General features: G+C 34.4%; 42 protein-coding genes and 10 pseudogenes (2 of these 52 only partly in view). 24 read left to right on the forward strand and 28 right to left on the reverse strand.

What is annotated here, in order from left to right:
• The 9 genes and pseudogenes from OPR35_RS05180 to OPR35_RS05220 form a co-directional block, all read left to right on the forward strand.
• A protein-coding gene (locus OPR35_RS05180) for a DUF4815 domain-containing protein (RefSeq protein WP_265024766.1) crosses the window boundary here: on the forward strand, window positions 1-559 show its 3' end. Its footprint begins 1,367 nt before the window's first position; the window shows 559 of its 1,926 coding nt (coding positions 1,368-1,926); its start codon lies off the left edge, out of view; its stop codon occupies window positions 557-559.
• 17 nt (window positions 560-576) lie between these two features.
• Window positions 577-1,755 (forward strand): hypothetical protein, encoded by a 1,179-nt coding sequence (locus OPR35_RS05185; RefSeq protein WP_265024767.1) that lies wholly within the window; start codon window positions 577-579, stop codon window positions 1,753-1,755.
• Window positions 1,756-1,759: 4 nt separating this feature from the next.
• A complete protein-coding gene (locus tag OPR35_RS05190; protein WP_114516972.1) occupies window positions 1,760-1,963 on the forward strand; it encodes a hypothetical protein in 204 nt (67 codons plus the stop codon).
• Entirely contained in the window at window positions 1,950-3,383 is a 1,434-nt protein-coding gene (locus tag OPR35_RS05195) for a hypothetical protein (RefSeq protein WP_265024768.1), read from the forward strand. The genes OPR35_RS05190 and OPR35_RS05195 overlap by 14 nt, the downstream gene beginning before the upstream one ends.
• A 10-nt stretch (window positions 3,384-3,393) precedes the next feature.
• Window positions 3,394-3,945: a hypothetical protein gene (locus OPR35_RS05200; protein WP_265024769.1), complete on the forward strand. Its 552-nt coding sequence runs from the start codon at window positions 3,394-3,396 to the stop codon at window positions 3,943-3,945.
• Window positions 3,938-4,711, forward strand: a pseudogene (locus OPR35_RS05205) (phage tail sheath subtilisin-like domain-containing protein); the annotation flags it as partial. The gene OPR35_RS05200 and the pseudogene OPR35_RS05205, both read left to right, overlap by 8 nt.
• A 70-nt stretch (window positions 4,712-4,781) precedes the next feature.
• The gene (locus OPR35_RS05210; RefSeq protein WP_265024688.1) at window positions 4,782-6,014 is read left to right on the forward strand and encodes an IS256 family transposase; all 1,233 of its coding nucleotides are present in this window, start codon (window positions 4,782-4,784) and stop codon (window positions 6,012-6,014) included.
• 33 nt (window positions 6,015-6,047) lie between these two features.
• Window positions 6,048-6,449, forward strand: a pseudogene (locus OPR35_RS05215) (phage tail sheath family protein); the annotation flags it as partial.
• Window positions 6,450-6,460: 11 nt separating this feature from the next.
• Window positions 6,461-6,610, forward strand: a pseudogene (locus OPR35_RS05220) (phage major tail tube protein); the annotation flags it as partial.
• Between the two features lie 6 nt (window positions 6,611-6,616).
• On the opposite strand, the gene OPR35_RS05225 reads toward OPR35_RS05220, so the two are convergent.
• On the reverse strand, window positions 6,617-8,029 hold the full coding sequence (locus OPR35_RS05225) for an IS4-like element ISWosp2 family transposase (RefSeq protein WP_264686125.1): 1,413 nt from the start codon (window positions 8,027-8,029) through the stop codon (window positions 6,617-6,619).
• Between the two features lie 75 nt (window positions 8,030-8,104).
• On the opposite strand from OPR35_RS05225, the pseudogene OPR35_RS05230 reads away from it, so the two are divergent.
• From OPR35_RS05230 to OPR35_RS05270, 9 genes and pseudogenes are all read left to right on the forward strand, one after another.
• Window positions 8,105-8,476 (forward strand): annotated as a pseudogene (locus tag OPR35_RS05230) (phage major tail tube protein); the annotation flags it as partial.
• Between the two features lie 82 nt (window positions 8,477-8,558).
• Window positions 8,559-8,813: a phage tail assembly protein gene (locus OPR35_RS05235; protein ID WP_262986551.1), complete on the forward strand. Its 255-nt coding sequence runs from the start codon at window positions 8,559-8,561 to the stop codon at window positions 8,811-8,813.
• A gap of 115 nt (window positions 8,814-8,928) precedes the next feature.
• Window positions 8,929-11,208, forward strand: coding sequence for a phage tail tape measure protein (locus tag OPR35_RS05240; RefSeq protein ID WP_264954164.1), 2,280 nt, complete (start codon window positions 8,929-8,931; stop codon window positions 11,206-11,208).
• Window positions 11,208-11,564: a phage tail protein gene (locus tag OPR35_RS05245; protein WP_213863735.1), complete on the forward strand. Its 357-nt coding sequence runs from the start codon at window positions 11,208-11,210 to the stop codon at window positions 11,562-11,564. Before OPR35_RS05240 ends, OPR35_RS05245 begins: the two co-directional genes overlap by 1 nt.
• Window positions 11,561-11,770: a tail protein X gene (locus OPR35_RS05250; protein WP_213863736.1), complete on the forward strand. Its 210-nt coding sequence runs from the start codon at window positions 11,561-11,563 to the stop codon at window positions 11,768-11,770. The genes OPR35_RS05245 and OPR35_RS05250 overlap by 4 nt, the downstream gene beginning before the upstream one ends.
• Window positions 11,771-12,706 (forward strand): contractile injection system protein, VgrG/Pvc8 family, encoded by a 936-nt coding sequence (locus OPR35_RS05255; protein WP_213863737.1) that lies wholly within the window; start codon window positions 11,771-11,773, stop codon window positions 12,704-12,706.
• A 52-nt stretch (window positions 12,707-12,758) separates the two neighbouring features.
• Entirely contained in the window at window positions 12,759-13,289 is a 531-nt protein-coding gene (locus OPR35_RS05260) for an ankyrin repeat domain-containing protein (protein ID WP_265024771.1), read from the forward strand.
• Between the two features lie 66 nt (window positions 13,290-13,355).
• The gene (locus OPR35_RS05265) at window positions 13,356-13,577 is read left to right on the forward strand and encodes a hypothetical protein (protein ID WP_265024772.1); all 222 of its coding nucleotides are present in this window, start codon (window positions 13,356-13,358) and stop codon (window positions 13,575-13,577) included.
• 15 nt (window positions 13,578-13,592) lie between these two features.
• Complete coding sequence (locus OPR35_RS05270; RefSeq protein WP_265024773.1) at window positions 13,593-14,501, forward strand: patatin-like phospholipase family protein; 909 nt, start codon at window positions 13,593-13,595, stop codon at window positions 14,499-14,501.
• A gap of 123 nt (window positions 14,502-14,624) precedes the next feature.
• Here the strand turns inward: OPR35_RS05270 and wmk are convergent, their stop codons facing one another.
• From wmk to OPR35_RS05315, 9 genes are all read right to left on the reverse strand, one after another.
• Window positions 14,625-15,548, reverse strand: coding sequence for a WO male-killing family protein Wmk (gene wmk, locus OPR35_RS05275; RefSeq protein ID WP_265024774.1), 924 nt, complete (start codon window positions 15,546-15,548; stop codon window positions 14,625-14,627).
• Window positions 15,549-15,639: 91 nt separating this feature from the next.
• On the reverse strand, window positions 15,640-15,996 hold the full coding sequence (locus OPR35_RS05280) for a hypothetical protein (RefSeq protein ID WP_265024775.1): 357 nt from the start codon (window positions 15,994-15,996) through the stop codon (window positions 15,640-15,642).
• Window positions 15,950-17,617 carry a recombinase family protein gene (locus tag OPR35_RS05285; protein ID WP_264704331.1) on the reverse strand — a complete coding sequence of 556 codons (1,668 nt, stop codon included), beginning with the start codon at window positions 17,615-17,617 and terminating at the stop codon, window positions 15,950-15,952. The genes OPR35_RS05280 and OPR35_RS05285 overlap by 47 nt, the downstream gene beginning before the upstream one ends.
• Before the next feature lie 268 nt (window positions 17,618-17,885).
• Window positions 17,886-18,836: a hypothetical protein gene (locus OPR35_RS05290; RefSeq protein ID WP_265024776.1), complete on the reverse strand. Its 951-nt coding sequence runs from the start codon at window positions 18,834-18,836 to the stop codon at window positions 17,886-17,888.
• A gap of 287 nt (window positions 18,837-19,123) precedes the next feature.
• On the reverse strand, window positions 19,124-19,792 hold the full coding sequence (locus OPR35_RS05295) for a JAB domain-containing protein (protein ID WP_265024777.1): 669 nt from the start codon (window positions 19,790-19,792) through the stop codon (window positions 19,124-19,126).
• 206 nt (window positions 19,793-19,998) lie between these two features.
• Window positions 19,999-20,202, reverse strand: a complete 204-nt coding sequence (locus OPR35_RS05300; RefSeq protein WP_265024778.1) for a hypothetical protein — start codon at window positions 20,200-20,202, stop codon at window positions 19,999-20,001.
• A protein-coding gene (locus tag OPR35_RS05305) for an IS630 family transposase (RefSeq protein WP_230608967.1) occupies window positions 20,180-21,182 on the reverse strand; the annotation gives its coding sequence in 2 pieces (ribosomal slippage) (window positions 20,180-20,671 and window positions 20,673-21,182; 1,002 coding nt in all). The genes OPR35_RS05300 and OPR35_RS05305 overlap by 23 nt, the downstream gene beginning before the upstream one ends.
• A gap of 51 nt (window positions 21,183-21,233) precedes the next feature.
• Window positions 21,234-21,464 carry a helix-turn-helix domain-containing protein gene (locus OPR35_RS05310; RefSeq protein ID WP_265024779.1) on the reverse strand — a complete coding sequence of 77 codons (231 nt, stop codon included), beginning with the start codon at window positions 21,462-21,464 and terminating at the stop codon, window positions 21,234-21,236.
• Window positions 21,448-22,002 (reverse strand): helix-turn-helix domain-containing protein, encoded by a 555-nt coding sequence (locus tag OPR35_RS05315; RefSeq protein WP_265024780.1) that lies wholly within the window; start codon window positions 22,000-22,002, stop codon window positions 21,448-21,450. The genes OPR35_RS05310 and OPR35_RS05315 overlap by 17 nt, the downstream gene beginning before the upstream one ends.
• A gap of 121 nt (window positions 22,003-22,123) precedes the next feature.
• On the opposite strand from OPR35_RS05315, the gene OPR35_RS05320 reads away from it, so the two are divergent.
• A complete protein-coding gene (locus tag OPR35_RS05320) occupies window positions 22,124-23,089 on the forward strand; it encodes an Rpn family recombination-promoting nuclease/putative transposase (protein WP_264706885.1) in 966 nt (321 codons plus the stop codon).
• 294 nt (window positions 23,090-23,383) lie between these two features.
• Here OPR35_RS05320 and OPR35_RS05325 read toward each other — a convergent pair whose 3' ends face one another.
• From OPR35_RS05325 to OPR35_RS05340, 4 genes are all read right to left on the reverse strand, one after another.
• A complete protein-coding gene (locus tag OPR35_RS05325; protein ID WP_265024688.1) occupies window positions 23,384-24,616 on the reverse strand; it encodes an IS256 family transposase in 1,233 nt (410 codons plus the stop codon).
• A gap of 141 nt (window positions 24,617-24,757) precedes the next feature.
• A complete protein-coding gene (locus OPR35_RS05330) occupies window positions 24,758-36,610 on the reverse strand; it encodes an ankyrin repeat domain-containing protein (protein ID WP_264686029.1) in 11,853 nt (3,950 codons plus the stop codon).
• 202 nt (window positions 36,611-36,812) lie between these two features.
• Window positions 36,813-38,060: a hypothetical protein gene (locus OPR35_RS05335; protein ID WP_264686030.1), complete on the reverse strand. Its 1,248-nt coding sequence runs from the start codon at window positions 38,058-38,060 to the stop codon at window positions 36,813-36,815.
• 608 nt (window positions 38,061-38,668) lie between these two features.
• Window positions 38,669-41,299, reverse strand: a complete 2,631-nt coding sequence (locus tag OPR35_RS05340; protein WP_265024781.1) for a hypothetical protein — start codon at window positions 41,297-41,299, stop codon at window positions 38,669-38,671.
• Window positions 41,300-41,435: 136 nt separating this feature from the next.
• Between OPR35_RS05340 and OPR35_RS05345 the strand changes: the two are divergent.
• The 3 pseudogenes from OPR35_RS05345 to OPR35_RS05355 form a co-directional block, all read left to right on the forward strand.
• Window positions 41,436-42,194, forward strand: a pseudogene (locus tag OPR35_RS05345) (IS256 family transposase); the annotation flags it as partial.
• Between the two features lie 41 nt (window positions 42,195-42,235).
• Window positions 42,236-42,964 (forward strand): annotated as a pseudogene (locus OPR35_RS05350) (IS256 family transposase); the annotation flags it as partial.
• A gap of 70 nt (window positions 42,965-43,034) precedes the next feature.
• Window positions 43,035-43,922, forward strand: a pseudogene (locus OPR35_RS05355) (IS256 family transposase); the annotation flags it as partial.
• 35 nt (window positions 43,923-43,957) lie between these two features.
• Here OPR35_RS05355 and OPR35_RS05360 read toward each other — a convergent pair.
• Window positions 43,958-45,190, reverse strand: a complete 1,233-nt coding sequence (locus tag OPR35_RS05360) for an IS256 family transposase (RefSeq protein WP_265024688.1) — start codon at window positions 45,188-45,190, stop codon at window positions 43,958-43,960.
• Window positions 45,191-45,261: 71 nt separating this feature from the next.
• Between OPR35_RS05360 and OPR35_RS05365 the strand changes: the two are divergent.
• Window positions 45,262-45,612, forward strand: a pseudogene (locus OPR35_RS05365) (transposase); the annotation flags it as partial.
• Window positions 45,613-45,614: 2 nt separating this feature from the next.
• Here the strand turns inward: OPR35_RS05365 and OPR35_RS05370 are convergent.
• From OPR35_RS05370 to OPR35_RS05420, 11 genes and pseudogenes are all read right to left on the reverse strand, one after another.
• Window positions 45,615-46,778 (reverse strand): annotated as a pseudogene (locus tag OPR35_RS05370) (IS256 family transposase); the annotation flags it as partial.
• Window positions 46,779-46,807: 29 nt separating this feature from the next.
• Window positions 46,808-47,275, reverse strand: coding sequence for a hypothetical protein (locus OPR35_RS05375; RefSeq protein WP_265024782.1), 468 nt, complete (start codon window positions 47,273-47,275; stop codon window positions 46,808-46,810).
• A gap of 70 nt (window positions 47,276-47,345) precedes the next feature.
• Window positions 47,346-48,770, reverse strand: coding sequence for a hypothetical protein (locus tag OPR35_RS05380; RefSeq protein WP_265024783.1), 1,425 nt, complete (start codon window positions 48,768-48,770; stop codon window positions 47,346-47,348).
• Window positions 48,771-48,928: 158 nt separating this feature from the next.
• On the reverse strand, window positions 48,929-49,405 hold the full coding sequence (locus tag OPR35_RS05385) for a hypothetical protein (protein WP_264687678.1): 477 nt from the start codon (window positions 49,403-49,405) through the stop codon (window positions 48,929-48,931).
• 48 nt (window positions 49,406-49,453) lie between these two features.
• Complete coding sequence (locus OPR35_RS05390; RefSeq protein ID WP_019078870.1) at window positions 49,454-50,434, reverse strand: IS481 family transposase; 981 nt, start codon at window positions 50,432-50,434, stop codon at window positions 49,454-49,456.
• A gap of 62 nt (window positions 50,435-50,496) precedes the next feature.
• Window positions 50,497-51,494: pseudogene (locus OPR35_RS05395) on the reverse strand (phage tail protein).
• Between the two features lie 104 nt (window positions 51,495-51,598).
• Window positions 51,599-52,348 (reverse strand): hypothetical protein, encoded by a 750-nt coding sequence (locus OPR35_RS05400; protein ID WP_019236525.1) that lies wholly within the window; start codon window positions 52,346-52,348, stop codon window positions 51,599-51,601.
• Window positions 52,349-52,510: 162 nt separating this feature from the next.
• Window positions 52,511-53,302: a baseplate assembly protein gene (locus tag OPR35_RS05405; RefSeq protein ID WP_230609256.1), complete on the reverse strand. Its 792-nt coding sequence runs from the start codon at window positions 53,300-53,302 to the stop codon at window positions 52,511-52,513.
• A 2-nt stretch (window positions 53,303-53,304) separates the two neighbouring features.
• Entirely contained in the window at window positions 53,305-53,640 is a 336-nt protein-coding gene (locus tag OPR35_RS05410) for a GPW/gp25 family protein (protein WP_096097272.1), read from the reverse strand.
• A 7-nt stretch (window positions 53,641-53,647) separates the two neighbouring features.
• Window positions 53,648-54,685 carry a PDDEXK nuclease domain-containing protein gene (locus tag OPR35_RS05415; protein WP_264336166.1) on the reverse strand — a complete coding sequence of 346 codons (1,038 nt, stop codon included), beginning with the start codon at window positions 54,683-54,685 and terminating at the stop codon, window positions 53,648-53,650.
• A gap of 37 nt (window positions 54,686-54,722) precedes the next feature.
• Window positions 54,723-54,977, reverse strand: coding sequence for a PAAR domain-containing protein (locus tag OPR35_RS05420; RefSeq protein ID WP_230609252.1), 255 nt, complete (start codon window positions 54,975-54,977; stop codon window positions 54,723-54,725).
• A 134-nt stretch (window positions 54,978-55,111) separates the two neighbouring features.
• Between OPR35_RS05420 and OPR35_RS05425 the strand changes: the two genes are divergently transcribed.
• Complete coding sequence (locus tag OPR35_RS05425; RefSeq protein WP_019078870.1) at window positions 55,112-56,092, forward strand: IS481 family transposase; 981 nt, start codon at window positions 55,112-55,114, stop codon at window positions 56,090-56,092.
• A gap of 202 nt (window positions 56,093-56,294) precedes the next feature.
• Here OPR35_RS05425 and pyrE read toward each other — a convergent pair whose 3' ends face one another.
• Entirely contained in the window at window positions 56,295-56,885 is a 591-nt protein-coding gene (pyrE, locus tag OPR35_RS05430) for an orotate phosphoribosyltransferase (protein ID WP_052265028.1), read from the reverse strand.
• Window positions 56,882-57,671 carry the 3' portion of a dicarboxylate/amino acid:cation symporter gene (locus OPR35_RS05435; RefSeq protein WP_265024784.1) on the reverse strand. It continues 395 nt past the right edge of the window, so only the last 790 of its 1,185 coding nucleotides appear in the window; its start codon lies off the right edge, out of view — the gene reads right to left on this strand; its stop codon occupies window positions 56,882-56,884. Before OPR35_RS05435 ends, pyrE begins: the two co-directional genes overlap by 4 nt.

Genomic DNA, 57,671 nt, shown 5'->3' on the forward strand with positions numbered 1-57,671 from the left:
AGCAATGAAAAAAGGAATAAATGATCTTTATGCTCTTGTTGCACAGGAACGTTTACGCAGTGATGCAAATTCAAGAGAACCTACTACCAAAAAAGGAGTATTTGTTGATTCGTTTTTTGACGATGATATGCGTGATCAAGGAATTTCGCAGTCTGCAGCAATAGTAAATAGAGAGCTAGTTCTGCCAATAGATGTAGAAGTTGCAGATATTGAAAAAGGTGGGGAAAGATATCTTTTGCCTTATAAACTTGAACCGGTACTGGAGCAGCTTTTACAGACTAAAGGAGAAAAGATCAATCCATACCAAGCTTTTGATCCAGTCCCGGCACAAATTACTCTAAATAAAAACATTGACCACTGGACAGAGGTTATCACTCATTGGAAAAGTCCAGTAACTAGAGTATTTAATGTTAAAGAAACAACAGAATTGCTGTCAAGTACTTCATACGAAGCTGAATTTATGAGAGAAGCAGTACAAGATTTTGAAATTGAAGGTTTTGAGCTAGGTGAAAGGCTTAAAGAAGTAAAATTTGACGGCATCATTATCCAACCTATGTAAAAATAAAAAGAAAAAAAGTGGAAAATCAAGGACAAATAAGTGGAAAAATAAAAATCCCAGCAAATATTCCAGCAGGTACTAAATTAGTACAGTTTTACGGGGATAAAGGAAGCTATGGAGAAGCAACTTATACTGGTAAAAAAACTATTACCATAGAAGAGAGAAGAAGAGTTATCGCAGCAAGACGAGTTGATCCTTTAGCGCAAACATTTACTCTAAATGAAAGCAGACACATAGGAGGTCTAGACTTATGGTTTATAAATAAAGGCAAAAAACGTGTTGTTGTGCAGATTAGAGAAACGGCAGTAGGAATGCCCTCACAAACTGTCATTGCTGAAAGCTATATTGAGCCAAAAGATATAAAGATAGATGGCACGGCAACACGTATTACTTGGTCACCAGTGTTTTGCCATGCAGGAGAAGAGTATGCAATAGTTTTACTTACCGATGATTCAGAGACAACAGTCAAAATAGCAGAGCTTGGCAAGTATGATGCAGTAAATAGCCGTTGGGTAACAAGTCAACCATATCAAGTAGGAGTATTACTGTCATCTAGCAATGCAAGTACCTGGACACCGCATCAGAATTTAGATTTAACGTTTCGATTACTAGCTGCAAAATTTAGCGAAAGTTCTCACGTTATTGATCTGGGCAAAGTTACTGTAAATAATGTATCAGATTTAATTGTTTTGACGAACGTCGAAAAAGTAGCATTTGATACCAATGTAGAATTTATTCTGATAGATGAAGAGGGAAAAGAAAATTTTCTATCTGATAACTTGTCGCTCGCGCTGCGTGAAAGACTATCTGGAGAGTTAACAGTAAAGGCAAATTTAAAAGGGTCAAAAGAAAAAAGTCCAGTGCTATATCCTGGGTTACAGCTAGTTATGGGTAATATAGGGGAAAAAGGAGATTATGTTACAAGAAGCATTACAGCAGGAGCTAACACTAAAATTACCATAACATATGATGCGCTAATACCTGGCACTGCAGACGTAAAAGCATATGTGCAGAAAAGCGTCAAAGAATGGCAGCTAGTAAATTTAACCTCGGGAAAACCAATAGGGGAAAATTGGGTAGAGAGAACTCATGTGCTAACAAACTTTAATGGTAATGAGACAAGGATAAAATTAGTTTTAAGTGGAACAGTTGTCTATCGTCCTAAAGTCAAAAATCTACGAATCATTATCACTTAGCAGAATGTCAGATGATAAAACAAGCAGAGGGTATCCACTGCCTCATCCAGAGAATATTGCTGTGCAGGATGTTGTTCGTATCCGTACTACAATTAAGAAAATAGATGAAGATATCGCTAAAAGAGAGAATGAGCACAATAAGCTTAAAAAAGCATTTGAACGACTGAATTTTGAGACTTTTTTGAATTTTTGGAATGACCATTGCTAACGAAGCCATAGATGCATTGCATCAAAGAATTAAAGATTTAGCAGCAAATAGCACACCTGATCAATTAGCGTACCTTGCTAAATCATTAGAATCGATGATAGGTAAAAAAGCTATTTCTGATATTGCGCAAATGACTAAAGTAAAAGAAATAATTGATGCACTACAAGAAAGGCTTAGGGATTTAGCAGCAAATAGTACGCCAGATCAATTAGCATATCTTGCTAAAGCACTGGAATCAATAATCGACAAAAGTGCAGTTTCTGAAATTGTGCAGATGACTGATGGTAAGCTAAAAGAACTTCTTGATAGTGCAAAAAAACACTTAACTGATCTGGATAATAAAAAAGCTAGTTCTTTAGCAGTGATCTCTGAATCAGAGAAGCAGTTATTAAAGAGAATTGATGAAAAAGGGACAACAAATTTATCGCTACTTGATACGAGAAAGAATGCCAATATTGCAGCAATAAATAGCATTAGTAACAGTCATAAAGATGGTCTTAAGGGTTTAGTAGATAACTTTCGTGCTGTGAATGATGTGCCAAGTGGTTCGTCAATTATGAAAGAGATCAGGAGCAGAGAACCAACCAAGCTTAACTCCATAAATGATGTACCAAGTGGCTCATCAATCATGAAAGAAGTAAGAAAGCGTCACATGATTGAACCTGGAGCATTACCTTTCTTATTTGGTGTACTTGGCAGAAAAAATAATTATTTTGGCCACGGAACTTTTACGACAGAGCTTGGAAGGTGGAGTAGTGATATAACAAAAACCGACTATATGTTGCAATTACTAGCAGGTAGCCATACGTACAATACAGATTACGTTAGTTTTTATCGGCCAAGACAACTAAGTTTTATAGAGGGAAGTAAAGGAACATTTATTTACGGAGAGTTATGCACAAAAAGTTTTTCGGGTAGTTATGATGAGATATACTATTATCCGTATGCTGCACTTGGAGTAGTATTTGTAAAAAATACAACCAATGTGAACATAAATAAGACAATGGAATTTGTTGGATCATCGTATTCGAGTACGGAGTATGGGGGAGCAGGATTATTTGTGGGAACTCCTGATAACACTAATTCTAATAAATCAAGTATTTCAAAAATAGTATGGAAAAATGTTTACCAATACACGAGTTCTGATAGCAAGTTAGCCGGATCTGGTAATGTGGAGATTCCAGCAGGAAAAACAGTTGCAATATTACTTTACACATCATCTTATCTGTATTCCAGAACACAAGTTAGTCAAGGTATGCTTGCATCAAATTATGTACACAACTATGGTCAATTTATTCAGTGGGGGATTTATAACATACGTAGCAATGTTCTAACTACAGGACTTGAAGTAGATGTGGAGAGAACGCTAAAAGCTTGGCAATGTCCAGGATTAGAACGAACTAATCAAATATGGCAATGAGGAGGAATTTATGACTATTTATATACGTTTTGAAAACCACAAGCAGATTGAAACAACAACACTTGAAAACAAGCCAACTGGAAATGATTGGCATGAAGCACCAGAAGATTTTGATTGGCAAAAAAGCTATTGTCTAACAGAAGGGGAGAAAATTGTTGAAAGGAATAAGGAAGATATTGAGCTGGAATTATTGGAAAATGCAAAACTTTCTGCACTTTCTAGTCTCCGTACTTATTATAATAACTATACTCACCAATACGCAGGATATTCTCATCAGAAGCTTAAGTCGTACGAAATACAAGCAAAAGCCGCAGAAAACATTCTAGCAGCACCAGAATCTATAGACGAAAAAGATGCAGAAATTATAGAGCCATTAGCAAAAGTACGTGGTATTACAGTTACTGAAATGGCAAGAATCATTGAAGAAAAAGTAAAAAAAGCAGTAAAAGAAATAATGAAATGTGAAGAGTTGGAAGACATTACCAAGAAGAAAATTGCAGAAGCCAAAAGTGTAGAGAACTTACTAAACGATTTTAAACAAAAGATGCAAAGAAATGGCTGAAGAATTTTTGCACGGAGTAAATGTTATTGAGGTAACCTCAGGGGCAAAAACAGTACGTGCAGCTAAATCATCAGTGATAGGTGTAATCGGTACTGCACCTGAAGCTGATGAGCAAAAATTTCCGCTAAATAAACCAGTGTTAGTTGCAGGAAGCTTAAAGGAAGCAGCAAAGCTCGGAAAGAGTGGCAGTTTACCTTCTGCAGTAAATGGAATATTTTCCCAAATCGGTGCAACAGTAGTAGTTATTCGAGTTGAAGAAAGTGAAAACAGCGATCCAAAATTAAAAGAAGAAGAGACGCTGAAGAATATAATTGGAGGAGTTGATAAAGAGACTGGAGAGTATCAAGGGATAGAGGCATTCCTCAGTAGTGAAAGCATAGTTCATGTTGCTCCAAGAATATTAATTGCACCTCAATTTACTCACCAACTACCAGAAGATGCAGTGGTTGCAGCATTAATTCCTATAGCAGAAAAGCTGAGAAGCATAATAGTAGCAGATGGACCAAATACTAATGATGAAGAAGCAATAAAATGGCGAAAGAGCATCGGCAGCTCAAGAGTTTACGTCGTTGATCCATGGATTAAGTTATTTATTGAAGGAAAAGAAGAAATCTTGCCAGCAAGCCCATTTGTAGCTGGTTTAATAGCGAAAGTAGATAGCGAACAAGGATTCTGGCACTCACCTTCAAATAAAGAGATAAATGGTATTGTTGGAACAAGCAGGCCTATTGATTTTACGCTCGGTAATACAAATTGTAGAGCAAACGGGAATGTTCAAAAAAGTGTGTCAAACCGAAAAAAAAGTAATAAATTGATATAAAAAATGGAGGTTTGATATGAGTCAAGCAAATAGAACTACTGGTTTGGTAGATTATAAAGAATTAGAAACAAATATCCTGTCATCTATACGAGAAGGAAGACCATTGACAGGAAGAGATGGAGCATTAACACCGTTTATAAAAAGGCTGCTAGAGGCAAGTCTGGAAGGTGAAATAGAAAGCCACATGTCAGCTAAAAGTGAAGAAAATAACCGAAGAAATGGAAGGAATGCAAAAACTTTACGTACAAGTTCAGGCTCATTTGAACTATTAACACCAAGAGACAGAGAAGGAAGCTTTGAACCGCAAATAGTCAAAAAAAGGCAAACAAGCCTACATCCAGAACTTGAAGCAAAGGTCTTAAGTACATACGCCAGTGGCATGGGATACAGAGACATAGCTTCACACGTTGAGGAAATATATGACCATAAAATATCAGCAGCAGAGATATCCAATATTACTGATAAACTGCTACCAATAATCAATGAATGGCGCAGCCGTCCATTGCAATCAGTGTATCCAATAGTGTTCATGGATGGCATGTTTTTTAAGGTCAAGGAGGACGGACATTGCGTAAGTAAATGCATGTATAATATATTGGGTATAAATCAAAATGGCAGAAAAGAAGTATTAGGTTTTTATCTGGCTGAAAGTGAGGGAGCTAACTTCTGGTTGGGAGTTTTAAATGACCTCAAAGAAAGAGGAGTAGAAGATATTCTGATTGCATGTGTAGATGGGCTAAAAAGCTTTCCTGCAGCCATCAACAGTGTATTTCCCAGTGCAGAAGTGCAGCTATGTATAGTACACCAAATAAGAAATTCTCTGAAATATGTATCCAGTAAAGATGTAAAAGTTTTCATGAATGATCTGAAAAAAATATATCGTGCTTCAAGTAAAGAAATTGCTGAGAATTATCTGCTTGAGCTGGAAGAAAAATGGGGAGAAAAGTATCCTTTAGTTATAAAATCCTGGCAGAACAATTGGGAAAACTTATCCAGTTATTTTAAGTATTCTGGGCCAGTTAGGAAGCTGATTTACACCACTAATCCAATTGAGGGGTTGCATAGACAAATCAGGAAATTTACTAAAACTAAGGGTTCATTTACTAGTACAAATGCCTTGTACAAACAGGTATATTGTGCTATAAAAAAGGTAGAGCAAAGGTGGATTATGGCTCTCCCTAATTGGGCTTTAACTATGTCTCAACTTGATATTTTCTTTCCAGATAGATTGAAAATTGAGTTGAACTAAAAATGCGGCTTGACACACTTTTTTGAACGTTCCCGAGCAAACCATTTAAATGAAAATGAAGTAACAACGATAATTCATCAAAATGGCTATAGGCTTTGGGGCAATAGAACATGTTCAAATGACTCGAAATGGGCTTTTCTGTCAGTGAGAAGAACGGCTGATTTAATTAACGATAGTTTACTTAGGGCTCATTTATGGGCAGTTGATCGCAATATCACTAAAACTTATATAGATGATGTGATTGAGGGGGTGAATTCTTATTTGGCCAATTTAAAAGCCCAAGGAGCGATTATCAGTGGAAAATGCTATGCAACTCCCGAACTCAATACACCGGCGAATATTGCAAGCGGAAAAGTATACTTTGACTTTGAGTTTACACCACCATATCCGGCTGAGCAAATAATATTCAGATCCCATCTTGTAAATATAAGTTAGGAGAAAGCAAAGTGTTACCGAAAATACTGAGAAATTTTAACGTATTTGTAGATGGTCGTGGTTATGCAGGAAAAATAGATGAAATAACCTTACCGAAGCTTACCATAAAAACTGAAGAATATAGAGCTGGTGGTATGGATATTCCAATAAATATTGACATCTTACTATTACCCACAAATATAAAGTTCGTGAGCAAGTCGCCATCCTTCTGCTAGATCAAAGAGACGTCTCCATCCTTTCCAAATAGTAATGGGTCCTGGTTCTAGATCATTTTTTCTAGCCAAATGTCCTCCAAGTTGAGCAACCCATGAAACAGCTTCTTTTATAGTAGGAGTTGCATTTGAACATGGTTTTCTATGTATTTTTACATATAGAACTTTCCATTCTTCTTCGGCTAATAAGGTAGTACACGGTAATGTTGGATCAGTTCTTGCAATTGTTGTAATAAAGAAAATTCTCCAAGCAATAATACTCATTACTGTTAAATATCGCATCAACCTTTCTGCTGTTCCAAGCCTACATTCTTCAACTTTGAGACCAGATTTTAAAATTTTATGTAATATTTCTATTTTCCATCTAAGACAATACCACCTAACTTTTTCAACAGCTTCATCAAAGGTATTGACTGGAAGATTTGTTAAAAGCATCCACTCTAGCGGACTTGTTTCAGAAGGAAAGTCTTTTTCAACAACGTAAACTGCATAGTGTGGTAATTTAAGTAATTCTTCTTTCTTATGCCTAATACTATTCTTAGATGGATGCATAATAAACTTTCCGAATCTAACTTCCAAATGTGCTGTTCTTTTTGGCTTATTATCTTTTGCAGGAACTTCAACTTTTACCGTACCTGCACAATGAGAGGATTTAATAAATTCCCATAACTTCTGCTCACCTTTTTCAGGATATCGAGATTTTCTATTTACTGCCCTATCTTTGGAAGCTCTAACTAACACTGCCGAATTAAGATTATGTGCAAGCTCAAAAAACTCATATATATCTGCTTCTCTATCGCATATAGTTATAGTCTCAGTTTGAGTTGAATCAATAATGTTGTTTGTGTTGCTTAAAGTTTCTAACCATTTTATACTCTCTTTATCTTCAATGCGGATACTGTCATTGTTCTTTTTTTTTATGTTTTCAGATTCTTCAGGTCTTGAATAAATTTTTTGATCTAGTATCCCTAGTACCAAACCTTCTATACTAACAGCTAGAGCTGTATGCATTATAATACCTTGACTATGTTTTCTTGTAATAACTCCCAATCCACTTGTTTTTTCATGGTCTGTGTATGAAATATAACTTGTATCTTGGATCACAAAAATTTTTTTATGGGCTTTTGTTCTTTCAACTGTTTTAGCAACGTGTGAAGCTAGAATATCGCCTTCTTTCACGTTCTCATTTTGAAAAAAACGATATGCTGCTTTTGCTTCTGACCAACTTCCACACGCCTGATTGATTGAGCTTTCAGGTAAACTTGTAAAACTATCAGCAATATTTACTAATCGGTCAGTTAACCTTTTATCTCCAAGTACAGCATCTCCAAATTCATTTTCAGCCCATTCATTATTCCTGTTTGCCATTTTTTACCCTCAATGTTTGCAAACTTTAATGTTGTAATACTTTATTTTTATGTCCATTTATATTTGTGGGTAATAGTAAGTATTGACATGGGCATGGAAAAGCTTGAAGCAGATTTTACTTTTGCAGAATATGATTCAGAACTTTTTAGACTTTTTGGTTTGATAGATGGAAATTCAGTAGCTTTGACGCTCCGTGGTGGAATGCAAGGGAGTGGTAGTAACGATATTGAAGCTGTAGTAATCAATCTCAGGGGAATATTCAAAGAATTTGACTTTGGTAGCTGGAAACCTGCTGAAAAAGCCACTCTCAAATGCACTGTCGCTGCTCATTACTATAAACTTACTATAGGTGGTAATGAGTTAATAGAAATCGATGCTGAAAATATGATTAGAAAGATAAATGGTGTTGATCAGATGGCACTACTTCAAACGGTGCTTGGAATATGAAGATTTTTAGAATTCTATTTTTTAGATGTTGATCAAATAGTTACAACATTTTACAAGATTTTATTTTTTATAGGAGAATTTTATGCAAACTATCACACTAAACAACCCAATAACAGTTGATGGTATTTCTGTCTCAGAGTTATCGATGCGTGAACCTAAAGTAAGAGATTTACTTACTATAGAACGCATAGAAGGCGAAGCTTTGAAAGAGGTAGCTTTAATTGCTAATCTAGCATCTGTGCCAAAAGAAGTAGTTGAAGATTTATGTATTAAAGATTATGTAGAAATACAAAAGGTACTAAAAGATTTTTTGTCGCCGCTGGAACAGAGGAGTTAAGATTCAATATTTTAAAACTTAGCTCAACAACAGGAAGTGGAATTGAGCAAATTATTAATATGAGTATAAAAGAGTTTCTAAAGTGGTTAGAAGTAAGTGAAGGAGTAACAAAAAAATGTCAATGCTTTCAATAAAGATCGGTGCAACGTTAGATGGCAGTTTTAATAGTGCAATGACAGGTAGTACAGCAAAGCTTTCTAAGTTGGGTGATAGTATAAAGCAGCTTGATTCGTCAATGAAATCTGTTTCCAAATTTAAGCAACTAAATCATGATGCCCTTGAAGCCATGAAGAATTGGAAGGAAGCGGAGAAGAAAGCAAAAGAATCAGCTGCAGTAATTGCTAAAGAGAAGAAGGAAAAAAAAGAACCAAGCAAAGCACTGAGAAATGAATTCGAAAAATTGAAAGCATCGGCATCAAAGGCAAAAGAGGCTTATATCAAAAAGAGAGATACACTTCACACATTAAATGAAGAAATAAGGAAAAGTGGAAAGGATATTAAATCTTTAGTGAGGGATCAAACTAAACTTGGTTCATCTATTGAAGTACTTAAAGGGAAATACAGTAAATTAGGATCTGTAATACAAAAACAGCAAAATGCTCTGGCAAAAAAAGCTTATTATAGGTCACAAGTAATGGAAACTATAGGACTAGGACTTTCACTTGCAGCACCAATTAAAGTTGCGATTGACTTTGAAAGTGCTATGGCTGATGTTAAAAAAGTAGTGAGATTTGCTGAAGATGAGGCAGCTCACAATCAAGGAGCCGCAGAATTTGGTCAGACATTGAAGGAACTGTCCCATACGATACCACTGTCGGCTGCTGAGTTAGCTCAAATTGCTGCAAGTGGTGGCCAGCTTGGTATCGACAAAGATAAGCTACTTGGATTTACCACAACAGTAGCTAAAATGGCCACGGCATTCGATATGTCCGCTGAACAAGCTGGTGATTCTATAGCTAAACTTTCTAACGTTTATGGAATTGATGTTAGCAAAATGGAACACGTTGGTAATGTAATCAATCACTTATCAGATAATACTGCTGCCAAAGCAAAAGATATGGTTGAAACTCTAGCAATAGTTGGTGGTACTGCAAAACAATTTGGTCTTGACATCAAGGAAACAAGTAGTTTAGTAAATGCCTTCGTTAGTTTAGGTAAACAACCAGCAAAAGCAGGAACTGCCATAAATGCTTTACTTTCTAAGCTCCAAACTGCTGAAGGGCAAGGCAAAGAATTTAAAGCAGCATTGGAATCCATAGGCATAACTGCAGAAGAGATGTCACAAAAAATTGCTCAAAATGGTCAAGAAGCATTACTATACTTTTTTAAAACTTTAGAGAAAACAGATAAACAAGAACGTTCGCAAATTCTTCTCAACCTCTTCGGTCAAGAATATCAGGATGATATTGCACTACTAGTTGGAAGCTTAAAGAATTATAAAGATGCCATAAATCATTTAGCTGACGAGAAAAAATTTAAAAAGTCCATGCAAGAAGAGTTTAATAATCGTGCAGCAACTACAGCAAATAACTTGCGATTATTGAAGAATGCGATAGCAGAGTTAGGAATGAACCTGGGCTCAGTAATGCTACCTCCTTTAAAGTGGATAAGTAATATTCTAAGAGAGATAACTAACCTCATAGCTTGGTTTGCAGAGAAGTGTCCAATTTTGACTACAGGAGTTATGAGCATAATTTCAGCTCTTATTATTGGTAAGATTGCAGTGGTAGGTTTTGGTTATGCATTTGCATTGGCTGGAGGTGGAATATTAACTTTTAAGGCTATTTTGCAGGGAACACTTTTGCCAGTATTAACTTCGTTATCAGCTCGAGTAATTCCAGCAGTGATCATGGGACTGAAAGCTTTAACGCTAACCAATCCTATAGGAGCTGCTATTGCTGGACTATCAATTGGTGCAGCGCTTGTAATCGCTAATTGGCAAAAGGTAAAGAACTTTTTCTCAAGTATCTGGAAATCAGTGACAAAACCTATAGAAAATTGGATTAGTGTAGAAAAATTGTTTAATGATAGTCCAATAAAAGCATTAAAGAAACCAGTAGAAGCAAAAATAGGCAGTGCAACTAGTGAAAATAGAAATGTTTTTAGTAAAGGAAATCCTTTATTAAATAATAATGCTTTTAGTGGAATTTCGAATAGTAGAACGAATATTGAAAGTGTGATTACAGAAAAAAGTTCTGCAGGAGATAATTCAGAGAAAGTTTTAAAAGACTGTGAAAAGTGTGAACAAAAAATTTTCAATCAAACTTTTACATTTAATATAAGTATAAAAGCAGAACCTAACCAAGATGTACGTAGTCTTGCTGATGCAGTAATAAAAAGAATAAGAGAAAAATCGCGAGACGTTCTATTTGATTCAATAGAACCAATTTACTAATGCTATCACTTGGTCAACATAAGTTTTCTCCAACAAGTGTAAGGTATAGTAAAGAAAATCGTTGGAGTACAATTGAGTCTATTGGTAAAATACCTTCATTACAAAATATTGGCCAAGGTACAGAAAATATAGACTTAGAAGGAATAATTTATTTCCATAATCTCAATGATTTAAATCAATTAAAAAGTATGAAAGAAGCTGAGAAAAATCAGGAACCAAGTATCTTAGTAGATAGTTTAGGAAATGTTTTGGGAAGATTTGTTATTGTGCGGTTAGAAGAAAAGCAAATGTCGTATTTTCCCTGTGGATTACCAAAAAAGGTTGAATTTAGCTTAAGTTTAAGGAGTTATGTATGACAGTACATTATATAGCACGAGAAAATGAAATGTTAGATTACATATGTTTTAAGCACTATGGATATAGCTCTGGAGCAGTAGAAATAGTATTGGAGGCTAATCCTGGTCTTGCAGAGTATGGAAGTTTTTTGCCTGCAGGATTAAAGATCAGGTTACCTAGAATACAAGAGCAATTAAAAAAATCGAAGTTAAAAGTGTGGGAATAAATGAAACCTGAATTTAGCATTGAAGGAATAAAAGATCATGTAATATCGGTGCATCTTACTGATGAATCTGGTACTATAGATGATATCGCAGAGGTATGTGTTGATTATGGCAATGAAAATGTAGAAGTTCCAAATGAATTGAACATAGCACTAGGTTATAAGGAAACGGGAATCTTTCCAATGGGTGTATATACAGTCAATGAAGTTACGATACAAGGCCCACCTAAGACCCTACTAATAAAAGCTCATGCAACAAATTTAAGAATATCTTTGAAGGCAAAAGTATCAAAAGAATGGCGCCAAATTACCATAGAAAACTTAGTAAAAGAAATAGCTCAAAAACATGGATATGGATACAAAGTCGCTGAGGAATTTAAGAATGTATTGATACCCCATATTAATCAGGCAGATGAAAGTGATATAAGTCTGTTAACAAAGATCGCAACAGAGCGTGAAGCAATGGCAAAATTAGCTGGTGGGTATATATTGTTTATTTCAAAAAATATGGCAAAATCAGCCACAGGAAAAGCTTTAGGAACAACGACTATTAGAACTCAAGACACAATTAATTGGAAAGTGCATTTTACCGTACGTGATAAGTATAATTCAGTAGTAGCAAAATGGCACAGCTATGAAAAGGGCGAAACTATTAAAGAAACAGTTGGTAGTAGCGAGCCAAGTTATATTATGCTGGAACTTTACTCTAATGCAGAGTCAGCGCTGAGTGCAGCAAATGCCAAGTTGAAACAATTGAAGCGTAACAATGAAACTTTAGATATAACTATGCCTGGTAATCCTCAAATTTTTGCAGAAGCTAAACTTAATCTTATAGACTTTAACCAAGCGGTAGATGGTGAATGGATAGTTAATAGAGCGGAGCATACTCTAAATAGCTCAGGCTACCTTACTATGTTATCAGCATCTTTGAGTAAGTAACGTTAAGGAAAAATAAGTATATAGTCTATTCAATGTAAAGAAACTACTGAATATGAGTCAACTGAAATGTAATGAAAAGGAAAAAATACATTTTGTATGGTTTATAATATTAATGGTATGTGTTGTTATTACTTATTGCTACCAAAGATCTAAAGCTGCAGATAATTATAACAAAACATTACAAGTGGCTACTAATAATTGCAACTTAGAAATAGTAAAACTTTTAGTAAAAGACATGGCTCCAAACTTGAGTGGAACAACGTTACATTTTGCAGCAAGAAAAGGATGTTTAGACATTATCAGATTTTTAATAGAAGAGGAAAAAGTAAATATAAACGCACTTGATAGAAATGCATTTAAAAGAATAGCTTTACATCACGCTGCAGGTGAAGGACACCTAGAAGTTATTAAGTTTTTATTAGACAAAGGTGCAGACCCTACCATTAGAGACACAGATGGGAAAAACCCAAGAGATGTAGCTGTACTAAGATCAAGGCACAATAAAGATAAACCTTACAGAGAAATCATTAAGCTACTTGCAGAAGCAGAGGATCGATACGAATCAACAAAGAGTAATCACTGAAGCTATAAGTTTCTATAATCTGTATATAAACTTCCAAAACTATCCATAATGGATTAATATTCTTACATGAAAAAGCAAAAAATCCCAATAGCGGTAATAATAACAATAGCTGTACAGACTATAGGGTTCATATGGTGGTTGGCAAAACTCGACTTACGTGTACAAATCAATGATAAATTTATAGAAAAAAACCAAGGACTAATAGAAATAGTCTATCGACTTGAAGAGAGAGTGAAAAACCTCACTGAAGAAGTCAACGAACTTGAAGCTATTCACAAACACAAATAACGACTGAATTTTACAATGACTAGATATATCTTGTCTGTTGATGGCGGAGGCATAAGGGGCATAATACCAGCCATTATTCTAGCAGAAATAGAAAAGATGGCAAAGAAACCGATAGCTGAAATCTTTGATCTGATCGCAGGAACCTCAACTGGTGGAATTGTTGTAGCAGGATTATGTAAAAAAGATAAACCTCAATATTCTGCTAATGATTTAGTCGAGTTCTATCGGGAATATGGACCATATATTTTTAAGTCTTCATTTTTTAGGCGATCAATACTATCTTGGTTTCACTGCGCACAATATCCACATAAAAATATTGAATCTGTACTGGATAAATATTTTGGAGAGGATATTCTAAAAAAGACATTAAGTAATTTGCTAATCACAAGTTACGATATTAACAATAATTGTCCATTTTTCTTCAAAAGCTGGAAAGAAGGTAATATTAAGCTGAAAGATGCACTCAGAGCTACAACAGCTGCACCTACTTATTTCATACCAAAACATCTAAAAATCAACCAGATAGACAGAGTATTAGTGGATGGAGGGGTTTTTGCCAATAATCCAGCGGCTTGTGCATATGCAAGTGGTAAGAGGTTATTTCCAAATGATGATATTCTACTGTTATCGATAGGTACTGGCAGAACAGATAGAAGCATAGCCAATTCAAAGAGATTGGGAAAAATAGGCTGGATAAAACCACTACTACATGTGATGTTTGCCTCAAGTTTAGATGCAGTAAATTACCAACTTGATCAAGTTATAGGTGATAAATATATACGCATACAATCGCAACTAAAAATAGCATCACCTGACATGGATAATATTACATCAAAAAATATCAAATCTCTTCAGCAAGAGGCAAAGGCAATGATAGAGGACAATCAGGAACTGATAGATAAATTCTGTGATGTTATATCTTGATAAGTAGAGATGCCAAATTCTGCAGAGCTAAACAAGAGTTTAGAGTAGATATATTAACTACTTTTATTTATATCTTAATATATTATTTCTGAGTCAATAAACTATCGCTGTTTTTAACCCAGGCTAAGTTTTGAAAGCATAATTTTCAAGCTCCTCAATAGATAAATCTGTTATTTTAGAAATAGCATCAATAGAAACGTCCAACATACGTAAATTATTCGCAACTTTTATTGCCTCTGCTTTATAAATCTTTTCTTTGTAAACTTGCTTTCTTTGCGATAAAAATTCTACCCATATATCCAGTTCATCTCGTGATTCTTGATTGTCAATTTTTTTAGACTCTCTCACCCAACTTAATAGCTCGTTTTCTGCTTTGCAATTATCTTCTTCATACTTCTTCATCAGATCTTCAGCATTCACTGATAACTTCTCTGCTATTTCCCATAATCTTTCGCTTAAAATAGTAACACTACCTTGTTCATAGTGATGTATCTGTGATGGTCCTATATCTAGCTCTCTTGCTAAATCCTCTTGAGTATATCCCCTTATTATTCTCCATTTTTTTATCTCTTGTCCTTCGTTTGAATGCTCAGAGCCTTTTTTCTCATCATATTCTTCAGTTGATAAACCAGTTGCCCGATAGATAATATCATTATCAAACCCTACTTTCGCTAAGTTCTTGGCCATGCTTACCCTTGCAGCTTTTACATTATTTTCCTCTTCAGCTTGAATAAACCCAGTTAAGTCGCGAATCAACTTGCATGATTCTTGTCCCTTTATTTTTGCTATCATCCATTCTTTGTTAAAAGAACAATTTTCTCTCAGTACTTTTTGTCTAGGAAATAAGCTGCCAACATGAACTGATAATGCTTCCGCTATTACTTTTAATTTTTTAGTTGGAATGCCACATGCTCCTTGCTCATATCTTAGCAATGTATGATATTTTATGCCGGTTTTATCTACTAAATCTTTTAGGGTATACTTTTGTTTTAGCCTCCAGCTTCTTACTTTTTGTGCTATTTTGTATCTTATAGAGATATTTGCCATATCGTAACAATTTTACCGAAATAAACATCTGTTAGAAAGCCTTTTTCAATTTTATGGTTGTAAGTAAGAAGGGAAGAAAACCTCCCTTCGTTTAAAGTTTCCGAGAAGTTTCTTTACTACCTCCACATACCTTATCAACCCACGATAATGTTTCGCTATTACTAATTGTCTTTTCAACCTTATCTTTACTCCACTTGCCACTCCTAGGAAAACTTCCTTTTTCTACCGCTTCTGTGACCGTCATTCCTCCAAAAAAACACCCTTTTCCTATATTTTCCCCTCTCTTTTGTAGTTCAGACCACATTTCTTTATCTGCCACTCTGACCTCTACTTGACTGTCATTTTCCGCATTATGGTATACTACAATTTTTAGGCTACCAATACTTGTAGGAAATGTTATTTCAAATACACCTACGACAATGTTGCAAATTTTTATTTTCCTTTCCATTATGTCCAGAAGAGTTCGGTAGCTCTTTTACGCGAAATACCACATTTACGTCCTCAAGGTTAATTTCAATTCTCTTGACCAATGTTCTGATAATATCACGTTTAGTTAACCAGTCTGCGTTATCAAGGTTTAACGTAATATTGGAAGAAAAGTCTTCTAAATTGGCCACAACCAGAGTTACCTCCTGTTCTAATTCCTTTTGATAAAATATCTTTTTCTTCTCTTCTTTAATTGTTTTTAAGCTTTGTTTCATTGCTTTAATTCGTGGTTCAAATTCCTCTTGATTGATATATTCTTGAGCATAACTATCGATAAGTCTAGCAATACCACGTTTTAATTTATTTTCTTGTTTCTCTAGCAGGTCACTTTTTTGATCCAATGATGATTTTTTTAGTTCTGAAAGCCTACGCTTGTATTCTTCTAAAATCCTGTTTGGATTTTTCAATAACTGCTTAACCTCTTCCCACACAGCTGTTTCTAATGCATCTGAGCGAATGGGTTTATTGTCACAAATCTTATTACCACCAAAACGGTAAGAATCTTTACCACTACAACGGTAATATGCATAATGACCACCTTCTTCTTCTCGTCTACTTCTCATGCAAGTTCCGTAACATCCGTAATTACAACGCTTACATATGACTAAACCTTGTAGTAAGTACTTTGCTCCTCTTTTTCTTGTCCTTGCTACTTTTCTATTTTCAGCTAATTGTTCTTGAACAATATCAAATATATCTTCATCTACTATATTTGGCACTTTAATATAAATCCAATTTGCTTTTTCAACAGGATAGACAGAGTGGTTACTTTTTGGCTGCTCACAAGAGCCTTTCTGTGGTCTTACTTGCTTTAATCTTACTCCTAACCTTCTTCTACCAAAAGCTGCTTGTCCTTTGTAAGCAGGGTTTTTCAACATACTCCAAATTGTACCTTTATTCCAGCGTTCTTTTCCTTTTTGTGTCTTAATGGACATAGTATTTAGCCGACGACATACTTCCCCAATACTTGTTCTTTCTCTGCCTATCCACAAAAATACTTTACGAACGACATCAGCTTCTTTTTCGTTAATCTCAAATAAAGCTTGTCCTCCTCCCATATGCTTATCTATATAACGATAACCATAAGGAGCTCCTCCCATTACATTTACATAGCCTTTGTTAGCTGCATAGATTTTACCACGACGACTTCGTTCCATAATTTTCGCACGTTCATATTCTGCTATCATACCTTGCATTTGTAACAGTAATTGAGATTCTGGGTTACCGTTAATCTCATAATTTAAAAAAACCACTTTTGCTCCTGCTTTTTCAAATTCTTCAATCAGCACCATTTGATATGCATATTTTCTAGATAAACGATCAGGAGAATGAATGTAAATCTTATCAATTTTACCTTCTGTTACTTTATCACGTAATTTTTCTAAATCAGGGCGGACTAAATGAGATCCACTGTAGCCGTTATCAATAAATTTATACTCACTTAACAATCTGTATCCGTCCAGATTAATTTGCTTCTCTAAAGCTGCAATTTGACTTTCTATCGTATTTCCTTCTACTTGTTTCCCCGAAGAAACTCTCGCATATAAACATACTGTTACCATTTGACCCTCCTTGAATCCCATTTTTATGTTTTAAGTTTTTTTGACTTATTTCCTTTGACACTACCTTTTCATAAGCATCTGATAAGCATTGTTCTGCTAACCGATTAGGTTCATAGCTACAGCTAATTTGGATAGCTAATCTCTTGTTTCTCATGACTTTTCCTTGAAATAATATGTTCATATCATTCCTTAAAGCCGATGGTTAATTGATTATTAGCGCTATAAGTAAATCGGACTCTTGGTTCTGGACACAGAAGTTTTCGAGAAATGGTTTTCTCTAGTTTTATTTTTATGTTTTTTGCAACATTGTCGGTAGTGTAAAAGCACTATTATCAGACACATCAACGTAATTCCTTTCACCTTCTTTTCCAATTCTAACTTCAACCTTACTATTTCCTATTTCTATAACATCACCTCCTAATTTTACCTCTCCTGTGGTTAATCCTAAATTTTTTGTACCTTCCAATATTCTTGCAATATTTACCTTACTACTCTCAGAAAATTTCATAAAAAACGTCTGATTATCCATTTCCACGTCTTCTATGATTCCTTCATTTTCAATAGCACTTTCACCGATTTCTCTCAGTTCTTTAAGCCACTCATCTATCTGTGGACGAACCTCTTGATAGAGTTTGTTATGCATCTCACTTATTCCCTTATCCTGCAATAGATCGTAACTGAATATTGCTCCATTTAGCATCAATTCACATATTATGTCTTCCTTCTCATTTTTTTTGCATTTGATCAAAGGCATTTTCGATATTACTGTATCAGCAAAACTCTTCTGCCCTTCGCTATACGCATTTATCCTGATTCCAGCACTTAGTGCTTGGTCTATAGTCTTGTTCAGTTCTTCTACGCTTTTTGCCTTTACTACTCTACTTTTAAACCATCTTAATTCTGCATTTTCACTTGCACTTGGCTCTATCTTGCTTAAGGCTGGAATAAACGGATTTTGACGATTTGAAGATTTTTTGTTATAAACCTCACGTCCTTCTCCAAGATTGATTGATTTTTCAGAAACATCGCTAGGGGAAGGCACACCTTCAGGCTTCTCAAACCTGCTTTTATCATCAAATATTTTCGGATCAGTCTCATCTACAAGTATAAGCTGCTGATTTTTTTTGCTAGTACGCCTAATAGCACTATATAGTCCTTTTGGTAATTTTTTAGAATCAATGATTAACTCATAAGTATTTCCATCCATATCATCAAATGATACTGTTTTTTTAGTAGTCATATACCCTCCTATATTAAGCATATTATTCAAGTCTATAGAGCAATTTATTGCTTTACGATTAACTTAATACGCAAATTATAAAAAGATCTTGTATATTCTGCAACTATTTATAATAAAAGAATAGCTTTTTCAGGACTTTTATTCTTTAACTACAACTTAATATACAAACTATACAAAGATCTTTTATATTTTGTAATTCTCCAATACAGATTCTTGACTAAGTCTTTTTGCTACTTGATTTTATATTTCATTGTGTAGCCAAACTTCTCAAGCAATTGAAATTTGGTTTATAACAGCTCTCTTTCCTTAAAACTGCAATATCCTTTGTCTGTCATAATAATGTGATCCTCTAGTTCAATTCCCACTCCTTGACATGCTGATACTAATTCTCTAGTCATTACTTTATCATCTTCTGATGGTTCTAAACTCCCTCCTGGATGGTTATGAGCTAATATTATTGACGCTGCTTCCATTGATAACGCCTTTTTTACCACTTTCCTTTCAGATAAGTGTACTTCATCTATTGTACCAAAATACACTTCATCTCTTATCAAACGGTTCTGCTTATCCAAATATATTATCAGGACAGCTTCTTTTGCTGAAAAGCCTATGTTTACCCTTACATACTCTATCAGCTTTTCTTGGCTATCCATTACAGGGCCTCTTTTTAACCCTTCTCTGAGTGCTCTTTTATAAGCTTCTTTAACACATTCAATTGCTGCAGCTGCATGTTCGGTCATTCCTTCTATCATTTTCAGATCATCGATTTCTCGTCCTAAAATTTCTCCTATTCCTGGGCAGTTATCCATTAGAGTTTTAGTAACATCTTGTGCTTGCTTTCTGTCGTGAACTGCTCCTAGAAGCACTGACACTATCTCACGATCAAATAGAGCACTTCCTCCTCCACTCTGTAATACTCTCTCTATTTCTTCTGTAAGTTTTTTACCATTATTCATAAAATATACTCCTCGTTAATAACAAATTGTTTTTAATTATTTACTGCTGTTTTTTATCAGCATTGGCATAAAGCCATAGCTTCCGAGTGAAGTCAAATCAATTTTTCAATCTTTTTTACTTATTTTTTTATGAATAGGTTAAAATCTTAATAGATATTTATTTTTATCTAATTGAAAATTAATTCTTCATGTAAAAAAAATTGTTATTAATCAATTATTTTAGAAATAGCATCAGTAGAAAAACCTAACTGAAGTAAATTATTTGCAACTTTCATTTCCTCTATTTTATTAATCTTCTCTTTGTAAATTTGCTTTCTTTGCAAGAAAAATTCTACCCATATATTTAGCTCATCTCGTGATTCTTGGTTGTCATACCAAATTCCATTACTAATCGAACAAATAAGAAACATTACAAACTCGTTTAATAGTAGTGCTGGAAATACTGACAATAAAATTACACAGAACATCTGCAAGTAAGCCTATGGTATCGTAGACTCTGTTACGTAAAGTATTGTATTTGATATATTGCCACAACCTCTCAACAGGATTCAGTTCCGGTGAATAAGGAGGCAAGTATATAATGGTAATGTTTTCCTGAAATTTCAAACTTTTTGATCTATGCCAACTTGCACAATCCATTACAAGAAAGGCTTTTTTCGTGCCTAAATCTTTCGACATCTGCTCCAGAAATATATTCATACAATCAGTGTTTACATATGGAGCAAGTAGGCTGATTTTCTTACCACTTCTTGGATTTACCGCACTGTAGATATAGAAATTTTGTCTACCAATTTTCATTTTAACCTGCGTTCTGACCCCTTTTTTAAACCATCCGTGTCCGATTTTTGAATGAGTTCCAAATCGTGATTCATCAAAAAAACACCTCTTTTTCAGGGTGGGAATTGACTATTTTATTGAAGTATTTTTTAAACTCTTCTTGCTTGTTTTTATCTTGTTTATGGTGCATTGGCCTCGGTGTTATATAAGAAAATTTCATCCTTTGTATCTCACGGTGCACTGTTGATTTGCTAATGTTTAGGCCAAATTCCTCTGAGATTTTTATCTGCACTTCCTTAATAGTAATATTTGGATTTCTTTCTACCCATATTTCAATTTGCTCACGTTGATTTTTCTTTAATTTGCTTTTTCTTCGCCGCTGAGACGGGGCAAATAATCTTTCTACTCTACCAAATTTTAGATGCTTTATCCATTCAGTCAAAGCAGTCCTTGAAATTTTACATATTCTTGCCACAGCGCTTATACTACTTTCTTTTCCTGCTATCACCGCTTGTAACTTTTTTGAAACATATGCGTTATTTCTGACCTTTTTTAACATTTCTTTCGCCAAATTTACAACTTTTTCGTCTAATAGTTTTGACCTTAATGCCATTTATACCTCTCTATTTTATCTACTTTATTATCACTTCTTTCCCATTATTGTCTATCTGTTCTTTGCATAGTGGGAATTGGTATCAATTTTTCTATATTCTCTTGCCAAACTTAATAATTCATTTTCTCCTTCACAATCACTTTCTTTGTATTCCTTTATTAGATCTTCAGCATCTACTGACAATTCTTTTGCTATTTCCCATAACCTTTCACTTAAAATGGTGACACTACCTTGTTCATAGTGATGTATCTGTGAGGGTCCTATATTAAGCTTTTTTGCCAATTCTTCTTGTGTATATCCTCTTCCATTTTTTTATCTCTTGTCCTCCGTTTTGGCTTGTACAGCCGATATTCTCTCTATCAGCATATTCTTCAATTGGTAAGCCTGTTGCTCGATAGATAATGTCATTATCAAACCCTGCTTTAACTAGATTCTTTGCAATTTTTATTCTTGCTGCTTTTATATTACTTTCTTCCTCAGCTCGGATAGATTTGGTTAATGCATAAATTGCTTTGTGTCCTCCTGTTTTTTCTATAAAATTATACATTTCCTGGGTCTTAGCTTTGTCGAAACAACTACTTTCTTTTAGTACTTTTCGTCTAGGAAAGAGATTTCCAACAGGAATTGATAATGCCCCTGCTAATATTTTTAACTTTTCAATTGGAATGCCACATGTTCCTTGTTCATATCTTAGCAGTGTATGATAGTTTATGTTTGCTTTGCCTGCTAAGTTTTTCAGGGTATATTTTCTTTTTAACCTCCAGCTCCTTACTTTTTGCGCTATTTGGTACCTTATGGAAACAGTAGTATGCTTTGCCATACAGAAATAGATATTATACAGGTTAATACTACCAAATAAAGATATACAAAATGTTTGCATTTTAGTTGAATATTTCTTCACAACTGTGTATAATTATTAATGCTTTTTATCTTACTTTCTCATGGCTCTTTCGAAGTTTCTCGATCCCAAGAATGATATATCGTTCAAGCGCATCTTTGGTACTGAAAAAAATAAGGACATTCTTATTCACTTCCTTAATGATATCCTTGGCTTCACCGGCAAAAGTACAATAAGGGATATAGAGTTCTTAAGTACTATTCAAGACCCTGATATTGCTTCTAAAAAACAAAGCATTGTTGATGTTCTTTGTAGGGATGAAAATGGGCTGCAAGTCATAGTCGAAATGCAGGTCGCTAAAACTAAGGGCTTTGAAAAACGTGCTCAATACTATGCTGCTAAAGCCTATTCAAGACAGGCTGATAAAGGCGATCAATATCATGACCTTAAGGAAATTATCTTTATTGCTATAGCAGACTGTATTTTATTTCCTGATAAGTCTGAGTACAAATCAAAGCATACTATTCGCGATGAAGATACTAATGAGCATGATCTAAAAGATTTTTACTTTATATTTATTGAGTTACCTAAATTTCCAAAAACCAAAGAAGATCAGCTTTCAAGTATAGTTGAAAAATGGGTCTACTTCTTTAGATATGCAGATGAAACTAGTGAAGAAGAGCTAGAGAGAATAATAGGAAGTGATCTAATAATTGAAAGAGCATATGAAGAACTAAATAGGTTCAACTGGTCAGAAAAAGAATTTATAGCCTACGAACAAGAGATCAAACGTATTCGTGATGAACAGGCTGTCCTTGCTCAAAAGCTCGATGATGCTAAACATGAAGGCATCCAAATTGGAGAAGAGAAGGGCAAGAAAGAAGGCATCCAAATCGGCCATGAAAAAGGTAGAGCTGAAGGTAAGGAAGAGGGTATAGCAGAGGGTGAACAACAGACTAAAATAGCTGTGGCCAAAAACTCACTCAAGGCCGGTGTCTCTATAGATGTTATCGCTCAAATTACCGGTCTCTCTCATTCTGAAATTTTACAACTCAAGGAAAAAACATAATTATTCACTTCAACATTTATGAAAACCTTCTCTAAGTTCGACATATCACCTAATTAAGAATCTGGTGAACTATCTAAAACAGCTATGAAGATTGCACAAAGAATTATATAAATTACTATCATAACGTTACCCAAACTTCTATATCAAAACTACGTGCTGTAAGTTCAATATGGAAAATACATTAATCACTTAGCATTTAATGTCTACTTCATCCATTTTAGCATTAAGACTATCAAACTTGCTACTGGTTGTTTCCCTAAGGGAACGTTCAAAAAAGTGTGTCAAGCCGCATTTTTAGTTCAACTCAATTTTCAATCTATCTGGAAAGAAAATATCAAGTTGAGACATAGTTAAAGCCCAATTAGGGAGAGCCATAATCCACCTTTGCTCTACCTTTTTTATAGCACAATATACCTGTTTGTACAAGGCATTTGTACTAGTAAATGAACCCTTAGTTTTAGTAAATTTCCTGATTTGTCTATGCAACCCCTCAATTGGATTAGTGGTGTAAATCAGCTTCCTAACTGGCCCAGAATACTTAAAATAACTGGATAAGTTTTCCCAATTGTTCTGCCAGGATTTTATAACTAAAGGATACTTTTCTCCCCATTTTTCTTCCAGCTCAAGCAGATAATTCTCAGCAATTTCTTTACTTGAAGCACGATATATTTTTTTCAGATCATTCATGAAAACTTTTACATCTTTACTGGATACATATTTCAGAGAATTTCTTATTTGGTGTACTATACATAGCTGCACTTCTGCACTGGGAAATACACTGTTGATGGCTGCAGGAAAGCTTTTTAGCCCATCTACACATGCAATCAGAATATCTTCTACTCCTCTTTCTTTGAGGTCATTTAAAACTCCCAACCAGAAGTTAGCTCCCTCACTTTCAGCCAGATAAAAACCTAATACTTCTTTTCTGCCATTTTGATTTATACCCAATATATTATACATGCATTTACTTACGCAATGTCCGTCCTCCTTGACCTTAAAAAACATGCCATCCATGAACACTATTGGATACACTGATTGCAATGGACGGCTGCGCCATTCATTGATTATTGGTAGCAGTTTATCAGTAATATTGGATATCTCTGCTGCTGATATTTTATGGTCATATATTTCCTCAACGTGTGAAGCTATGTCTCTGTATCCCATGCCACTGGCGTATGTACTTAAGACCTTTGCTTCAAGTTCTGGATGTAGGCTTGTTTGCCTTTTTTTGACTATTTGCGGTTCAAAGCTTCCTTCTCTGTCTCTTGGTGTTAATAGTTCAAATGAGCCTGAACTTGTACGTAAAGTTTTTGCATTCCTTCCATTTCTTCGGTTATTTTCTTCACTTTTAGCTGACATGTGGCTTTCTATTTCACCTTCCAGACTTGCCTCTAGCAGCCTTTTTATAAACGGTGTTAATGCTCCATCTCTTCCTGTCAATGGTCTTCCTTCTCGTATAGATGACAGGATATTTGTTTCTAATTCTTTATAATCTACCAAACCAGTAGTTCTATTTGCTTGACTCATATCAAACCTCCATTTTTTATATCAATTTATTACTTTTTTTTCGGTTTGACACACTTTTTTGAACATTCCCTTCCCTAATTATTTTGGCTACCTTCACTTTAAATTTCCCACTACTTGGCATATTAACTCTTATATTATAACCTACCTATTGAGATTACCTACAAGCTTGGTTACTCCTATCTCAGAAAGACAAGTTGATACTTTGTCCTTTGAATGGCCTTGAACGGAAGCATTACTTAAATAACTTTGAGGCTCTAAATTCATTTGCTTTGCACCATCAACTTCTAATCTACCATCTCTGTTGTGTAATATCCGTTGTATTGATCGATTTAGTACAACATTTAGCCTGCTATTAAACTCTACCATAAACTTGTCAAACTTCTTCGAACTTAACTTACCAGGACATCCTGCTTCTCTACTAGGACATGCTTTCTCTAAATACGAACTTAAAACTCCTGAGATCTCATCAAATTTACCACTCATGATTTTTCCTGTAACTTCTTTCTGTATTTCCACAAAATCAATATTTAATCGATGCATTGATACACCACTTTTTAATCCAGCTTGCTCTATTACTTTCTTAAATACCTCTGTAATATTGAGTGCATAGCCCTGTGCTTCTAGTTGAGATATAGACTGATCTGCTGTAGAAATATACTTTTGACCCGTGACGTTTCTAACCAGCACATCAAGTAACATTATTGCACCATTTACATCCATCTTTGCATCAATTTGTGAGATTGGACTTTTAGTACCTGATACTACTTCAGGCAACTCAGAAGCTAATAACCCACTCACAGAGCTTTTTACCCAACCAAATAAATCATTTATCCATGAAGATGGTCTTGTGCTACTACTTGCTGCTATTCCAGGTTGATTACTTGAATCTACAGAAAGGAATTTATGTGATGAGTGATTATGATTGCGATTGTGATCCCCGTGGTGATGACGGCGTCTGCGTTGCACAGGTTTTTCTCCTTTTTCATTGAGTTTTTTCTCTAAATATTCTGCAATACTACTATCTCTAGCAATATCTAGCGGTGCCTTGCCGTAATCACCTCTAGCATCAAGATTAGCATGAGCATCGACAAGAACTTTTACTATATCAAGACTGTTGGTATCAGCAGCATAATGTAAAGGTGTCCAATTGTCTTTGTCTTCAGCGTTAACGTTTGCACCACGATTAAGAAGCAATTTGACCACATTTAGTCTTTCATTTAACACAGCTCCATGCAAAGGAGTTGCTTGATATTCCCCATTTTTAGTTTCAATATTAGCACCATTATCAAGAAGGAATTTTATTCTATCTAAATCACCGATTTCAGCAGCTGAATACAGTAGTGTACTGCCATCTTTGTCTTTGGTATCAATATTAGCACCTTGAGCAATAAGACCTCTAACTTTATTAAAATCACTATTTCCTATTGCGCTTAATAACTGTTTATCTAGGATTAATTGTGTTTGTTGTAAGTACTGTACAAGATTATTATGTCCCTTATCTCTAGCAATATCTAGTGGTGTGTTGCCACTACTATCTTTAGTACTAATATTAGCTCCATTATTTATAAGATGCTGCAATGTATCTAAATGACCACCCCAAGAAGCCAAGTGTAGTGGCGTCTCACCATTTTTATCAGCCTCATTAATACTTGCTCCTCTCATGAGAAAAAGTTGTATAACCTCTTCATCACTGCTCTCAGCAGTAGTGTATGTAGAACCTCTACCATATACATCTTGAATATCCTTGTGATTATTCATAACAGCAAAGTGAATAGGAGTCCTGCCAAGTATATCCTTAGCATTCACATTAGCTTCCTTATCAACTAAAAACTTAGCAATATCTGAATGACCTTTCAATGCAGCCCAGTGTAGTAATGTGCAGCCATATTTATCAGTCGCATTAACACTCACATCTTTACTAACAAGAAACTCTACTGTACCTAAATTACCACTCCAAGTATAATAAAACCCACCATGCGTTCTGTCGTCAATATCTTTCGCAATAAGATCACTAATTGTCTTTAGATCTTTTTCATTTTTTACAGTAAGTAACAATTCTTTATCTAAGTGTGCTTGCATAAAAACTTGCCTCATTGTATCAGAATTAGTATAACGTTCCTCATCTTCAGGAGTTCTACCACTGTTATCTTTAACATCAATATCAGCACCTTTACTTATAAGATACTTCACCATACCTAAATGATGAACAGAACATGAAGCATAATGTAGAGGGGTTTTACCATCTTTATCTTTAGCATTAACGTTAGCACCTCGATTTACAAGGCCTTGAACTTCATTAAAATCACTATCTTTTACTGCAGCCAGTAATTGCTCATTTAATTGAGCTTGTTTTAAGTATTTTACGATGCTATCATGCTTTCGGTCGATGGCGATATCTAGCGGTGTCTTACCATCCTTATCTTTAGCTTTGATATCTGCTCCCTTACTTGCAAGATACCCCACTACATCCAGATGGCCGCCACCAGAAGCCATGTGCAATGCTGTCTGCCCATCACTATCTTTTAGATTAACATCAACTTCCCCTTCATCTACAAAATACTTTACCACATCTAGCTTACCATTGTAAGCAGCATAGTGCAGGGGAACTCTACCGCCATTATCTTTAATTTCTAAGCTATTTTTTGCATCTGCTACAAAATATTTTACTATATCCAGATTACCACCATAAGCAGCAGAATGCATAACAGTCATCCCATTACTATACTTAGCATTCAAGCTAGCCCCTTGACTTACAAGATCTCTAACTTCATCAAAATTACCATATTGTGCTGCAATAAGTAATTCTTGATTTAGCTGCACTTGTTTTAAATAGTCTACAACATCGCTGCGCTCTTGATGAGTAGCAATATCTAGTAATGTTTTACCACCTTTGTCTTGAGTATAAACGTCAGCTCCCTTTTCTACAAGGTACTTTACTACACCCAAGTGACCATTCCAAGAAGCACAGTATAGTGGTGTTCGACCATATCTATCAACATCATCGATGCTCATTCCCTTGCTGAGAAAAAATTCTATAATGTTTGTATTATTATTTTCAGCAGCAACATGTATAGGTTTCCTGCCAAAAATGTTCTCAACGTTAATATTAGCACCCTTTTCTATTAAAAAGTTAGCGACTTCTAAGTAGCCTCTCCATGCAGCAAAATGTAGCGGTGTCCAACCATTATTATCAGACTCATTAATATCAACGCCTTTCCCAATAAGGTACTTTAGTATATCCAAATTACCACTATAAGAAGCATCACATATAGAGGGGCGACAACGATGATCTTTACCCTCTAAACTAACGCCATTTTCAACAAGGTATTTAAATATACCAAAGTGACCTTTTAATACAGCATTGCGTGCAGGGGTATTACCATCTCTGTCTTCAGTATTAACATTAGCTCCTCGATTGACAGAATCTCTTACTTTGCTCATATCTCCAACTTTTACAGCATCTAGCAATTCTTGATCTAATTCTCCCTTAGCATTACTAACAATATCTCTAACTTTTCTTACATTAGACCCACAATCTTCTATCTTCCATACACCTTGCATAACCTTGCCCCCTGGAATCCAAGTAAATACTCTTCTCCTATCTTTGTCATATTTAGCATAATCAGCAGCATACAAATACTCATTATGCTTAACATTCCTTATATTACATTTATCACCGTTAGGCTCAATCTTCCACACACCTTGTGTAACCTGTTCACCTGGAATCCAAGTAAATGCCATTCGTCTATCATTATCATAATTAAAATAGTTACTAGCAGCATACAAAGTTTCATTAAATGCAACATTCACTATATAAAAGTTGTCACCATCAGGTTTAATATTCCACCTAAACTTATCATTTTTTTCATTCTTTGGAGTCCAAGTAAATGCCATTCGTCTGTCGGTATCATAATTGAAACATTTGTTAGCAGCATATAAATATTCACCTTGATAAATATTCTTAATACATACTTTCGATGAAAATACTGCATTCCTTACTGATTCTGGCAATCTGCTTTTTAGTTTCTCAAGGTTAGATCTTTCTTCTTGATGAACATCAGGATAGTTCTTCATCTCGATTGCTTCTTTAACATAGTAAGCTAACTTAAATACTGCACTATTATTTAAATCATTATTTCTTTGCATTGCGTTAAATACAGCCACATAACCCAATATACGCTGACTAACATCATTATGGCTTTCTACACAACTTAATATTTTTTTCGTATCTACTTTCCTATATACGTCATTTATAACTCCCTTAATTGTATTATTAAACAACCTTTGATCGAAATTATAAATGTCATTAGCAAGTGTATTAACCGAACCATAACGATCATGTAACATACCATCCTTTAGCTTCTCTTTTACTACATTTTTTATTGAATATTTTAACTTTTCTACAAAAAACTCTGCCCATCTTTTTACGTTAGGCACGGTTTCTGCTTGATTAATAATCTCCTTCTTTAAAACCTTAACCGTTTCCATCATCTTATATGGATCGTTGTTTCTATCCTCAATACTTGTTGCATCCTTACTAAGGAAGAATTTGACCACATCTAAATTACCATTGCAACCAGCTATACGAAGAGGTGTTCTACTATCTTTATCTTCAGCTTTATCTTTAATATCATAACCTTTATCGATAAGGAACTCAGCTATATTTAATTTACCCTCCTGAGCAGCTAAGTGCAGAGGAAGGGCGTCCTTATTTTCAACACTAAAATCCTTTCTATCAAAAAGAACTTTTACTACATCCAACCTACCTCCTTGAATAGCCATATTTAAAGGTGTTAATTCATGCTCATTTCCAATATCTATACTTTTAATCTTTTTTATCAAATCCTCAGCTTTACTATTATTTCTTTGCAATGTTGCATTAAATACCTGCTCTTTTAATAAATCTACTGTTTCCTTATAAAAATCCTCTATAATATCTTCTGAATTACAAGTAGAGACTATGCATTTCAAATTAGAAACCATCGTATCATTAAAAGCAAACATCATTTCCCTTGCTGGTTGATAGGTATTCCAATTTTCTACTTTTGCTAAGGTATTATTCTTATGTGATAACACTAAACTATCATCAGCAATCTCTGTATCAAAATCCAATATAGACTTATCTCTAAAGTCAACTAAACCAACATCATTCTTATTAGTAGGTTGATTATGATAAATTTGTAATCCTTGTTCCTCTGGTTGATAGTATCTGAAAGAGCTAGGATTGATCTCTAGATGCTCAAGCCTTAAGTTTGTACTATCAATTTTATAAAGCTCATTGTTTATTCGTAATACAATTTGTTGATTCTCTGGATTTTGAAAATAATCAACTAAACCAATGGATAAAGACCATTTAGTACCTACACTATCAAATATTGTAATATCTTGTATCTTTAAACTATCCTCTGTAAGGTCAGAGATTGATTTGCCATAACATTCATTTATATAATCCCTTTTACCTTCTTCTATGCTTATACCATCAACATCTGTTACACTTAACTCAGCAAAATCAATGATACTATAAGGTATGTTTTGATAAGACACCACTTTGTTTTTTATTTTTAAATTGAGCCTTATTGGCGACAATGAAGTTTTGCTATTTAATGTATCTGGTAGTTTGATAATATACTGGTGTTGCCCTTTCTCTCCTTCTATTGTAATGTCCTGATAGTAATTACACAGCATCAGATAGTCATCATAACCATAGTTCCGTCCACCATTAAGGTATTTCTGATAACTACTTGTAACGTCAGAGCTACTATAGCTAAAATCAACAATGACTTGACCTGAGTACATGCCAGCAATTATCACTTTTTCACTAGGTACTCCCATATGGTTTTTAATAACTTCTACTTGAGATACTGGTATGTCAAAATTATTGTTATTGACAATATCTTTTGCAATTTGGTAAGTATCAAGTAATTGTTGGTCTAGAATACTTGCTTGTATAAATGCTTTTAACTTTTTTGCACTATTTTGTATTACCTCTCTACTAATATCACTTCCTGAACTTTTCAGCTCTTGATATCTAATATCTTCTATTGTATCAGACAAAGACTTATCCTGTATTGCAACAGACTCTGTTATTCCATTGCTATTTACTTGAATTACTAGATTTTTAAAATCATTGATTTTAGTACTTGAAACAATACTTTGTGTATTATTAGCTAAAACATCTAAGCTATAGCCGACCTTTTCTATATCTTCACTTATTCCCCACTGTGTGATATTAGCAACTTGAACCTTTATTATGTCAATATTTCCTTTTATTTTTCCTGTACTGCCCAAATCACTTACTATCTTAGCATTATCACTATCTTCATTAACAACAAATATTGTTTGTTTTAATCCCCTGTTATGCACATTTTCTTTGTTAACTACTCTAACTTCATAATCTTTGTCTGTGCAGTTAAATGAATTCTGCCAGACTTCTGCATTTTTTACATTAATCAATCTTGTTTTACAGTGAGTAGTAATATTTTGCTTGCTGTCAGAATTAGACACATAGTTATATGTGTTAACCAATCTTATGTTATTACTATTACCATAACGTATAGTTCTACCATGCAAATTTGCAACGACATTATTAGCCTTAACATTCATTACTAGAGTATTTTCTTTTCCTGGTCCACCTTCAAGAGTACCAGACGTATAGTCATTAATAATAAAAATAGTTTCATTATTTTTTGAGCCAACATAACGTATATTACTACCCTCTGGAATATGCATTACTGCTGGATAATTTGCTGCTGCTGTTAATGTTTTAGGTCCTGAAATATATAATACTGATCCTCTAGGAAATGTTTGCTTTTTTGTATTACTATGCTCTTTTCTTGTTGGATTAGTAAAGATAAAAGGTCCGCCTGAGAGAGTAAAGCTCTCTTGACAATTTCTATAAATTTTGCCACTGTTACATGGAGCGAACGCATCGTCACCTGTGTGCTTTGTATTGATTGTTTTGCTGCATTGAGATTTTTGTATCGGATTTGTTAATGGTGCATCTACAATTCTTAAGCCAAGATTTTCATACTCGTATTTTGTTAGATGAGGGATATGTTTTGCATCCGTATTAACAACATAAACTTTCTTTTCTTCAATCTCTTGATAGCATTGAGGACTATTCTTTATACCACAGATAAACCTTTCCCAACCTTCACTCATAACCAAAGTATAAGGTGTCATAGTCAATATCTTAGAGATATCAATAGAAGACAAATCTCTTTTTACACTAGAGGCTATATTGATCTTGTCAAAAGAGATATCTTTATATTTTTTTTCTAAATCACATGTCCACTTCATCTGCGTCGCACACTCAGGACCATACGGTGATGGCATAATACATATAGCCTGTGCACCCATATTTTTAATCACCTCACTATATTTCTCTTCAATGGAGATTACGTATTGTACAACCGCATCTATGTCATAATTGTCATTTAACAGTTTAATAGCTGCTTCTTTTACGTAAGTTAAATAACCTTTTATTCTAATTGTGTCTTCATATTCTTTTTCTACATCTCTTCCTGTAAAAAACTTGATTACCCCTGCAAAAAATACTTCCGCTTGTTCACCACCAGGTAATAGAGGTACTTGTTCTGCTATTGCTTTTGTATACTCTATTCTCTCATGAACTTCTACACCAATTGTTATTAATACATCAGCAACCATAGTAACTACTGCTACCCTACCTAAAACTTTACCTGCAGCAGATAACCCTCTTAAAATCTTAGTAGTAGCACTTACACTTTTTACTGTAAAGCTAACACTTGCACTTATAGGCCTTATGCTCATACTTGCTAGTTTTACACCACTACTAGCTGTCCAATAATAATTTAATGGATGATGATTACCTTGAGCTATTTCATTTATACTATACCCAAATTGATAAGCAATAGTTGCAAATGTAATACTTTGAACTATGGGGTTACTGATAATCTTAACAAACGTTTGACGTACAGGTTGTGGTACTTTACTAATCAATTTTCCTACTTTACTATTAGAAGAAATACTTACACTCGTCCTAACATCATCCATAGCATCTAGTATACCATTGATACCAAATACTTGCTTTAAAGCATTATTATCATGTCGTCCAAGTGTTGCTGTATCACCTATACTATCAAGCAAGTCATATATAGCCATCATGGAAAAAAACTTTCCACCTTTTGCTCCTTTTATTTTCGCTGAATCAAATTTATCACGATCAAATGCAATTCCTTTTTCTTGAAGGCTGCTTTCTACATTACTAATATAATCTGCAAAAACTTTTTCACCAAGATCATCAAAATGATTTTTAAACGTATCAAAAGTATCTTCCCTAACACCTTTTGCTAGCAAGTTCTGTTTAATTTCCTCTACAATATTAGAGTAATCTTGATTAGTTTGAACATCACCTATATCTTCAATGTATTTTTTATTCTCTAACAACTGCTTATCATTTGATAGTTGATGTAATTTATTATGAATTTTCTCTCTTTCTGCATCTGTAGTAAAATTTTTAATTATATCATCGAATTTTACTTCATAGCCATCGATGCTTAAATAATACTCAATATTTTGTCCTTTTATTTTTTCTTTTATAACGCGATCCTTATCTCTGCCTACTTTTACTAAGATCTCAATACCATCACTATAATCATCTACAAAATATCTTTCTGCATTCTTCATTTCTATAATATCACCTATTATCAATTTTTTATCATTACCATTGTTATCTTTTACTTTTACATCAGTCCTATCAGCATTGCCTATCATATCAAACACTTGCTCACGACCTATATCTACAATTTCATTAGTTAAATCCTTAGCATTATCAATATCAAATAGCTCTTTAACACGTTGCTTTTTTTCTTCCTTTGTAATCTTTTCTTCATCAAACGAATCTATGCAGGCCATACTTACACTTCTTTCTCTTCTTGGCTTTTTACTTGGTGGATACTCCGGCGATGAAGATTTTCTTTTAGAACACTGCCCTACAGTAGGCAACATATGATGTGAACTATGAACTACTCCAACAGGAATAAATCCTTCCTTGGTTGTCCTACTTGTTAAAATAAGTTTATTCGGATTATTAGATCCTTTATCGAAAACAACACCGATAAATTTTACCTCATCACCATCTGTAAGTGTTTTATAGGTAACACCTTCTTTGTACTCTTCATTTATTTGATCATTTGCTTCCCTCAATAAAGCTTGAGCCCCTTTACCCTGCCTTGATGCCTTAAGTTCTAACCCTATTGGAGTGTACTCCTCAGCATTTCCACCTTGAGCCACAAACTTAATACCATGAACTAGCATGTCAATACGTTCCCCTCTACCAGTTTGAAACTCAGTTAAAACTAATGCTCTAGTTTCTGGTGATTCCTGTAATTTTAAGTCACTATAATAACTAAACACTCCATTCAATATTCCCTGGAAATGAGCTTCTTTATTAACGAGACTCTTAAAAGGAAAGATTCCTTCTCCAATTTTTTCTAATAATCTACTATATCCTCTTATTGATAAGGATTGGATATCTAGTGCTTTATCAAATGTTTCTTTTAACTCATTAGGATAAGTAACTTCTTTAAAAGTACCTTGAAATCTATTATCTCCGTTGTTGTACTCTTGTAAAGAATTGTATTTTTCAGTCCAAATAGTAAGATATCTTTTAAAATCTGACTTGTACCTAGTATCAAAATTAAGATTTAATTCGATTATTTCCCTATTCCCTATTTCTCTATTTAATCTATCAAGAGGGAGCACTTCATCCAGCCCGTTCAGAACATCCTTTCTGTTAGCTTCAACAATATTTATTACATAAACCAACTTCTCTGTATTTTCTGGAATGAGCACCATTGTCACAACTGCATGACTCGCATCAAGATTAGCTGACAATCTCTCCCTGGCTCTTTCAGCTGCTAAACGTCCAGACCCACGAAGATTAGGACGTACCTCGGTAGGTATATTGTCTCCATAGATAAAAATGTATTTTTTAAAACCAGTTTTTAAATCTTCAACTCTATTTAGCAATAGTGATTGCCCTAGTAAAAATCTACTAAAATAATGTTTATCTCCCTTCTCAGGTGTACCAGGAAACGTATGATAAATACGTTCTAGATTATCTTTCACCTGTCCCTTTAATTCTATTGTTCCAATCCTTTGCGTATCCCAGTCATCAGCAGATTTTAGCATATCTTGAAAAAGAGGAATTATTTCTTCCCCACGATTTGATACTTTAATATCAGAGATAGGAGATGGATTATCAAGATTGACACCAACACATAAAATGTCATCTGCAGTGGTTAGAACTCGCTGAATATTTGGTTGAAAGCCTTGTGCATACTTTTCTGCTTGCTGCAAAGCCTTATCTGGAGTAGCATTAGAACCTGCTCCCGCTTTTAATTCAATAATAATGGGAATAGAATCCAATGCACGATCAGGACCACGAGCCAGCAAGATAATATCTGCATAACCCCTTCCTGCAAATTGCTCTGGGTAGACTCTAAAATTATACCTGTAGTGGAAATTCATGAAAACGCCTACCGCAAACCCATGATGTGCTGCTTCACGTGCTCTGCTAGCATAGATTAGTGAGTCTGCATATTCGGAGTGAATTGTGTAAATCTTATCAAGAATTCTCCTTAAAGATGCTTTAACTGTTCGCTGATTGGAAATAGCTAGCTTCGCTATATCGACTTCGGGATCCCTCCATAACCCTTTTCTCACTTTTTTAAATTGAACTTCAGAATTATGTTCTATGTCTACTCCTTTATCTTTCACATCAACAACTATTTCTCCCTGATGACCGGCATCTTTAATGATTTTTATTGATTTAACTTTAATTTTATCTAGGTTATTTTCGATAAGAGAGTAAAGCTTGCCTAATACCTCCTTCAATTCACCTTGATCAAACTCTTGAGTGTAAGAATGAGAACCACTTTCTGATATAACAAATAATTTTACTTTATCGATCACATCTTTTTGACTCTTCATTTCACCATTTTTTATAATAGCTACCTTCAAAGTCTTTGCACCGTCAAAGCTAAAATAAATCTCCTTGATGTCTAGCTTTTTTGCCATCTCTGTATCCAACAAAGTAGAAAAACTACCTAGGAAGAAGTGTGTAAAAAACCCTGCTTTTTCTACAGAGTGTAAATAAGATGGAATCTGATCCACAAATGACTGAAATCTCGGTTCAAAAGATTTAAAATCCTCATCTTGCCGGCTTATACCAACTTCTTTATCTGCTTCCTCTATCAATAACTGTATTAACTCAAAGTCTTGTGGTCTTACTTTACCCATGACTCTTTTTAAGCCTTTTGCAAGCTCTTTATCATTATCAATAATATTCCTTTCAAGACCAAAATTATAATGGTTTCGTTTACCTGGTGCACCAACATGAAATAATTGTATTTGAATATCCCCATTACCATATTGAGTCTCAACTTCACCAGAAACACTAATCGTTGCGCTAAGCATTCCACTCATTGCTCTTATTTCAGGTTCACCTCCCCAAGTATCAGGGTTCCTCATGTTTTCCAAGTAACGCTCAAAATCACCTTCAACAAAATCTCTGAACTCATTTCTATAAGAACTTATGTGATCAACTACTCGATTACGAAATAAGTTTCTTACTAAATTTGCAAATGTATCATCATAATTCGCAGCACCTAAATTCCGAACCAAACCTCTAATATGATCTAAATTTTGGGTTACAGTTCCATCATTTCCAAATAGTACTTCATACCTTTGTCGAAATAAAGCATCGTCGTTTCTGACGGGTATTAAGTAAGCCATAGTAACAGACCAAAACAAGCAACTACCGTCTCCTGGAACATCGATTCTCTTAATCTGACTTCCACTTTCGGAATCAACATCAGATCTCCGATAACGCTTAAGTTGAGAAAATTCTCTAGCTTGCTCTATATATTGCACTTCATCCGATAATTCAGTAATCTTTGAATTAACATCTTCTTTTTTTAGATGATCTGTTGGATATTGTATCTTGAACACAAACCCCCTTCATTATATTATACTAAACCCACTATACCAAGCTTATTGTATAACCATCAGAGATATCAATAATAAAAGCTATTTTTGCCTACATGCTGACTTGTGTATATAACATTTGTATTACAATGCAGCATCTTTTTGACAGAAGCTAAAGTAGTAACAAGAAACCACCACCTACTTTATAGAATTGCCTTATAATACCTTAATTGCCTAACCCTAATTGCTCACATGCTTTGCTTAATTCAACTTCAGTTAAGCTAGTGAACTCTTCATCTGTAGACTTTCTATATGCTAGAAACTTATTCAATGAATCAGCATCTCTTTTTTCCAATATAGATCGTATGTAGCCTGCCTGTTTAGAACACATAAACTCTTTAACCTGATCAGAATTAGCTTTATTTAATAACGCCCATACTGGTTCCATACAGCCCTTTTCTACTAAAGGTGTTAATAAAACTGTACAGAAAAGAGGTGATTTATCCTCTAGTTCCTCTCTTATCACTAAAGCACGATGGCTATCAAATCCTTCCTTCATCCACATATGCATAAAAAGCTTTACACTTTCACTTACATAAGGCTCTGAATGTTTTTTGATTTCCATGTCTAACCAGATATTATAATCATCTTCTGGAACATCATTTGGCTTTAAACAATCAAATAATTCCTGAAATTTATCAAAGCGAAGTGCACCCTGTAGTGTATTCAAACTACCATAATAACCATTTTCAGCTAAGTCTCTTTTTAGAAGTTCTGGATATTTATCAGGACTTATTTGACTAAAACAAAACTCGAATATTTCAGGATAACTATTACAACGGTTCCCTGCTACATATACTGCTGTCTTCATCAAGATTTCATCCTTTTTCTGTTCACTCATCTCACTTTCAGGTAATGATTTTATTTTATTCCAAAAGAATTCCACTGCCTGCTCCTGCTTAAGGCTCACAGCACACTTAAGTCCATATTCATATGGATGACAGCCATCTAAATTTAATTTAGAGATATAACCGCTAATAAAATGTGACCAAAACTGCGCTAAAAGACCCGACCCGCAACACCTAACTAAGTGCTCATACTCCAATAGACTACTCTTACCTTGAGCTGATAATTCCTCTTTTCTTTCCTCAAACAAAGCAATAATATCTTCTTCTAGACAGCAACTACAGGCAATGGCATACTTATCAAAGAGATTACCTGAATCTGGCGCAATTAACTTTTTGCCTACGACTTGCCTATCAAGCTTAACTCCATGTAAATTGTCTACTTTTTTCCAACAATCCTCACTAGACAATACCTGTGCAAGAAAATTACGTCCTTTTTTGCCACTTTTTTGGTGCAGACGCCAATTTGCATAGCACCAGCGTTCAATTTGAAAAAGCTTAGATGCTCTATGGGGATCATCCTCTTTAATAGACGAAAACAAAACTTTTGGAATATCTGAACGCAACATAGCCACTACCTTAATTAATTAGATTATCAATTACATTTTAAGTATAGTATTCTATCTTTAAAACTTGTCAATCATTATTGTAGAAAATTTTCTAACCCAAAGTAGTTTTAGGCAAAAGTCTCTTAAGAAGGTCGGTACGGGATTTTTCTTTACCTTCAAATTCTGTTTTCATTATGAGTTTGCCTTAAATTCCTCCTTAAGAAAATTAGTATTAATCTAACAACGTATTTTACTAATAGCTTAAATAATATAGCCATTTTCAGTGCTCAAAACCAGGGACGGTGAGAACAATTTTTCTTGGAATCAGTTGGACTACCATGTGTACCATACGAACTTTTTAATATAACAATTTAACTATACGCTAAAACTAGCTACATTAGCCCATTTTATCCATATCTACATACGAACTGTTTTGCCTAAGCTTATTGAAATAATTTAAATCTTCTATTTTTATAACCTTATTTTTATGCGTCTTGTTCTCACAAATATACGTACTTTTTTGCGTTTTGGGAAAAGTAAATAATTCAATTTGCTGTGGCGCTAATAGACTGATATTTTTATAAAATCTTTTCTATATTAGTTCAAGCTTTTCAAAAATTTTAAATCTTTTATATTCTCCAAGAAGGTCCTGCAACCGGTTCATGAGCTACACTACTAAATGCAGAGCTTGGTAGTTGCATTTGCACTGAATCTGACATTTGTAATTGCATCACTACTTCTTCAACTGCATTTTTTTCCTCTATCAATGCTTTTCTTTCTTGCTCTGTAGCTTTTCTTGCTTGCTTTGTTTCTGCAATTACATGGAATCTTAATTCATTAATAGCCTCGTCATCAAATTTTCTTGCAGGTTCATTCTCTTTATGCTCACGCTGAACAAAATTTTTGCTTAATCTATCAACTTCATCATTTAATTCTGCCAACTTACCCATAACATGCTTTTTTTCTTCCTTATCGAATACATATTTTTCTTGAAGTCTAAGCTGTTTGCTCTTTAACTCTTCTTCGAGGCTTCTGTATTCACTGCAAATACCCTTAAATTTTTCTTTATAGTCTTTATTTAGAACTAAAAAAGTATATTGCTGCGTTAAAAACTTTTTCATATCCTGGTTTTGTGTTATTTGTTTCCTAGGTATGTTCAATTCCTCTGCTTCATCATACAATAAATCAAGAGCTTTTACTCTTGCCTGTGCCATTTCATTTCTTACTTTTTCTTTATTCAGGCTCTGTTTTGCTTTTTCTAAACGTATTGCGACTTCTTTTACTTCCTTCTTAAGAAACTTAGCCTTTCCTTTTTCGTCCTTCAGATACTCTTCAACATTAACTTTCGTCTCATTTTGTGTTTTAAATTTCCCTTTTAAGCTTTCTGCTTTTTCTTTTAATTCTTTTTCATTTTCTTTATGTCTTATGCCTACACTAACCAGAAAATTACCAAATGTTGTCCCTTTTTCCATCAATTTATCATATCCATTACATAGATCCTGGTATGCTATCATATAGTCATGCTCCGTCTCCTTCGATTTTCTCTCTTTACGTTCTTCATTGGATTTTTTGTAATCATCATAAAAACCTTTTATAAATGGTAACACAAAAACCAATGGTAATGCTATAACTGGTAACTTAACCGCCACACTACCAGTAACTATTACAGCTAAAGCACAACCTCCTATTTCCAGTTTATGGTTTCTTACTTCTTTGAGCAATATTTTGCCCTCTGTTTCCTCAACCTTAAAAAGGAAGTTTTCCATATTCTCTTCTTCCCTTTCATACATTTCCAACTTTATTTTCAGGTTTTTTATACGTTTCGTATTCTTATATTTTATAAACTTATCCTCTGATGAATTTATTGTTTTCTTACATCTTTCTATCTCTTCACTAAAGTGTTTTTTAAGGTATTTATAAGACACTCTTAATTCTTTAAGTTGTGATTTTAATTTCTCCGATAAATCTTTTTGTTTATCTTCTATATCCTTCTTTTCTTTCTTTAGTTCCTCATTTTTATCATCATTTAATAATTCATTTTGTACTTCTATTAATCTTCTAAAATTTTCTAATATTTTATCTTTAATACCTCTAGTTGATTTTTTATGTTCATTATATGCTATAAGTGTTAATTCACAACCAGATGTTAACGGTTGTTCCATTGATAACACATGCTCAGCAACACTCTTTTCTGTTATATCTTCTAATTTCCAACCTAAAAACTCCTTTAAATTACAAAATACTGCTCCGAAGTAGTACTTTTCATATATTTCTATTATTGTACTCAGTACTTTATATATACTGTTTTCTTTTTCAAAAATCTCCCTACTTTTTTTATGACTACTCTTGTCTGTATGGCTCTTTAGGAAAAACTTTTTTATTACCTTAGACAAATTCTCTATGTCATCTGTGTAGTGTAAAAGGCACGTCTTTCTTAAACATTCTTCCAAAGTATCACTGCCTTTTAAGTCTTTTAGTCTACTGTAAACAATATCTATCATCTTCTCTTTATTTCCTTCTTGAGGCACAACTTTCCACAATAGGCTTTTTGTAAAAGTAAAGAAATTGTTATACGCTTTCCATTCCCTTAGATCTTCCTTTAGCTCATGGGAGTAACGCAATTCTGCAATATCATCTTTGAAGTTCTTATTACTTCCATTTCTTATAGATTCTACATAACTTAAAAACTCTTTAGCTACTTTCTTCTCAAAAAAGGCGTCCTTATACTCTTTTTCCACATCTTTTTTATACTTTTCAAATTCACCTCTCTTCATACTTACCAAGTACTCAACGTGATACTCAAATTCAGCACAATTTACCATCCCTGCAATTGATTGCATGTATCCATTTTGATAATTACTTCCTGATGTTTGTGAAAGCATAACTTTAACCTCATGATAAATTTCAGTATAACGATCAATACGTTTTGCAAAGTGTAAAAATGAATGCAAAACATATCCTGAGAGAAAGGATAGGCTAAGCAACCCTAATATTCTATATCTCTCATACAAAGAACAAGCAACTGCTCCTGTTAAAAGCAGCACTACAACCACTTGCCCCTGAGAGAATTTTTTGCCTCTTGCACTTTCAGCCACCGATGGCATCCACCACACTATCTTTAGCTTACCAAACTCATCAAATAATCGATTTATTTCCCCATGGCTTTTTGACTCTTGACGTTTTAATCTCTCATACAGAACGCTTTTTAATCTTTCGCGCTCCAAGAATTTTATAAACTCCTTTGTTCTCATATTTGCCAAGAAGGTCCTGCAACCGGTTCATGACTTACACTACTAAATGTAGAATCTGGTACTTGCATTTGCAGTGGGAATGTTCAAAAAAGTGTGTCAAACCGAAAAAAAAGTAATAAATTGATATAAAAAATGGAGGTTTGATATGAGTCAAGCAAATAGAACTACTGGTTTGGTAGATTATAAAGAATTAGAAACAAATATCCTGTCATCTATACGAGAAGGAAGACCATTGACAGGAAGAGATGGAGCATTAACACCGTTTATAAAAAGGCTGCTAGAGGCAAGTCTGGAAGGTGAAATAGAAAGCCACATGTCAGCTAAAAGTGAAGAAAATAACCGAAGAAATGGAAGGAATGCAAAAACTTTACGTACAAGTTCAGGCTCATTTGAACTATTAACACCAAGAGACAGAGAAGGAAGCTTTGAACCGCAAATAGTCAAAAAAAGGCAAACAAGCCTACATCCAGAACTTGAAGCAAAGGTCTTAAGTACATACGCCAGTGGCATGGGATACAGAGACATAGCTTCACACGTTGAGGAAATATATGACCATAAAATATCAGCAGCAGAGATATCCAATATTACTGATAAACTGCTACCAATAATCAATGAATGGCGCAGCCGTCCATTGCAATCAGTGTATCCAATAGTGTTCATGGATGGCATGTTTTTTAAGGTCAAGGAGGACGGACATTGCGTAAGTAAATGCATGTATAATATATTGGGTATAAATCAAAATGGCAGAAAAGAAGTATTAGGTTTTTATCTGGCTGAAAGTGAGGGAGCTAACTTCTGGTTGGGAGTTTTAAATGACCTCAAAGAAAGAGGAGTAGAAGATATTCTGATTGCATGTGTAGATGGGCTAAAAAGCTGGGAATGTTCAAAAAAGTGTGTCAAACCGAAAAAAAAGTAATAAATTGATATAAAAAATGGAGGTTTGATATGAGTCAAGCAAATAGAACTACTGGTTTGGTAGATTATAAAGAATTAGAAACAAATATCCTGTCATCTATACGAGAAGGAAGACCATTGACAGGAAGAGATGGAGCATTAACACCGTTTATAAAAAGGCTGCTAGAGGCAAGTCTGGAAGGTGAAATAGAAAGCCACATGTCAGCTAAAAGTGAAGAAAATAACCGAAGAAATGGAAGGAATGCAAAAACTTTACGTACAAGTTCAGGCTCATTTGAACTATTAACACCAAGAGACAGAGAAGGAAGCTTTGAACCGCAAATAGTCAAAAAAAGGCAAACAAGCCTACATCCAGAACTTGAAGCAAAGGTCTTAAGTACATACGCCAGTGGCATGGGATACAGAGACATAGCTTCACACGTTGAGGAAATATATGACCATAAAATATCAGCAGCAGAGATATCCAATATTACTGATAAACTGCTACCAATAATCAATGAATGGCGCAGCCGTCCATTGCAATCAGTGTATCCAATAGTGTTCATGGATGGCATGTTTTTTAAGGTCAAGGAGGACGGACATTGCGTAAGTAAATGCATGTATAATATATTGGGTATAAATCAAAATGGCAGAAAAGAAGTATTAGGTTTTTATCTGGCTGAAAGTGAGGGAGCTAACTTCTGGTTGGGAGTTTTAAATGACCTCAAAGAAAGAGGAGTAGAAGATATTCTGATTGCATGTGTAGATGGGCTAAAAGCTGGGAATGTTCAAAAAAGTGTGTCAAACCGAAAAAAAAGTAATAAATTGATATAAAAAATGGAGGTTTGATATGAGTCAAGCAAATAGAACTACTGGTTTGGTAGATTATAAAGAATTAGAAACAAATATCCTGTCATCTATACGAGAAGGAAGACCATTGACAGGAAGAGATGGAGCATTAACACCGTTTATAAAAAGGCTGCTAGAGGCAAGTCTGGAAGGTGAAATAGAAAGCCACATGTCAGCTAAAAGTGAAGAAAATAACCGAAGAAATGGAAGGAATGCAAAAACTTTACGTACAAGTTCAGGCTCATTTGAACTATTAACACCAAGAGACAGAGAAGGAAGCTTTGAACCGCAAATAGTCAAAAAAAGGCAAACAAGCCTACATCCAGAACTTGAAGCAAAGGTCTTAAGTACATACGCCAGTGGCATGGGATACAGAGACATAGCTTCACACGTTGAGGAAATATATGACCATAAAATATCAGCAGCAGAGATATCCAATATTACTGATAAACTGCTACCAATAATCAATGAATGGCGCAGCCGTCCATTGCAATCAGTGTATCCAATAGTGTTCATGGATGGCATGTTTTTTAAGGTCAAGGAGGACGGACATTGCGTAAGTAAATGCATGTATAATATATTGGGTATAAATCAAAATGGCAGAAAAGAAGTATTAGGTTTTTATCTGGCTGAAAGTGAGGGAGCTAACTTCTGGTTGGGAGTTTTAAATGACCTCAAAGAAAGAGGAGTAGAAGATATTCTGATTGCATGTGTAGATGGGCTAAAAAGCTTTCCTGCAGCCATCAACAGTGTATTTCCCAGTGCAGAAGTGCAGCTATGTATAGTACACCAAATAAGAAATTCTCTGAAATATGTATCCAGTAAAGATGTAAAAGTTTTCATGAATGATCTGAAAAAAATATATCGTGCTTCAAGTAAAGAAATTGCTGGGGAACGTTCAAAAAAGTGTGTCAAGCCGCATTTTTAGTTCAACTCAATTTTCAATCTATCTGGAAAGAAAATATCAAGTTGAGACATAGTTAAAGCCCAATTAGGGAGAGCCATAATCCACCTTTGCTCTACCTTTTTTATAGCACAATATACCTGTTTGTACAAGGCATTTGTACTAGTAAATGAACCCTTAGTTTTAGTAAATTTCCTGATTTGTCTATGCAACCCCTCAATTGGATTAGTGGTGTAAATCAGCTTCCTAACTGGCCCAGAATACTTAAAATAACTGGATAAGTTTTCCCAATTGTTCTGCCAGGATTTTATAACTAAAGGATACTTTTCTCCCCATTTTTCTTCCAGCTCAAGCAGATAATTCTCAGCAATTTCTTTACTTGAAGCACGATATATTTTTTTCAGATCATTCATGAAAACTTTTACATCTTTACTGGATACATATTTCAGAGAATTTCTTATTTGGTGTACTATACATAGCTGCACTTCTGCACTGGGAAATACACTGTTGATGGCTGCAGGAAAGCTTTTTAGCCCATCTACACATGCAATCAGAATATCTTCTACTCCTCTTTCTTTGAGGTCATTTAAAACTCCCAACCAGAAGTTAGCTCCCTCACTTTCAGCCAGATAAAAACCTAATACTTCTTTTCTGCCATTTTGATTTATACCCAATATATTATACATGCATTTACTTACGCAATGTCCGTCCTCCTTGACCTTAAAAAACATGCCATCCATGAACACTATTGGATACACTGATTGCAATGGACGGCTGCGCCATTCATTGATTATTGGTAGCAGTTTATCAGTAATATTGGATATCTCTGCTGCTGATATTTTATGGTCATATATTTCCTCAACGTGTGAAGCTATGTCTCTGTATCCCATGCCACTGGCGTATGTACTTAAGACCTTTGCTTCAAGTTCTGGATGTAGGCTTGTTTGCCTTTTTTTGACTATTTGCGGTTCAAAGCTTCCTTCTCTGTCTCTTGGTGTTAATAGTTCAAATGAGCCTGAACTTGTACGTAAAGTTTTTGCATTCCTTCCATTTCTTCGGTTATTTTCTTCACTTTTAGCTGACATGTGGCTTTCTATTTCACCTTCCAGACTTGCCTCTAGCAGCCTTTTTATAAACGGTGTTAATGCTCCATCTCTTCCTGTCAATGGTCTTCCTTCTCGTATAGATGACAGGATATTTGTTTCTAATTCTTTATAATCTACCAAACCAGTAGTTCTATTTGCTTGACTCATATCAAACCTCCATTTTTTATATCAATTTATTACTTTTTTTTCGGTTTGACACACTTTTTTGAACATTCCCAATTGCTGAGAATTATCTGCTTGAGCTGGAAGAAAAATGGGGAGAAAAGTATCCTTTAGTTATAAAATCCTGGCAGAACAATTGGGAAAACTTATCCAGTTATTTTAAGTATTCTGGGCCAGTTAGGAAGCTGATTTACACCACTAATCCAATTGAGGGGTTGCATAGACAAATCAGGAAATTTACTAAAACTAAGGGTTCATTTACTAGTACAAATGCCTTGTACAAACAGGTATATTGTGCTATAAAAAAGGTAGAGCAAAGGTGGATTATGGCTCTCCCTAATTGGGCTTTAACTATGTCTCAACTTGATATTTTCTTTCCAGATAGATTGAAAATTGAGTTGAACTAAAAATGCGGCTTGACACACTTTTTTGAACGTTCCCTTTTTATAGCACAATATACCTGTTTGTACAAGGCATTTGTACTAGTAAATGAACCCTTAGTTTTAGTAAATTTCCTGATTTGTCTATGCAACCCCTCAATTGGATTAGTGGTGTAAATCAGCTTCCTAACTGGCCCAGAATACTTAAAATAACTGGATAAGTTTTCCCAATTGTTCTGCCAGGATTTTATAACTAAAGGATACTTTTCTCCCCATTTTTCTTCCAGCTCAAGCAGATAATTCTCAGCAATTTCTTTACTTGAAGCACGATATATTTTTTTCAGATCATTCATGAAAACTTTTACATCTTTACTGGATACATATTTCAGAGAATTTCTTATTTGGTGTACTATACATAGCTGCACTTCTGCACTGGGAAATACACTGTTGATGGCTGCAGGAAAGCTTTTTAGCCCATCTACACATGCAATCAGAATATCTTCTACTCCTCTTTCTTTGAGGTCATTTAAAACTCCCAACCAGAAGTTAGCTCCCTCACTTTCAGCCAGATAAAAACCTAATACTTCTTTTCTGCCATTTTGATTTATACCCAATATATTATACATGCATTTACTTACGCAATGTCCGTCCTCCTTGACCTTAAAAAACATGCCATCCATGAACACTATTGGATACACTGATTGCAATGGACGGCTGCGCCATTCATTGATTATTGGTAGCAGTTTATCAGTAATATTGGATATCTCTGCTGCTGATATTTTATGGTCATATATTTCCTCAACGTGTGAAGCTATGTCTCTGTATCCCATGCCACTGGCGTATGTACTTAAGACCTTTGCTTCAAGTTCTGGATGTAGGCTTGTTTGCCTTTTTTTGACTATTTGCGGTTCAAAGCTTCCTTCTCTGTCTCTTGGTGTTAATAGTTCAAATGAGCCTGAACTTGTACGTAAAGTTTTTGCATTCCTTCCATTTCTTCGGTTATTTTCTTCACTTTTAGCTGACATGTGGCTTTCTATTTCACCTTCCAGACTTGCCTCTAGCAGCCTTTTTATAAACGGTGTTAATGCTCCATCTCTTCCTGTCAATGGTCTTCCTTCTCGTATAGATGACAGGATATTTGTTTCTAATTCTTTATAATCTACCAAACCAGTAGTTCTATTTGCTTGACTCATATCAAACCTCCATTTTTTATATCAATTTATTACTTTTTTTTCGGTTTGACACACTTTTTTGAACATTCCCAATCTTTCTCGATATCTTCTATTGTTTTATAGAACAACTCATCATCCCCTGTTACAACACTTTTTTTCAAAGCCTTTTCACATATTTCAAGACTATTCTTCTCCCTTTCTATATAAGATTCCCAACAAGAAGGATGAAATAGCTTTGCCAGGCGAAATTCTTTTTTAGCTTTTTTTTCTAATTCATCTTTGTAAGAAATTAACTGATTTGCCAATCCTTGAAATTCATTATCAATTAAGGATAATAACAATCTTTTTGATTCTTCCCGCTTCGTTTTATCTAGTTTCCCTATTTCCTCTTCAACTTTTTCACGCGATCTTACATCTTTCTCGCTCTTGATGTTATCATGAATAAAGCTTTTGCATTCAACAAAACTTTTTATCTCTTGATATTGTCCATAATAGATAGGATGAAAAAGTCTTTGCACAAAACTAAATTCTAGCTCTTTCTCCAGTTCATATAACTTCTCTAAATTTTCTTTCTTTCCGAAAACATTATCAACTATTTCTTTTTTTTTTATTCTTTACTATCTCAACATACTTACCAAGGCTTTCCTCCATACTTTTTAAGATATTGTCAGTAATCGACGCAGGAAACGCTTCTTTTATCTCTTCTAACTCTAATAATGGTAACTTTCCGTATAGAGATTCTTCCTTTTGTTGTTCCGTAAACTGTATTAATAGCATGTCTTTATATAGACGTTCAATCTCTGAAAAACTCAGGTCCGTTGGTAAAGAAAGTTTATCTTTAAATTCCCCTCCATTGCATATAGCTAGCAACTCTAAATCTTTCTTCTTATTGTCTCTTTCCCTATGAATTGCTGCTCTTTCTGCTATTTCATTTAGCATCTCTTGCTCTACTTCCGCAAGAAGAGATACATCCATATTTTCTACTATATACTGCAAACCTCTTTCTACATCATCACTCAGGTTATTTTGTATAATTGACTCACTTAAGATCACCTCATTCGCTCTACTGATAATTCTATGATTTACTCCCTCATGATTCATTCTTCCTCGGTAATCAGAGACATCAACACATTCCATGTTGGACAATAACGATTCTTTTACTCCAAGACTATCAGATAAAATCTTAAGATAATCTTCCACTAACTTATTTATTACTCTTCTCATTGCTTCTTTGTTAAAGGAACTACCTAGCTCGCTCTTTGCACCACTGATTTCATCTTCCGTATAGGGAGAACCGCGCTTTACTATTTCTTTATGTAGTATATGTTTCTTATTCCTTTTTGCTTCATAAAGAACTTCACACAATAACTGTTCATACCAATTATCAAAAAAACTCTTGTCCTTTATTTTAAGTAACAGAGGTTTATTATCTTCAACCACTTTAAACGCTTTTCTTCTTTTACTATCATACGGTAATTCTGTTTTTTGCCTTTCTATATATGAGTACTTATCTTCCACTTCTTTTGCTTTTAATAGCACTCTCTCTAACTCTTTTACCTCTTCGCGAGAAATATAGTTATGATAAATTTCAATGACTTTTGGTAAGTCAAAAGTACATAAATTTGATACATCTGTTTTCTGAACATAACTTTCTAAATCAGAATCACTATTATTAGTTAGAGATTTTAAATTGCTACTTGACGATGGTAAAAGTGCTTTTTCTCTTAATCTAACCTCATTCTCTCTTATTTGTCTTTCTATATCCCTTTTTATGTTGTCTACAAAAATCTCTTTCTCTGGTTTTCGATACTCAGTTAGCACGTTAAGCAGAGCATTATATGCTTGATACTTTGCTTGTGCAATAACCGTTCTAGTAAGAAAAAAACTAGAACAATATAACGATAACCCAATTAGTGACCTTGTACCAATTAGTGCTTGCAGTAGTTTCAAATCTCCAGTTTTAATTATTTCTTCTACTTGTTCTTCAAACGGCTTATCAAAAAAACTCTGCATTTTACCTCTCTAGCTATACAATAAGCATACCTTAACTATCATTAAACCACAAATCAACAACTTTTTTTTGCATAAATTTTTAATTAATTTTGAGTTAAAACTTGACAATTTGTTGAAGGCATACACCATTGAGGTCCGTATAGAAGAAATTATCTTGTTTATATTATCTTCAAAGGAGGATGAGCAGTAATCGATTGTTCATCTACTCTCTCGAGCTTGGTGTTGGGCTTTATAGCATTATACATGGCAAAACCCATACAAACCAACCCAACGATCCCGCCAATTACCGCTATAACGTGTACTTTGGAATATTCAATCAGTAGATAAGATGCAACACAACTTACCAATAATACCGCACCAACAACACCAGCTACAATTGGTTGAATTGATGATTTTTCGTCTGCGGAATTTTCTTTACTGTCAAAATATAGTTCAGTTGGAGATGGGCCATCAGGCTCTTCCTCTGGTAAAGCATTCTGAGCTTTCTTGTTGGTTTCAAATATTAGCTCGCTATCTTTATTAATATCTCCATGCAATTGAGCGGTAGCTTTACTTTCCAATGTTAAATTATCTGTCGACTTCTCTCTTGATTCTGTATCAGTTTTGATTAATTTTCTTTTATGTGTGTGATTCATATAGGTCATAACAACTGATTTGTCAGATTAAGTCTGAATTTTAAATAGTTAAGTAACGTTGTGTTTTTGAATTGACTTTAATCTTTGATCATGCTTGTAATTTTGCATGACAAAAGGCTCCTTTGACGGAATGTAATTTTTTTGCACTTCACTTAAACAAGGAATTGTACTTTCTAGCTCTTTATATTTTTCCCATGGAGTTTTCCCTTGAAGAGAGCTATGAGGACGTTGTCTATTATAATGGTTTTCCCAATCTCTGAGTTTAATTTGTAGGTCAGGATCCTTGATGTTAACACTACTGTAAAATTCATCTAAATCTGTACGCTGAGCTCTTTCCACTTTACCGTTTAAATGCGGGGAAAATGGCTTGATAGGACGAAATTTGATTTTCCATTTTTTCAAATATTCTTGCACCCCATAAGCAAAAAATTCCTGTCCTCTATCGGTTTGAATTCTTTGACAATGAAATGGCATTTTTTCTCTTAGTTGTTCAAGAAAATCTAGAGTGTTTTCTGCAGTACGTCTTGGGTACAATGTAACAACTTTATAACGTGTACAATCATCTATAGCGGTATACTGATAAAGTCCAGAAGCTATTTTGCATACATCCATCTGTATACGTTCTCCTGGTACTTTACAGTTGTAACGCTTTATTTGTTTGCGGTAATGACGTTTAATACGTAAAAGACTTACATCATATTTTTTGAAAACTTTGTGTATAGTAGCCAATGAAAAAGAGAGATCATGTAAACGTTTCAATTCAGTTTGAATACGTCTTGCTCCTAATTTTCTAGTTTTTCTTAAGTGGAGAATAAGTTGATCACTAGATATATTGGTTTTTTGTAAAGGTGAGGTTTTAGGCCTGCTACTAAGATTTTCTAATCCTTTTTCACCAAACTCCTTGTAACGTTTACACCATTTGCGTAAGGTAAAGCGTGAAATATTATAGTGCTGACATACTCTTCCTGCATGACCTAATTTTTTATATAGGTTTACCCAATTCAGGCGTAGCTTAACTTTAGAGTCCATTTACTTGCGGCTTTTATTGTTGATATACTTCCCACCATAATTGTAATAAGGTATATAAACTATCACAAGTACAAATTTCTATTTGATCTTACATTTTTATTGTAATAACCTATATGAATCACACAGCTAAACCTTTCTAAAATTGGCTTGTGTTTTAAATTCCAACGTTGCCCTGAAAGTTTATCGTTTCCCAATACAAATTTATTTCCTTCTTCTTCTATGCTATCAACCGGAAAGCACGCATTTGTTTCTCCTAAGTTCCAACTGTCCGATAATATAACTTGCGCTTTCGCAAACTTTATTTCTGGTAATAAGCTCTGTGGTAGTGGATATAGTGCTTTTAAATTGTACCACTGATGATTTCTTTCATAAATGCCTTTATAATCCCTTGTGTGAGGTTCTGTTTCCCCAAGTACTGCTACATCTAAGCGATATATGTCATTACTAAATGCTTGCTCATAATGGTTACGTAGATAACTCTCTATAACCTTAATTGATGTACCACTAAACCAAAAAAATTTACTCTTCCAAACGATAATACTGGTCCATCTTTTTCAATTTTTATCCCTGAGTAATCCGATAACAAATTTCCAAAAAAGCTTTCATCTAATATAAACCTATCAACGTTATAGTGATCATTGAAAATCCTCATTAGCCGCGATCTTGCTGGTAACGATAGTTTTGCAAGTTCTACTACTGCATCTACAAAAAAGTCATTTGGAACATCTTTTATTCCTATCTGTAATTCAAAAAAGTGCTTGCCAGATGGCTCCTCAATAATTGTAATATCTTCTATATTCGCCCACTTTAGTGCTATTTTGAGTGATGCTGGAGTTCCTCTCAGTCTTTGAAATTTTACTCCTTCTACTACGGCTTTTCTTTTATCCTTTATCCAACGTAGAATTTCCCCCAATTCATATTCCTCAATCAACCACGGCAGTATTTCATCTTTAAGACTAAATTTAAATTCCCTGATGCAACTTGGATTAACTTTGTAGTCGATTGCTTCTACTAGCACTTTTTCTTGCTTTGTTGCGTTTGGCGGTAATAAACTTTTCATTTGCTTTTTCTTGCTCTAACTCTTTTGCTTATATGATACATAAGTAAACAAGAGATAGTTCTGACCTTGGTACGGAAATTTCCTCATTAAAAGTGTATCTGTTACTAAATTTGCTTAACGTAAAAACTGCTTGCCGTTACATTAGACATACTACTTCCAGGCTCATTGAGAGATACTCTGTTTTTTTTATTATCTTCTATTCTATGATTTCTACCACCGAGAGATACAATACCTTTGTTGGCAATGCAAATTATCATATCACCATCAGATTTTGTGAATATCTCTTTCTCCTCGCTTCTAGTATAGTTATGGCTATCATGCAACGCTTTTGCAATACTGTAAATGAGCTTCATATCACCATATGATACTTTTTCAATGCCAGCTCGTGTCAATGCTTTTAGGTCTGAACATATCCTGCTTGCAATTTGGTTAATAATAGCTTTTCTGCCATGCAACCCTCTTTGAATTTCCACAATATCAATCTCAATAATAGCTGTTCTGTCTTCCTTACTAAGCTTGATGTTGGGATGTTCTCTTTGCAGATCGTCAATTTCTTTCTGCTTCAGTTTACTTGAAAAGCACCTGGGTATTGAAAACGCAACAAATCCAGATCCAACTTTCAAGATCTTCATGCCCAACTCTGCACTGCTTCTTAACATTTCTGCGTGTAAACAAACCCTTGGATGGCCATCCACCACTTCTTTTAATGCAACTCTTGCATCTCTTTTAACCTTATCTGATGAATTACACCAATTACATGGATTAAACACATAAACTATTGCATGTAATGGCAAAAGTAGTGCTCTGCCTACAGCCCCGCAAAAGTTTGCATTTGATTGTTGTTCCTGTGCCATTAAAATACCCCCTAATGTTACCTATTTAAGTTTTGTATCCTCCACACATACAATATAATCTGAGGTAATATCGTGTCAATTGATTTACTGCTAATGTAATATATTCAAAAATATTATGAACTTCTTAAAAGTGCTTGCTAGTAAAAGAATACGTTTCAAATCCTATATTTCCTCTAATTTAACATGACTAAGAACTGCACACTCATTACCTAGCACCATAACATTCTCTCTTGGCTCGATTAATTCTACGTTTTCTACACCCTCTACAAATAAATTTGCTATTATCCAAGATTTTGTAACATTCCATCCCAATCTTTTGCTTGCTTCAAACTTCTTGATGAACTGCTTCTTGATTTCCTCCTTTGATATCACAGGACTTATGCTCATTCTGCTGTGAATATCTATTTCCGTAATATTGCAACCAACTACTGTTACTGTATCTGTTAAAACCCTTATATCATCTCTAGTAACCTGCTTTTTTACAATTTCTAGTAGCTCTTCTGACAATATGCCAGTTTGTGTTGATAAGATTGAAATTTGTACTTTTCCTGGTATAGGTGATTCTACTAGTGCATCTTTTACTCTACTATCTGCTGACAGTGCATGATATTTATAATATTCCTTACTTCCTCCTGTTGACCAACCTGCTATTTTTGCTTTTACCCTCTTTCTAAATCTTTCATCCTCTTCTTCTTTTTCTCTCTCTACTCCATAAAATTCAGCCAAATTATCAAGATCTTCTCCCTTTGCAAATTTCAGTAAATTACTCTTTACTGCTTCGTTCATCCTTTGTCTGAGCAAAAGTTCTCGCCATGCTGCTACCTCCAGAATCTTTATCGCTGGATCACTTTCCACCAATCCTGTAAAGCTTGCATCCCGACTCACTAACTCTTCTTTCATTCTGAAAAATATTTCCTCAAAGTTCAGTGGTTCGATAATATTTGGCTGCTGCATTTTTAAACAACTACTCCATTAATATTTATGAACTTACCTTCTGAAAGATAGACACCTTCTAAATTCAATGTTACTCTCCCTTCTTTTACTTCTGTTATCTTCACTTTCTCTAATTTAAACCTTCTCTCCCATTTTTCCAAAGCTTCTGCAGTTGCTGCATATATCTCAAGTGTTAAATCTCTATTTATTGGCTTATCCACCAATTCAAATAATCTTGACCCATAATCTCTCCTCATTATTCTACTGTTAATAGGAGTGGTCAGTATATCAATTATCGATTGCTTTAAGTGCTCTATTCCCTCTAATTCTTTCCCTGTTTTAGCATCCATTCCTTTCATATATTTTTCATGGATTTGACTTAATACTTGCATGTTTTTCACGTGCTATAGAAATAGCCTTTCTCAACTTCTTTTCAAGAATTTCTTTAGAAGGAAGCTGTGTTAAATACTGTGCAACATGAATATTAGAGCCTTCGAGTTCAAGATATTCTATATCCTCTTGATCCTTATCAGCACATAAAATAATCCCTAACGGTTTTTCTTCACCTGCTTTTCGTTCATTTTTATCTAACCAATTTAAATACCATTCCATCTGTCCTTTATAGGCTGGTTCAAAGCGACCTATTTTTAGTTCTATTGCTATAAGGCGTTTTAATCCTCTGTGAAAAAATAGCAGGTCCAAATACCTGTCAGTTGTTTTAGTACTCATCCTTTTTTGACGTGTTACAAAACAAAAATCATTTCCAAACTCTTGTAAAAATTTTGTCAATTCATCCAAGATTGTATTTTCTAGATCAGTCTCACTATAACTTGATGGCAATTCCATGAAGCTAAGGAAGTATGGGTCATGAAAAATGAATTCTGGTGCTAACATATTTTCTTCACGTAAATTTTTTATACTCCTTCTTATGAAATCTTCAGGTTTTTTTGCTAGTGCTGTACGTTCATACAACATAGTATCGATTTTACTACGTAGTGCCCTAACACTCCACCTTTCAATACGACACATTTCTATATAATAATTACGCTTCAGCTCATCAGAAATTGCAATAATTTCTACAAAATGTGACCAACTCAATTGTTGTGACAGTGTCGCGACAATCTCTTGATCAGGAAAGAATTTAGAAAATTGTACCATACGAAATAATGACGCTCTATCAAATCCACGTCCATATTTAATCTGAAGTTCTTTTGCAAGTTGAGAGATGATTTGCTTCCCATAATCTGCACGTTTGTGCTTTAGGATATCTTGATCAATTCTGGAGCCAATTTCCCAGTTTAACAATACTAGAGTAGAGTTGAATTGAACAGAAAGATAATTCTTTGCTCTATCTATTAAATCACTAATGTCTCCTAATAGGCTAGTAGTTATACCCATGTTCATAACCTTACTTTTGGTAAGTATAACAGATGGTTTATTTTTATCCTGAAAAAACATTATTACTTCCACTTATTACCTTGAAACCACAAGATACTGAATCCCCAACTCTTCCCACTCCAAACCCATTTGCAAACACTGTTTTTGATCCTTCAGTTAATACTCTACCTTCTGTAAAATTATCTCCTTTCCGGCAAACTGGCTTACCATTTACAAAAACATTGTTACTGCCACTAACGCAAAAATGTAGTGTTGCTTCTGCACAATAATCTCCTACTCGCACAACCGATTTATTCATCAATTAAGGTGTGTGATTCATATAGGTTATTACAATAAAAATGTAAGATCAAATAGAAATTTGTACTTGTGATAGTTTATATACCTTATTACAATTATGGTGGGAAGTATATCAACAATAAAAGCCGCAAGTAAATGGACTCTAAAGTTAAGCTACGCCTGAATTGGGTAAACCTATATAAAAAATTAGGTCATGCAGGAAGAGTATGTCAGCACTATAATATTTCACGCTTTACCTTACGCAAATGGTGTAAACGTTACAAGGAGTTTGGTGAAAAAGGATTAGAAAATCTTAGTAGCAGGCCTAAAACCTCACCTTTACAAAAAACCAATATATCTAGTGATCAACTTATTCTCCACTTAAGAAAAACTAGAAAATTAGGAGCAAGACGTATTCAAACTGAATTGAAACGTTTACATGATCTCTCTTTTTCATTGGCTACTATACACAAAGTTTTCAAAAAATATGATGTAAGTCTTTTACGTATTAAACGTCATTACCGCAAACAAATAAAGCGTTACAACTGTAAAGTACCAGGAGAACGTATACAGATGGATGTATGCAAAATAGCTTCTGGACTTTATCAGTATACCGCTATAGATGATTGTACACGTTATAAAGTTGTTACATTGTACCCAAGACGTACTGCAGAAAACACTCTAGATTTTCTTGAACAACTAAGAGAAAAAATGCCATTTCATTGTCAAAGAATTCAAACCGATAGAGGACAGGAATTTTTTGCTTATGGGGTGCAAGAATATTTGAAAAAATGGAAAATCAAATTTCGTCCTATCAAGCCATTTTCCCCGCATTTAAACGGTAAAGTGGAAAGAGCTCAGCGTACAGATTTAGATGAATTTTACAGTAGTGTTAACATCAAGGATCCTGACCTACAAATTAAACTCAGAGATTGGGAAAACCATTATAATAGACAACGTCCTCATAGCTCTCTTCAAGGGAAAACTCCATGGGAAAAATATAAAGAGCTAGAAAGTACAATTCCTTGTTTAAGTGAAGTGCAAAAAAATTACATTCCGTCAAAGGAGCCTTTTGTCATGCAAAATTACAAGCATGATCAAAGATTAAAGTCAATTCAAAAACACAACGTTACTTAACTATTTAAAATTCAGACTTAATCTGACAAATCAGTTGTTATGACCTATATGAATCACACACTTATTGTTTTCTGCTGCACGAGATGAAACATGTGAAAACCAAGATTTAGTGTATTTTTAATCATGAAAGGGGTTTTATGGGCAAAATTTAAAAAACCCATAAAACCCTTAGCTAAACCAAGAGAAAATATACTATATAGAATTACTTTGTTAAATATTCTCTACTCCCAGGTTTCGTTATGGGTAATTGTTTTAACTCACTTGGCAGTTCTTTCTCGCTATAGTTTTGAATGTTCAGTTCAATCAAAGATATAATAGAAAAAGGTAGTTTTGTTTCACTACTTCTCTTTATCAAAGAAGCTTCAACAACAACTTTACCTCCCTTCTCTTCTGCACATTTTACTGCTTCAAGTGAAGATTTACCTGTGGTAATCACATCTTCAATTAGTAATATCTTCTCACCTTGTTTAATCTCAAATCCACGGCGTAATTCAAATTTACCATTAACACGTTCGCAAAATATTGTTCGGATTCCAAGCTGTCTACCAATCTCATAACCCACAATTATTCCACCAATCGCAGGAGATAGTATTAAATCTATGGGTTCAATAAGCTCTTTTCTTATTTTATTCGCCAATAGCTCACAAACGTTCATTGCTCTGCTTGGATTTTCAAAAATTTTAGCGCATTGTATGTAAGTGTTGCTGTGCAGCCCTGACGAGAGTACAAAATGTCCGTGCAAAATCGCACCAGCCTCTTCAAATTCTTTTATTATTGTATTATCTAATATCATTCTTGAGTTTGAAATTCTTTATTAATTATCTGCGTTATACAGATATCAGACCACACATTTATTGCAGTTTCAAACATATCAATGATTGTATAAATAGGCAAAATCAATCCCATAATGTACAAAGGAACATTCATTGATACCAAATAACTAGTTGCCATAAAATAGCACCCCATCGGCACTCCAGCGTTACCAATTGCAGCTCCTGTAGCTAAAAAAATCCATATGAACATCTCACTTAAGGAAAATGTGTGCCCATTCATCTCTGCAACAAACATCACTGTAATCAAAATAAATGCAGCACACGCATTCATATTGATAGTTGTACATATTGGTAGAATAAAAGATGACAATTTCTTTGGCACTTTTAGCTGATTTTGCACACAGTCTATGGTTGTAGGCAGCGTTGCACTAGATGATTTAGAAAAAAACGCAAGTGTAAGTGCTGGCATAACACCTTTCATCGTTTGAATTGGTGATATACCTTTATACCACATGAGTAGTGGCAAAATCACAAATGCTTGCACGAAATTTGCAGACATTATGCAAGCAAAATACCAAAAAAGACTATGGAATTCGCTGCCACCTTTTAACTCGTATAAAAAACATGTGATAAAAGACCATACAGCAAGAGGAATAAACTTTAACAACCCTTGAGCAATTTTAAGAAGTGTATCAAACAGTGCAGAGAATATTTGGTGTAATATATCCTGTTTTTCTTTTGAGAGCGAAATAATAGCTCCACCCATCAAAAAAGCAATCAATATGCTGCCAATAACGTTATTTTCA

This window comes from Wolbachia endosymbiont (group B) of Protocalliphora azurea (genome assembly GCF_947251865.1).
In the GTDB taxonomy this organism is placed as follows: Bacteria; Pseudomonadota; Alphaproteobacteria; order Rickettsiales; family Anaplasmataceae; genus Wolbachia.

Excerpts from the sequence above, each read along its gene's own strand:
- OPR35_RS05285 (WP_264704331.1), bottom strand. The coding sequence starts at position 17,617 with ATGGGATTCAAGGAGGGTCAAATGGTAACAGTATGTTTATATGCGAGA.
- wmk (WP_265024774.1), bottom strand. The coding sequence starts at position 15,548 with ATGGCAAATATCTCTATAAGATACAAAATAGCACAAAAAGTAAGAAGC.
- OPR35_RS05420 (WP_230609252.1), bottom strand. The coding sequence starts at position 54,977 with ATGAATAAATCGGTTGTGCGAGTAGGAGATTATTGTGCAGAAGCAACA.
- OPR35_RS05400 (WP_019236525.1), bottom strand. The coding sequence starts at position 52,348 with ATGGCACAGGAACAACAATCAAATGCAAACTTTTGCGGGGCTGTAGGC.
- OPR35_RS05280 (WP_265024775.1), bottom strand. The coding sequence starts at position 15,996 with ATGGAAAGGAAAATAAAAATTTGCAACATTGTCGTAGGTGTATTTGAA.
- OPR35_RS05295 (WP_265024777.1), bottom strand. The coding sequence starts at position 19,792 with ATGAATAATGGTAAAAAACTTACAGAAGAAATAGAGAGAGTATTACAG.
- OPR35_RS05380 (WP_265024783.1), bottom strand. The coding sequence starts at position 48,770 with ATGCAGAGTTTTTTTGATAAGCCGTTTGAAGAACAAGTAGAAGAAATA.
- OPR35_RS05410 (WP_096097272.1), bottom strand. The coding sequence starts at position 53,640 with ATGAAAGGAATGGATGCTAAAACAGGGAAAGAATTAGAGGGAATAGAG.
- OPR35_RS05415 (WP_264336166.1), bottom strand. The coding sequence starts at position 54,685 with ATGAACATGGGTATAACTACTAGCCTATTAGGAGACATTAGTGATTTA.
- OPR35_RS05405 (WP_230609256.1), bottom strand. The coding sequence starts at position 53,302 with ATGCAGCAGCCAAATATTATCGAACCACTGAACTTTGAGGAAATATTT.
- OPR35_RS05360 (WP_265024688.1), bottom strand. The coding sequence starts at position 45,190 with ATGAGTCAAGCAAATAGAACTACTGGTTTGGTAGATTATAAAGAATTA.
- OPR35_RS05210 (WP_265024688.1), top strand. The coding sequence starts at position 4,782 with ATGAGTCAAGCAAATAGAACTACTGGTTTGGTAGATTATAAAGAATTA.
- OPR35_RS05325 (WP_265024688.1), bottom strand. The coding sequence starts at position 24,616 with ATGAGTCAAGCAAATAGAACTACTGGTTTGGTAGATTATAAAGAATTA.
- OPR35_RS05245 (WP_213863735.1), top strand. The coding sequence starts at position 11,208 with ATGCTATCACTTGGTCAACATAAGTTTTCTCCAACAAGTGTAAGGTAT.
- OPR35_RS05195 (WP_265024768.1), top strand. The coding sequence starts at position 1,950 with ATGACCATTGCTAACGAAGCCATAGATGCATTGCATCAAAGAATTAAA.
- OPR35_RS05235 (WP_262986551.1), top strand. The coding sequence starts at position 8,559 with ATGCAAACTATCACACTAAACAACCCAATAACAGTTGATGGTATTTCT.
- OPR35_RS05290 (WP_265024776.1), bottom strand. The coding sequence starts at position 18,836 with ATGACTACTAAAAAAACAGTATCATTTGATGATATGGATGGAAATACT.
- OPR35_RS05200 (WP_265024769.1), top strand. The coding sequence starts at position 3,394 with ATGACTATTTATATACGTTTTGAAAACCACAAGCAGATTGAAACAACA.
- OPR35_RS05260 (WP_265024771.1), top strand. The coding sequence starts at position 12,759 with ATGAGTCAACTGAAATGTAATGAAAAGGAAAAAATACATTTTGTATGG.
- OPR35_RS05255 (WP_213863737.1), top strand. The coding sequence starts at position 11,771 with ATGAAACCTGAATTTAGCATTGAAGGAATAAAAGATCATGTAATATCG.
- OPR35_RS05390 (WP_019078870.1), bottom strand. The coding sequence starts at position 50,434 with ATGGACTCTAAAGTTAAGCTACGCCTGAATTGGGTAAACCTATATAAA.
- OPR35_RS05190 (WP_114516972.1), top strand. The coding sequence starts at position 1,760 with ATGTCAGATGATAAAACAAGCAGAGGGTATCCACTGCCTCATCCAGAG.
- OPR35_RS05335 (WP_264686030.1), bottom strand. The coding sequence starts at position 38,060 with ATGTTGCGTTCAGATATTCCAAAAGTTTTGTTTTCGTCTATTAAAGAG.
- OPR35_RS05240 (WP_264954164.1), top strand. The coding sequence starts at position 8,929 with ATGTCAATGCTTTCAATAAAGATCGGTGCAACGTTAGATGGCAGTTTT.
- pyrE (WP_052265028.1), bottom strand. The coding sequence starts at position 56,885 with ATGATATTAGATAATACAATAATAAAAGAATTTGAAGAGGCTGGTGCG.
- OPR35_RS05320 (WP_264706885.1), top strand. The coding sequence starts at position 22,124 with ATGGCTCTTTCGAAGTTTCTCGATCCCAAGAATGATATATCGTTCAAG.
- OPR35_RS05385 (WP_264687678.1), bottom strand. The coding sequence starts at position 49,405 with ATGAATCACACACATAAAAGAAAATTAATCAAAACTGATACAGAATCA.
- OPR35_RS05265 (WP_265024772.1), top strand. The coding sequence starts at position 13,356 with ATGAAAAAGCAAAAAATCCCAATAGCGGTAATAATAACAATAGCTGTA.
- OPR35_RS05225 (WP_264686125.1), bottom strand. The coding sequence starts at position 8,029 with ATGGCAAACAGGAATAATGAATGGGCTGAAAATGAATTTGGAGATGCT.
- OPR35_RS05315 (WP_265024780.1), bottom strand. The coding sequence starts at position 22,002 with ATGGCAAAGCATACTACTGTTTCCATAAGGTACCAAATAGCGCAAAAA.
- OPR35_RS05300 (WP_265024778.1), bottom strand. The coding sequence starts at position 20,202 with ATGTTTCTTATTTGTTCGATTAGTAATGGAATTTGGTATGACAACCAA.
- OPR35_RS05425 (WP_019078870.1), top strand. The coding sequence starts at position 55,112 with ATGGACTCTAAAGTTAAGCTACGCCTGAATTGGGTAAACCTATATAAA.
- OPR35_RS05270 (WP_265024773.1), top strand. The coding sequence starts at position 13,593 with ATGACTAGATATATCTTGTCTGTTGATGGCGGAGGCATAAGGGGCATA.
- OPR35_RS05250 (WP_213863736.1), top strand. The coding sequence starts at position 11,561 with ATGACAGTACATTATATAGCACGAGAAAATGAAATGTTAGATTACATA.